Source organism: Rahnella aceris, assembly GCF_011684115.1.
Lineage (GTDB): Bacteria > Pseudomonadota > Gammaproteobacteria > Enterobacterales > Enterobacteriaceae > Rahnella > Rahnella aceris.
In genome coordinates this window covers 978587-1036257 of sequence record NZ_JAADJV010000001.1, presented here as the reverse complement: position 1 = coordinate 1036257, position 57671 = coordinate 978587, and the positions used below count along the sequence as shown (strand labels likewise).

General features: G+C 53.6%; 52 protein-coding genes and 1 tRNA gene (1 of these 53 cut by a window edge). 22 read left to right on the top strand and 31 right to left on the bottom strand.

Going from position 1 to position 57671, the window contains the following annotated elements; genetic code table 11:
- Positions 1-65 carry the 5' end (the start) of an alpha/beta fold hydrolase gene (locus GW591_RS04695; protein WP_013575233.1) on the bottom strand. The gene continues 949 nt to the left of window position 1, outside the view, so 65 of the gene's 1014 nt are visible here — the first part of the coding sequence; the start codon lies at positions 63-65; the stop codon falls past the left edge of the window.
- 529 nt (positions 66-594) lie between these two features.
- Between GW591_RS04695 and GW591_RS04690 the strand changes: the two genes are divergently transcribed.
- The 3 genes from GW591_RS04690 to GW591_RS04680 all read left to right on the top strand — a co-directional run bounded on the left by GW591_RS04690 (position 595) and on the right by GW591_RS04680 (position 3361).
- Entirely contained in the window at positions 595-2118 is a 1524-nt protein-coding gene (locus GW591_RS04690; RefSeq protein ID WP_013575232.1) for an EAL domain-containing protein, read from the top strand.
- Between the two features lie 247 nt (positions 2119-2365).
- Positions 2366-3142, top strand: a complete 777-nt coding sequence (gene mtfA, locus GW591_RS04685) for a DgsA anti-repressor MtfA (protein WP_013575231.1) — start codon at positions 2366-2368, stop codon at positions 3140-3142.
- Positions 3143-3285: 143 nt separating this feature from the next.
- Positions 3286-3361: transfer RNA gene (locus GW591_RS04680), tRNA-Asn, on the top strand.
- 330 nt (positions 3362-3691) lie between these two features.
- On the opposite strand, the gene GW591_RS04675 is transcribed toward GW591_RS04680, so the two are convergent.
- The 4 genes from GW591_RS04675 to GW591_RS04655 all read right to left on the bottom strand — a co-directional run bounded on the left by GW591_RS04675 (position 3692) and on the right by GW591_RS04655 (position 9772).
- Positions 3692-4432, bottom strand: coding sequence for an SDR family oxidoreductase (locus GW591_RS04675; RefSeq protein WP_013575230.1), 741 nt, complete (start codon positions 4430-4432; stop codon positions 3692-3694).
- A 454-nt stretch (positions 4433-4886) separates the two neighbouring features.
- On the bottom strand, positions 4887-7976 hold the full coding sequence (locus GW591_RS04665; protein ID WP_166860195.1) for an efflux RND transporter permease subunit: 3090 nt from the start codon (positions 7974-7976) through the stop codon (positions 4887-4889).
- On the bottom strand, positions 7973-9082 hold the full coding sequence (locus GW591_RS04660) for an efflux RND transporter periplasmic adaptor subunit (RefSeq protein WP_013575228.1): 1110 nt from the start codon (positions 9080-9082) through the stop codon (positions 7973-7975). The genes GW591_RS04665 and GW591_RS04660 overlap by 4 nt, the downstream gene beginning before the upstream one ends.
- Before the next feature lie 75 nt (positions 9083-9157).
- Entirely contained in the window at positions 9158-9772 is a 615-nt protein-coding gene (locus tag GW591_RS04655; RefSeq protein ID WP_013575227.1) for a TetR/AcrR family transcriptional regulator, read from the bottom strand.
- 89 nt (positions 9773-9861) lie between these two features.
- On the opposite strand from GW591_RS04655, the gene GW591_RS04650 reads away from it, so the two are divergent.
- Positions 9862-11313 (top strand): efflux transporter outer membrane subunit, encoded by a 1452-nt coding sequence (locus tag GW591_RS04650; RefSeq protein WP_166860193.1) that lies wholly within the window; start codon positions 9862-9864, stop codon positions 11311-11313.
- Positions 11314-11406: 93 nt separating this feature from the next.
- Entirely contained in the window at positions 11407-12192 is a 786-nt protein-coding gene (locus GW591_RS04645) for an NAD(P)-binding domain-containing protein (RefSeq protein WP_015689780.1), read from the top strand.
- 198 nt (positions 12193-12390) lie between these two features.
- Here the strand turns inward: GW591_RS04645 and GW591_RS04640 are convergent, their stop codons facing one another.
- From GW591_RS04640 to GW591_RS04630, 3 genes are all read right to left on the bottom strand, one after another.
- The gene (locus GW591_RS04640; RefSeq protein ID WP_041689081.1) at positions 12391-13209 is read right to left on the bottom strand and encodes an oxidoreductase; all 819 of its coding nucleotides are present in this window, start codon (positions 13207-13209) and stop codon (positions 12391-12393) included.
- 132 nt (positions 13210-13341) lie between these two features.
- Complete coding sequence (locus GW591_RS04635; protein WP_166860191.1) at positions 13342-14124, bottom strand: SDR family NAD(P)-dependent oxidoreductase; 783 nt, start codon at positions 14122-14124, stop codon at positions 13342-13344.
- Between the two features lie 60 nt (positions 14125-14184).
- Positions 14185-15276, bottom strand: coding sequence for an alkene reductase (locus tag GW591_RS04630; RefSeq protein ID WP_119261497.1), 1092 nt, complete (start codon positions 15274-15276; stop codon positions 14185-14187).
- A 133-nt stretch (positions 15277-15409) separates the two neighbouring features.
- Here GW591_RS04630 and GW591_RS04625 point away from each other — a divergent pair, with 133 nt between their 5' ends.
- Entirely contained in the window at positions 15410-15973 is a 564-nt protein-coding gene (locus tag GW591_RS04625) for a TetR/AcrR family transcriptional regulator (protein ID WP_015689776.1), read from the top strand.
- Between the two features lie 14 nt (positions 15974-15987).
- Here GW591_RS04625 and GW591_RS04620 read toward each other — a convergent pair whose 3' ends face one another.
- Positions 15988-16731 (bottom strand): GntR family transcriptional regulator, encoded by a 744-nt coding sequence (locus GW591_RS04620; protein ID WP_112151856.1) that lies wholly within the window; start codon positions 16729-16731, stop codon positions 15988-15990.
- Between the two features lie 234 nt (positions 16732-16965).
- On the opposite strand from GW591_RS04620, the gene GW591_RS04615 reads away from it, so the two are divergent.
- Genes GW591_RS04615 through GW591_RS04605 form a run of 3 tightly spaced genes read left to right on the top strand, consistent with a single transcriptional unit; the run spans position 16966 to position 19550 of the window.
- Positions 16966-17745, top strand: a complete 780-nt coding sequence (locus tag GW591_RS04615) for an ABC transporter substrate-binding protein (RefSeq protein WP_112151855.1) — start codon at positions 16966-16968, stop codon at positions 17743-17745.
- Between the two features lie 3 nt (positions 17746-17748).
- Positions 17749-18726, top strand: coding sequence for an SIS domain-containing protein (locus GW591_RS04610; RefSeq protein ID WP_119261495.1), 978 nt, complete (start codon positions 17749-17751; stop codon positions 18724-18726).
- A gap of 11 nt (positions 18727-18737) precedes the next feature.
- Positions 18738-19550 carry a PfkB family carbohydrate kinase gene (locus GW591_RS04605; RefSeq protein WP_013575217.1) on the top strand — a complete coding sequence of 271 codons (813 nt, stop codon included), beginning with the start codon at positions 18738-18740 and terminating at the stop codon, positions 19548-19550.
- A 119-nt stretch (positions 19551-19669) separates the two neighbouring features.
- Here the strand turns inward: GW591_RS04605 and GW591_RS04600 are convergent, their stop codons facing one another.
- Positions 19670-20209 (bottom strand): DUF2058 domain-containing protein, encoded by a 540-nt coding sequence (locus tag GW591_RS04600; RefSeq protein ID WP_037034780.1) that lies wholly within the window; start codon positions 20207-20209, stop codon positions 19670-19672.
- 224 nt (positions 20210-20433) lie between these two features.
- On the opposite strand from GW591_RS04600, the gene GW591_RS04595 reads away from it, so the two are divergent.
- Positions 20434-20622 carry a YjfB family protein gene (locus tag GW591_RS04595; RefSeq protein ID WP_037034781.1) on the top strand — a complete coding sequence of 63 codons (189 nt, stop codon included), beginning with the start codon at positions 20434-20436 and terminating at the stop codon, positions 20620-20622.
- Positions 20623-20680: 58 nt separating this feature from the next.
- Here GW591_RS04595 and GW591_RS04590 read toward each other — a convergent pair whose 3' ends face one another.
- The 4 genes from GW591_RS04590 to GW591_RS04575 form a co-directional block, all read right to left on the bottom strand.
- Entirely contained in the window at positions 20681-21685 is a 1005-nt protein-coding gene (locus GW591_RS04590; protein WP_119261493.1) for an isopenicillin N synthase family dioxygenase, read from the bottom strand.
- 17 nt (positions 21686-21702) lie between these two features.
- Positions 21703-23139 carry an amidohydrolase family protein gene (locus tag GW591_RS04585; protein WP_166860189.1) on the bottom strand — a complete coding sequence of 479 codons (1437 nt, stop codon included), beginning with the start codon at positions 23137-23139 and terminating at the stop codon, positions 21703-21705.
- Between the two features lie 11 nt (positions 23140-23150).
- The gene (locus GW591_RS04580; protein ID WP_112151852.1) at positions 23151-24140 is read right to left on the bottom strand and encodes an ABC transporter substrate-binding protein; all 990 of its coding nucleotides are present in this window, start codon (positions 24138-24140) and stop codon (positions 23151-23153) included.
- A 261-nt stretch (positions 24141-24401) separates the two neighbouring features.
- On the bottom strand, positions 24402-25325 hold the full coding sequence (locus tag GW591_RS04575) for a LysR family transcriptional regulator (protein WP_119261491.1): 924 nt from the start codon (positions 25323-25325) through the stop codon (positions 24402-24404).
- Positions 25326-25539: 214 nt separating this feature from the next.
- Here GW591_RS04575 and GW591_RS04570 point away from each other — a divergent pair, with 214 nt between their 5' ends.
- Genes GW591_RS04570 through GW591_RS04535 form a run of 8 tightly spaced genes read left to right on the top strand, consistent with a single transcriptional unit; the run spans position 25540 to position 33245 of the window.
- The gene (locus GW591_RS04570; protein ID WP_166860186.1) at positions 25540-26514 is read left to right on the top strand and encodes a PDR/VanB family oxidoreductase; all 975 of its coding nucleotides are present in this window, start codon (positions 25540-25542) and stop codon (positions 26512-26514) included.
- Positions 26515-26534: 20 nt separating this feature from the next.
- A complete protein-coding gene (locus GW591_RS04565) occupies positions 26535-27815 on the top strand; it encodes an amidohydrolase family protein (protein WP_166860184.1) in 1281 nt (426 codons plus the stop codon).
- Positions 27805-28266 (top strand): RidA family protein, encoded by a 462-nt coding sequence (locus GW591_RS04560; RefSeq protein ID WP_013575208.1) that lies wholly within the window; start codon positions 27805-27807, stop codon positions 28264-28266. The genes GW591_RS04565 and GW591_RS04560 overlap by 11 nt, the downstream gene beginning before the upstream one ends.
- Positions 28267-28295: 29 nt before the next feature.
- Entirely contained in the window at positions 28296-29177 is an 882-nt protein-coding gene (locus GW591_RS04555) for a creatininase family protein (protein WP_112151848.1), read from the top strand.
- Positions 29178-29190: 13 nt separating this feature from the next.
- Positions 29191-30174, top strand: a complete 984-nt coding sequence (locus tag GW591_RS04550; RefSeq protein ID WP_166860182.1) for an ABC transporter substrate-binding protein — start codon at positions 29191-29193, stop codon at positions 30172-30174.
- A complete protein-coding gene (locus GW591_RS04545) occupies positions 30171-30998 on the top strand; it encodes an ABC transporter ATP-binding protein (RefSeq protein ID WP_013575205.1) in 828 nt (275 codons plus the stop codon). Before GW591_RS04550 ends, GW591_RS04545 begins: the two co-directional genes overlap by 4 nt.
- Before the next feature lie 4 nt (positions 30999-31002).
- Positions 31003-31818, top strand: coding sequence for an ABC transporter permease (locus GW591_RS04540; protein ID WP_126124783.1), 816 nt, complete (start codon positions 31003-31005; stop codon positions 31816-31818).
- 26 nt (positions 31819-31844) lie between these two features.
- A complete protein-coding gene (locus GW591_RS04535) occupies positions 31845-33245 on the top strand; it encodes an FAD-binding oxidoreductase (RefSeq protein ID WP_119261488.1) in 1401 nt (466 codons plus the stop codon).
- 60 nt (positions 33246-33305) lie between these two features.
- Here GW591_RS04535 and katG read toward each other — a convergent pair whose 3' ends face one another.
- From katG to GW591_RS04520, 3 genes are all read right to left on the bottom strand, one after another.
- Positions 33306-35516, bottom strand: coding sequence for a catalase/peroxidase HPI (gene katG / locus GW591_RS04530; RefSeq protein WP_153375885.1), 2211 nt, complete (start codon positions 35514-35516; stop codon positions 33306-33308).
- A 262-nt stretch (positions 35517-35778) separates the two neighbouring features.
- Positions 35779-36804, bottom strand: a complete 1026-nt coding sequence (locus GW591_RS04525) for an LLM class flavin-dependent oxidoreductase (RefSeq protein ID WP_166860180.1) — start codon at positions 36802-36804, stop codon at positions 35779-35781.
- Positions 36805-37028: 224 nt separating this feature from the next.
- Positions 37029-37814: an AraC family transcriptional regulator gene (locus GW591_RS04520; protein ID WP_119261486.1), complete on the bottom strand. Its 786-nt coding sequence runs from the start codon at positions 37812-37814 to the stop codon at positions 37029-37031.
- 125 nt (positions 37815-37939) lie between these two features.
- Between GW591_RS04520 and GW591_RS04515 the strand changes: the two genes are divergently transcribed.
- The 3 genes from GW591_RS04515 to GW591_RS04505 are packed head-to-tail and all read left to right on the top strand — an operon-like array spanning position 37940 to position 41086.
- Entirely contained in the window at positions 37940-39967 is a 2028-nt protein-coding gene (locus GW591_RS04515; protein WP_166860178.1) for an FUSC family protein, read from the top strand.
- The gene (locus GW591_RS04510) at positions 39957-40172 is read left to right on the top strand and encodes a DUF1656 domain-containing protein (protein WP_013575198.1); all 216 of its coding nucleotides are present in this window, start codon (positions 39957-39959) and stop codon (positions 40170-40172) included. Before GW591_RS04515 ends, GW591_RS04510 begins: the two co-directional genes overlap by 11 nt.
- Positions 40169-41086 (top strand): efflux RND transporter periplasmic adaptor subunit, encoded by a 918-nt coding sequence (locus tag GW591_RS04505; RefSeq protein WP_112198307.1) that lies wholly within the window; start codon positions 40169-40171, stop codon positions 41084-41086. The genes GW591_RS04510 and GW591_RS04505 overlap by 4 nt, the downstream gene beginning before the upstream one ends.
- Positions 41087-41165: 79 nt before the next feature.
- Here the strand turns inward: GW591_RS04505 and GW591_RS04500 are convergent, their stop codons facing one another.
- The 4 genes from GW591_RS04500 to GW591_RS04485 are packed head-to-tail and all read right to left on the bottom strand — an operon-like array spanning position 41166 to position 46172.
- Complete coding sequence (locus GW591_RS04500) at positions 41166-42548, bottom strand: DHA2 family efflux MFS transporter permease subunit (protein WP_013575196.1); 1383 nt, start codon at positions 42546-42548, stop codon at positions 41166-41168.
- 28 nt (positions 42549-42576) lie between these two features.
- On the bottom strand, positions 42577-43500 hold the full coding sequence (locus tag GW591_RS04495) for an aminoglycoside phosphotransferase family protein (protein WP_223509396.1): 924 nt from the start codon (positions 43498-43500) through the stop codon (positions 42577-42579).
- 53 nt (positions 43501-43553) lie between these two features.
- Positions 43554-44696: a hypothetical protein gene (locus tag GW591_RS04490; protein WP_166860176.1), complete on the bottom strand. Its 1143-nt coding sequence runs from the start codon at positions 44694-44696 to the stop codon at positions 43554-43556.
- Between the two features lie 48 nt (positions 44697-44744).
- Entirely contained in the window at positions 44745-46172 is a 1428-nt protein-coding gene (locus tag GW591_RS04485; protein ID WP_166860174.1) for a bifunctional 2-methylcitrate dehydratase/aconitate hydratase, read from the bottom strand.
- A 467-nt stretch (positions 46173-46639) separates the two neighbouring features.
- Between GW591_RS04485 and GW591_RS04480 the strand changes: the two genes are divergently transcribed.
- Positions 46640-47527 (top strand): LysR family transcriptional regulator, encoded by an 888-nt coding sequence (locus GW591_RS04480; RefSeq protein ID WP_013575192.1) that lies wholly within the window; start codon positions 46640-46642, stop codon positions 47525-47527.
- A 162-nt stretch (positions 47528-47689) separates the two neighbouring features.
- Here the strand turns inward: GW591_RS04480 and GW591_RS04475 are convergent, their stop codons facing one another.
- The 10 genes from GW591_RS04475 to GW591_RS04430 all read right to left on the bottom strand — a co-directional run bounded on the left by GW591_RS04475 (position 47690) and on the right by GW591_RS04430 (position 57633).
- A complete protein-coding gene (locus GW591_RS04475) occupies positions 47690-48904 on the bottom strand; it encodes an acyltransferase family protein (protein ID WP_131638830.1) in 1215 nt (404 codons plus the stop codon).
- Positions 48905-49096: 192 nt separating this feature from the next.
- Positions 49097-49933, bottom strand: a complete 837-nt coding sequence (locus tag GW591_RS04470; RefSeq protein WP_166860172.1) for an MBL fold metallo-hydrolase — start codon at positions 49931-49933, stop codon at positions 49097-49099.
- A 10-nt stretch (positions 49934-49943) separates the two neighbouring features.
- Positions 49944-50270 (bottom strand): hypothetical protein, encoded by a 327-nt coding sequence (locus GW591_RS04465; protein ID WP_013575189.1) that lies wholly within the window; start codon positions 50268-50270, stop codon positions 49944-49946.
- A gap of 41 nt (positions 50271-50311) precedes the next feature.
- The gene (locus GW591_RS04460; RefSeq protein WP_013575188.1) at positions 50312-50875 is read right to left on the bottom strand and encodes a peptidylprolyl isomerase; all 564 of its coding nucleotides are present in this window, start codon (positions 50873-50875) and stop codon (positions 50312-50314) included.
- A gap of 107 nt (positions 50876-50982) precedes the next feature.
- The gene (locus tag GW591_RS04455) at positions 50983-51765 is read right to left on the bottom strand and encodes an alpha/beta fold hydrolase (protein ID WP_112198312.1); all 783 of its coding nucleotides are present in this window, start codon (positions 51763-51765) and stop codon (positions 50983-50985) included.
- Positions 51766-52213: 448 nt separating this feature from the next.
- The gene (locus GW591_RS04450) at positions 52214-53185 is read right to left on the bottom strand and encodes a chemotaxis protein (RefSeq protein WP_013575185.1); all 972 of its coding nucleotides are present in this window, start codon (positions 53183-53185) and stop codon (positions 52214-52216) included.
- A gap of 192 nt (positions 53186-53377) precedes the next feature.
- Entirely contained in the window at positions 53378-54355 is a 978-nt protein-coding gene (gene acuI, locus GW591_RS04445; RefSeq protein ID WP_013575184.1) for an acrylyl-CoA reductase (NADPH), read from the bottom strand.
- Positions 54356-54460: 105 nt separating this feature from the next.
- Positions 54461-55129, bottom strand: a complete 669-nt coding sequence (acuR, locus tag GW591_RS04440; protein ID WP_166860170.1) for an acrylate utilization transcriptional regulator AcuR — start codon at positions 55127-55129, stop codon at positions 54461-54463.
- 170 nt (positions 55130-55299) lie between these two features.
- A complete protein-coding gene (locus GW591_RS04435) occupies positions 55300-56637 on the bottom strand; it encodes an LLM class flavin-dependent oxidoreductase (protein WP_121019420.1) in 1338 nt (445 codons plus the stop codon).
- Between the two features lie 9 nt (positions 56638-56646).
- On the bottom strand, positions 56647-57633 hold the full coding sequence (locus tag GW591_RS04430) for an MsnO8 family LLM class oxidoreductase (protein ID WP_166860168.1): 987 nt from the start codon (positions 57631-57633) through the stop codon (positions 56647-56649).
- Positions 57634-57671 lie beyond the last annotated feature (38 nt).

Here is a 57671-nt window from a genome sequence, read left to right as displayed (position 1 = left end):
GACGCGCCGGAGAAGGAGAACGATAAAACAGCAGCACAAAAGAGCAGTTTAAAACGGGGAAGCATGGGGTTGTCCTGGTGGTGTTCACGGAACCGACGGCGTAAAGCCTTATGCTACAAACTTTACGCCGTCAGGAAAACCACTTATCCAATATTCCGGATAATTGTGATATGGCGTTATTCTCAGACATATTTCACACCTTATGATTGACCCATCACTTAACGTTAATAAAGGTCTTTCGTCAGTGTGAAGCAAAGATATTTTTTCATTTCTGACTTAAGACACCTGTTGAGATAATTATTCATAAGGACAGGGAATATTCCATCTTTCTTAACATAATAAATATCACATATCCCCCGGCGGGATATAAACACAAACATAATGATATAAAAAACCCATCATTAAATTAAAAAACTATTTTTATATATTGTCAGGGTAGAAATATCGGTTCAGATAGGTATTTTTGAGCAAAACGTCACCTTTAAATCAGTGCCATACCGAATCTTCTTCGCAAAGCTCCACACCGCAGAGCGGGATTATGAGGTATATTAACGGGACAAAATGCCGCTCTCTGACTCTCACTGGGGGATACCCTTGGCCCTAAACTGGTTAACCCGACGCTCTGTCCGAATATGCCTTTCACTACTCGCATTCCTTGTTGTTGCTGCTCTCGGCATACTGGCGATCTCGTGGCAAACTTCTCAGGGATTACGCCGTGATACCGCCGCAAACCTGCAACAGTCGGTGAGGCTGGTGGATATGACGCTGGATAATGCCGCCATTGCCACCAGTGCCGTTGAGAATCTGATTGGCGTCCCCTGTGATGCCAACACCGTGCAGGCGCTACGCTGGCAGGTAGCCAAAGTGCCCAATGTCCGCACGGTCAACCTCTACCGCCAGAATACGATTTACTGCGCCTCCTTATTCGGCCCGCGTGCTGACAATATCTCGACCGACAAATATATCGACGGACGGTTAATGCTGATGCGTGGCAACAGCATCACGCCCGATCATCCTCTTATTGCCTATCGTCATGACGTTAACGGCAGCGGCGTGCTGGTTGGTGTGGATGGCTATTTTCTGCACAACATCCTGTCGTTGCTCAGCACTCACGCTTATCTGGTATTGCAGGTAGGCGACCAGTGGATGGACAGCAATGGCAGCATTCACACCGGTGAAGGCTGGCCGGACGGTGAACGTATGGAGCTTGCTTCTCAGAACTACCCCTACGCGATTCGCTTAGTGATCCGACCCAGTGACCACTGGGGTTATGTTTTTGATTACGCCACCGTCAGCCTGATATTGTTCCCGCTGCTCAGCTTATTTATCGCTTTCATGACCTACAGTCTGCTCGGTCGTGTCGGCAGCCCGACGGCGGCGCTGAGAGAAGCGCTGGAGAAAAAACAGTTCATTCCTTATTTACAGCCGGTGGTGGATGGCACCACGCATGAGGTGACCGGCGCTGAAGTGCTGATGCGCTGGCAGCATCCGCAATCAGGGCTGATCCCGCCTTATCAGTTTATCCCGCTGGCAGAAGAGAGCGGCCTGATTGTGCCCATGACGCGCCTCATCATGACGCAGGTACGTGAACAGTTCGGCCCGCTGGCAGCACAGTTGCCTAAAAATTTCCATTTCGGTTTCAATATCTGCGCCAGCCATTTCAAAGACCTCTCACTGGCTGAAGACTGCAAAGCATTTATTGATGCCTTCAGGGAGAACCCGATCAATCTGGTGCTTGAGCTGACTGAACGTGAATTAATCGAGCCGGGTGAAATCACCTCCAGCCTGTTTCACACACTTCGCCAGATGGGCGTGCTGATCGCGCTGGACGACTTTGGCACCGGGCATTCCAGCCTGGCGTACCTGCAAAAATTCCACATTGATATTCTGAAGATTGACCAGAGTTTCATAGGCCGGATTGGTACAGACGCGCTGGCCGGGCACATTGTTGATAACGTGATTGACCTGGCTAAACGTCTGCAAATGATCATCGTGGCCGAAGGCATTGAAACCCAGACACAGGTAAATTATCTTGCCCCGTACCGGCTGGAATTCCTGCAAGGTTACTTTTTCGGAAAGCCTGTACCGCCCGCCGATTTTATCCGGAAATGGCTCTGATTTTCATGCAGCCTGTGGCGGGCGCTATCTCTTCATACTGCGGGCACATTCGTGACTCAGTGACTAGACTAATAACGTGAGCTGCGTCTTATAAGATGTCTGTGCTTTTTGCTAAAAAACTGCCGGTGTGTAACATCCATACAGGATGAGTCCGATAACTAAGCTAACTTGTTGAAGTTACTTGTATTGGAGTACTCTGGCGGAGAACCCTGCTGACAATCAGAATGATCACTTTGCGAGCAAGATGATGATTAAGTGGCCGTGGAAAGCGAATGAACTGAAAATTGAGAAATCAGACGCCTGGAATGACGCGCTGAATATCCCACTTTTATCTTGCCTCAACGAAGATGAGAAACTGCGTCTGATTCAGGTCGCCAGCCAGTTGCTGCAACAAAAAAGGCTGGTTCCTCTGCAAGGCGTTGAGCTGACTGAACTGATGCAGGCCCGTATCGCGCTGCTTTTTGCGCTGCCGGTGATGGAACTGGGCGCTTCCTGGCTCGATGGCTTTCACGAAATCCTGCTCTACCCTTCCCCGTTCGTGGTTGATGCTCCCTGGCAGGATGAAAACGGGCTGGTGCATGCCGGTTCACAAATTCATGCCGGACAAAGCTGGGATCAGGGCCCGATTGTACTCAACTGGCAGGACATCGAGGACTCATTCGACAATTCTGGTTTTAACCTGATCATCCACGAGGCGGCGCATAAACTGGATATGCGCAACGGCGGCGAAGTCACGGGTATTCCGCCTATTCCGCTGCGTGAGGTGGTGTCATGGGAACACGATTTACACGCGGCGATGCAAAATCTGCAGGATGAAATCGACACTGTCGGCGAAGAGGCTGCCAGCATGGACGCCTACGCGGCGACCGATGCGGCCGAATGTTTTGCGGTACTGTCAGAGTATTTCTTTAGTGCACCAGAATTACTTTCAGAGCGTTTTCCGCTGGTATACGGCCATTTCAGCCGTTTTTATCAACAGGACCCGCTGGCAAGGCAACTTCGCGGTCAGCGCTGCGATTGTTAAATTCCGTTTTGACGGACGTTTTTCCGCAGTAAAGTACCCTTTTATGGCGACATTGATTAGTTGCTGAGCAGTCGGACATTTTTGACTAATTTAGCGTTGACACTCCGCAGCCCTCTGGATATTATGCGCCCCGTTCCAACGATTCCTCTGTAGTTCAGTCGGTAGAACGGCGGACTGTTAATCCGTATGTCACTGGTTCGAGTCCAGTCAGAGGAGCCAAATTAGAAAATCCCGCTTAAGGAAACTTAAGCGGGATTTTTGCTTTTTATGCCCGGAGCCCGGGCCTGTATGGCGTTGATGCAATCAGTGAGTGTGAAAATAGCCCTGATGCATTTTCAGTCTTCCCTCCGCGCCGGGAGCATTTGGTGGTCAGATTTGGGGTCAGGTGAGTTCGATGACGGAGTGACCCCCAAATATCTCTTAACGACTCAAAAATCCGCAAATTAAAATCATCCGCAAAAATCCTTTAAACACGTTGCCCCGGCATCCGTAATTTCTATAAACCAATGAGTGAAAATACGGTTAATAAGGCGCTGAGGCAGATTGAACTCACAAGTGAACCAGTCCGCCATCCACAGCGTACTGGCTTCCGGTTACGTAAGACGCATCATCTGAGAGCAGAAAAAGTGCGACGGCAGCCGCTTCATCAGCTGTACCGGCTCGTCTGAGAGGCACCTGGCTTACTACAAAATCTTCAAACTGTTGCCGCGACTCCTCGGGCATGAAGTGTCTAAAATTAGTCTCGACAGGCCCTGGCACCAGCGTGTTGGCGCGAATGTTGCGTGCAGCAAGCGAGGCGGCCCAGCTTTTTACCATGGCGACAACGGCACCTTTTGTTGCAGCATATAAGCTCGTCATTGGCGCACCTTCATAGACTGAAGACGATGCAGTGACCAACACTGATGCACCTGGGTTCAAAATGTTGGAAAGTGATGCAAGCTGGAGCATAGGCCCGCGAACATTGGCATTCATCATGCGATTAAAGGCGTCGGCCGTAACGGATTCCGGTGCACCAACCTCTGCGTAACCCGCATTCAGCCACAACCCGTCGAGATGCCCCCAGCCGCTGACTGCCGTTGCGAGCGCATCAATGTCTGCCTCACTTGCTGCATCACTTTTCAGGATCAGTGCAGTGTCCGGCAACAGCTTACGGGCCCGGGCCAGACGTTCTTCACTCAGCCCTGTGATGGCAACTTGTCCACCCTCTTTCACAATTCGCAGCGCTCCTGCCAGCCCCATACCGCTGGTGCCCCCCGTTATAAGTACACGTTTACCGTGAAATCTTCCCATAATGACTCCCCTTTAATCGTTATAACCGCCATTTACCTTACGAAAGAACTCCATTACTGCCCATCCCTTCTGAGGGCTTCACAACTACCGGCAGTTAAAGCCGGAGAAGTACTGTTTCCTTTGCTTAATGATCTGAAAGACTGAATTCCAAATACCCGGGCGATCCGCAAACCAGCAACATAACAATAACAGATGCGGACACCCGCAATCTGATTTCAGCTCCGCTCACTGCACTCGCAGAAATGAGCACGACAGGAATGAGGTCGAGGCCTTTCTCGGTCAGCGTGCAGAAATCTTTGCGCCTGTCGTCGGGGCCGGGCACTCTCGCAAGAATGCCCTGCTGCTCAAGAAAAGCCAGCCGGGACGGGAAAAACCACAGACCCTTGCCCTGTGACAAGGATCTGTGGTGAGACTGCACGACAAAAATACGCTTCAGCCATTCGTCCGGGACTGCTTACGCTAATTCCGTCCGTGCGTTCTGCTGCTGTTCATCAGGCCGTATCCTGAACCAGATGGCATACATTGCCGGCAGGAAGACCAGCGTGATGATGGTGCCGCCAAACGTCCCGCCAATCAGCGTATAAGCCAGCGTTCCCCAGAACACCGAGTGGGTCAGCGGGATAAACGCCAGAATGGCCGCCATCGCCGTCAGCAACACCGGTCTGGCCCGCTGCACTGTTGCCTCCACCACCGCATGAAATGGCGGCAGCCCTTCCTGTTCGTTGTGATGGATCTGCCCTATCAGGATCAGGGTGTTACGCATCAGGATGCCCGACAGCGCAATCAGTCCGACCAGCGCATTGATCCCAAATGGCTGGTTAAAGAGCAGCAGCGTGGGCACCACCCCAATCAGCCCCAGTGGCGCGGTGAGGAAGACCATCACCATCGCCGACATCGACCGCACCTGCAGGATAATAATCAACAGCGTCATGGCAATCATGATCGGGAACAGCGGTGCCATCGCCTGGGTGGCTTTTCCGGATTCTTCAATAGAACCCGCCTGCTCGATACGGTATCCGGCCGGGAGCGTATCAATGACCGGCTGTAACGCTTTGATCATTGCCGTGGAGACATCCGGCGGCTGCAGGTTTTCGGCAATGTCCCCCCGCACGGTAATGGTCGGCGTACGATCGCGACGGCGCAGAACAGGATCTTCCATTTGCACCTCAACCTCCCCGATCTGCGACAGCGGAATGCGCTGGCCGGAAGAACCCACTAAGGTAAAACCGGCGATTTTTTCCGGATCAAGCCGGATATCTCCTGCCGCCCGCCCCATCACCTGCACCGAACGGATATCTTCACGCACCGAGGTGATCGGAACCCCTGAAAGCAGGAACTGAAGCTGTTGCGCGACCGCATTCGATGTCAGCCCCACCGCCTGAAGACGGTCCTGATTGAGCGTGAAATGCAGCGCCGGTACACGCGGCCCCCAGTCGGTGTTGACGGTCCTCATCATCGGGCTGGCCTGCATCACCTTTTCGACCTTGTCTGCAATTTCGCGCAGTTTATCAGGATCCGGCCCCATCACCCGGTAGGCCACCGGATAAGGAGAATACGGACCGAACACCAGTTGGGTTACACGCACGCGCGCCTCAGGTGCCAGGCCGCTGGCCACCGCTTCACGTAGCCTGAACTTGAGCGCCTCGCGTGCTTCCTGACTGTCCGTCAGCACGACAATTTTCGCAAACGACGGATCGGGCAGCTCAGGCGCCATAGCCAGATAAAAACGCGGTGAACCCTGCCCGATGTAGGACGTGACGATTTTTGCCTCTTTCTGCTTTCTCAGCCAGGCTTCGATTTTCGCCGTGGTGGCGCTGGTCTGCTCAATAGAAGTGCCATAAGGCATCTGCACTTCAACCAGTACTTCCGGGCGGTCAGAGGTCGGGAAAAATTGTTTTTTCACCAGCCCCATGCCAAGTATAGCGACCGTAAAGACGGCAATAACGGTACCGGCGACTATCCACTTGCGCGCGATGACGCGGGTCAGCACCCGGCGAAAACGGTTGTAATGACGGGTGTCGTAAATCGCCGCATGCCCGCCCTCCACCGTTTTGATTTTCGGCAACATTTTCACGCCCAGATAAGGCGTAAACACCACCGCCACAATCCAGGAAGCAATCAGGGCGATACCGACAATCCAGAACATGTTGCTGGTGTATTCACCGGCAGTGGACTGGGCAAAACCGTTGGGCATGAATCCGACGGCGGTGACCAGCGTGCCTGCCAGCATCGGGGCTGCCGTGTGACTCCAGGCATAGGCCGAGGCTTTGATGCGGTCGTAGCCCTCTTCCATTTTCACCACCATCATTTCGATGGCGATGATGGCATCATCGACCAGCAACCCGAGCGCCAGGATCAGCGAGCCCAGGGTAATACGGTCAAAGTTTTTGCCGGAAGCCTCCATCACCACAAAGACAATCGCCAGCGTCAGCGGCACCGCGGCGGCAACCACCACGCCCACGCGCCAGCCCATACTGACGAAGCACACCACCATCACCACCAGCAGCGCGACGAAGAATTTGATCATGAACTCGTCAACGGCGGAGCTGATGTTGACTGACTGATCGGTGACCTTGGTCAGGGTCATGCCCAGCGGCATGCCCTCATTGATTTTGGCCGTTTCCGCATCCAGCGCCTTACCCAAATCCAGACCGTTCCAGCCGTCGCGCATAACGATGCCCAGCAGCAGCGCCGGTTCACCCTGATTGCGGATCAGGAAGGTCGCAGGATCTTCGTAGCCCCGTTCAACGGTTGCCACGTCAGAAAGCTGCAAGGTTCTGCCCTGTACGACGATGGGCGTTTCGCGGATTTTCTCCAGTTTGTCGAAGGCGCCATCCAGGCGGATAAAGACCTGCGGCCCTTTGGTATCAATCGAACCGGCGGGCGTCAGGACGTTCTGGCTGTTGAGGGCGGAGAAAATATCCTGAGGCGAAATACCCAGCGTGGCCAGCCGGTCATGCGAGAACGACACAAAGATGCGTTCGGCCTGTTCGCCGATGATATTGACCTTCTTGACCCCCGGCACATGCAGAATTTGCTGGCGCAACGATTCCGCATCGCGCACCAGCAGTCGCTGTGGCTCCCCTTTGGCCTTCAGCGCAAAGAGCGCAAAGGTCACGTCGGAGAATTCATCATTGACCATCGGCCCGATGACGCCTGCCGGCAGGTTTTTGGTCTCATCCCCCAGCTTCTTACGTGCCTGATAAAACTCTTCCTGCACCTGTGAAGGCGGTGTGCTGTCCTTCAGCGAAAGCATGGTAAAAGCCAGACCGGGACGCGTGTACGTCTCGCTGCGGTCATACCACTTCAGCTCCTGCATACGCTTTTCCAGCGGTTCAGCCACCTGATCCTGCATTTCCTGCGCGGTGGCACCCGGCCAGGCAGAAATAATGGTCATCTGCTTGACCGTAAACGGCGGATCTTCAGCCCGTCCCAGTTCAAAAAACGAAAGAATACCGGCCACGGTAATCAGGATAATCAGGAACAGCGTGATTGAGCGCTCACGCACGGCGAGCGCAGAAAGATTGAATCGCCCCGCGCTCATGGCTGGCTCCCGGCGACGCTGGCATCGCTTTGTTCGGCCAGGCGTACGGCCTCACCGTCATGCAGCAGATGCGCCCCGAGAGCGACCACCTGCTCTCCCGGCTTAAGGGAACCGGTCACCCTCGCCGCATCGTCACCCAATCCCTGCACCTGCACGGGCCGCCATGACACTTTGGCGGGCTTACCCGAAATCTCCCAGACCCCCGGCCCTTTGCCCGGATCATAGATGGCCGCTAAAGGCACCTGCATCACCTGGCCCGGTAATTTATCGTCTGCAATATGCAGCGTCACGGTGGATCCCAGCGGGGCATTCGCCAGTGCTCCCTCAAGTACATATCTCGCCTCGAAAGTACGGGTTAGCGGATCTGCCGCATCGGAAAGAAGCCGCAGTTTCGCAGGGACAGCCTGTTTACCGGTACCGTACAACGTTGCTTCGGCCTCGCTTCCGGCAACCGGGCGTAACGTCTCAGGCAACTGCACGATGGCCTCGCGTTGCCCTGCTCTGGCCAGCCGGACCACTGGCTGCCCGGCACTGACAACCTGACCGGGTTCAGCCAGCGTATCCATGACCACGCCGTCGGCGTCAGCCAGCAGCACGGCGTAGCCCGTGGCGTTTTGCGCCACATTGGCCTGGGCCTGAGCCGCACTGAGTTCCGCTTTGGCCGTATCTGCGGCGGCCTTTATCTGATCGTAGGCCGATGCCGACACTGCGCCTGCAGCGACCAGACCGCGATAGCGCACCTCGTCATCAGTCGCTTGTCTTGCACGGGCCCGTGCCGCCGCGACGGTCTGTTGCTGAGCCTGTGCCTGCAGACTCAGGTCAACCGGATCCAGACGCATCAATGGCTGACCGCGTTTAACGGTCTGGCCGGTATCGACCAGGCGTTCAAGGATTTTGCCCTGCACTCTGAAACCGAGGTCGCTTTGAATCCGGGCGACAACAACGCCGGTAAATGCGCGGGAGGCATCGGCAGCACTCACCACGGTCGCAGACCTGACCAGAGGAGGCTGAGTACGGGGATCGTCGGTACCGGAAGAGTCGCCGCAGGCCACAAGGGCAAGCGGCAACAGGCAAACAGCAAAGGTGGCAGGATTAAGCCTGAGCATGGGTTCCCTTAATTGAATTAGCAGGACAGTAACCGCATTCTCAGACCAGTGACCAATAATGTCAATAGTCACCACTCAGGGTGACAGACTTCTCAGTATCAGTGAGGACAGGAGCGCCGCAGCCGCCGGTGCCGTTTCCAGATTGTATTGCAACTGTACCGGACTGATGTAAGGCCGCATGACCAGATATATCGCGTGCGCCGCCTCATCCAGCGGCGTTTTTCGTTCAAACTCGCCCGCCTGCCGCCCTTCAACAATGATTTGTTCAATCAGTGTTCTCAGACGCTCTTCATGAGCCTCTGCCGACGGCCACTTATCCCGCGCCGCCACGGCAGCAATGTCATAAAGCTTGCGATCGTGAAAAAACAAATCACTGCCGGCTTCAGTCAGTGCCCTGAATAAACGCCGCAACTTTTCGGAGGCCGACGGGGCATCTGCAATCGCTGAATTGACAATCGCCATGATCATCGCCAGCCGGTTAGTGCAGATCACCTCGCCGATCGCCTGCTTGGAATCGAAAAATTTATAGATGTAGGATTTTGAAAACCCTATTGATTTAGCCAGTTCTGACACCGTGGTTTTCTCGTAACCAAAATGCCCGAAATGCTCTGTGGCAGCGTCAACGACCTGATCACGCACACTGTGATCCGATGGCCCCCTTGGGGGATGTACATTTATGTGTTTAGTCATTTTTCCAGCTTAGCTCAATGAGCCCTGATTGACAACGAGTGACCATTTGGTAATGTAGTCACACTTCAAAACTGACTCAAGGAATATCAATGTTCCCCCTCCGTACTCTTGCACTGGTGGTGAGCAGCGTCTTACTGGCGGGTTGCGCCGTCGGGCCGGATTATCATCGCCCGGATGCCCCCCTTCCTGAACGCTATCAGGCACAGTCTGCCGTCCAGCAGAGAAGCGCCTCCAGACCCGCCAGTTTTGCCGTCTGGTGGGACGGCTTCGGCGATCCCCTGTTAAGTCAGTACGTTACCGACGCCCTCGCGCAGAATCTCGATCTCGCACAGGCCACCGCCCGCATGGCCCAGTCACGCGCCGGACTGGGCGCGGCCACAGCAGCGCTGTTACCTTCAGGGAACGTCAGCGGGCAAGCGGCACGCGCGTATCAGTCGGCCGAAACCCCGCTGGGTCAGGTTCTCAGCGCAACGCCGGATTATAATCGCTACGGCAATAGCTATGAAACCGATCTCAACGCAAGCTGGGAGATTGACGTATTTGGGGGGCTGCGACGCGGGCGTCAGGCTGCACTGGCTGACTATCAGGCTTCCGAAGCGGGCGTCGCCGCCACCCGTCTTGCCGTCGCGGCTCAGACTGCCGATACCTATATCACCCTGCGCGGATTACAAACCCGGCTGTCCATCGCGGAGAAACAGGTCAGTACGCAGCAGGAGCTGCTGGAAAAGGTACAACTCCTGAACGCTAAAGGACTGGCTCCGGCGTATCAGGTTCGCCAGACCGAAGGGGAACTGGCGCAGGTTCAGGCAACCGTACCGGTTCTCCGTACCGGGCTTGATGCGGCGATGAATGCATTAGATGTCATGCTCGGCACGCCTCCCGGCACCCATCGCAGTCAGTTAGCGTTGCCGGGTGCCATACCGCAGGCTCCGCAGATAACCTCAACGGGCACACCTGCCGACCTGTTGCGCCGCAGACCCGATATTATCGTGGCGGAGCGCCATCTCGCGGCGTCGAGTGCACGTATCGGCGTGGCGGTCAGTGAGTATTATCCGAAGTTTTCACTCAGTGCCCTGCTCGGCAGCGCGACGGCTGTGTCGGGCGACAACCTGTTCTCCGGCGGTGCCAGCCAGTCGGCAGCCGTGCTGGGACTGCGCTGGCGGCTCTTCGATTTTGGTCGCATCAACGCCCAGATAGATCAGGCGAAAGGCCAGGAAGCCGAAGCGCTCGCGGCCTATCGCCTGTCGGTATTACGCGCCACCGAAGACGTCGAAAATGCTTTCTCTGCTCTGGTCAATCGTGAAACACAGGCCGCCACGCTGACCCGCGGTGAAACCGCCCTGGCCAGCGCCCGCCAGTCATCTTTTATCGCTTACCGGCAGGGAACGGCCAGCCTGATGGACGTCCTGCACAACGATGAAACCCTGTTACAGGCTTCCGACGCCAGGGCGCAGGCGCAGACAGAATCTGCGCGCGCGGCTGTTGCAACGTTCAGGGCGCTCGGCGGAGGCTGGCAGCCACCGGAAACGGCCACACCATAAGATGCCGCAGATCTTCCCTTACTTGTGTCACAGACGTGACGACCTTTTTACCGTAGATAACACGACAGAGCCGTACTGATAACCGGGGGACTGATGAAAAGGATAGGTATTCTGGAGGTAGACGCGTTAACTGAAAAACTGGTACGAGGATTGTTTCTTGCCGCGCCTGATGCAGAGGTATTTCTGGTTTCGGGAAACAACGAACGCGTGCGCAAGCTGGGAAGAGAGTTCCCCTGCTGGACGCTGGACAGTTACCAGGATGTCATCAATGAGACTGATGTCATTATTACCGGCGTGGATCGCCATGCTCTGAATGAAATGGCCAATCAGGTGCAGTTGCGAAGCGCGCAAACGCTGGTTTCACTGGTGCCGGGGCTGCCCTCACAGAGTCTGCGAAAGCTATTCAGACACACTGATTGTGTCAGACTGATGTTTTCCTTCGCCGCTGAAATCAATAAATCGAGCGTGATCCTGACTGGTGCTGATCAAGAGGTTCAGCGTTTATTTTCCCTGCTGGGTCCACTGACCGTCTTGCCTGACGAGCAGGACTTTGACTTAGCCACGGTCAGTCTTTGTATGAGTCATGGCTTTTATTTTCTGGCGGAAGGCTTAGCGTGCTGGCTGACCGGGAAAGGTATGGCGGATGACACTGCCCGCCAGCTTGTCCTTAACGGTCTGAAAGACTGTGCTGAATATGCGGGTTATCACCCGTCCATCAACCTCGGCGAACTGGGGCAGGATATGTCATCTGCTGCACCCGGTATGTCGCAGGGGGTTGAGGTTCTTGCACGAATGGCGGCGCTTACCCCCTGGCATGTGGCTTCTGATACGGTTTTATCGGAAATTCAGGAAAACCCCGCTGCGCAAATAACCCGCTGAAATGAAATACTCTTTTTTCCAACGTCGAATGACACTCCGAACTCAGAGTGTCGTTTTTGACCGCTAAAATCCTCAGGATTAACCGGCGCATCCGCCTGCGCCAAACAGGCGTCAGTGTCAAAGATATCTGATTAGTGTTCGGCTCAGGGATTTACCGTAGCGTTTAAACGTAAATGCTTTCATCGTCTTATTCTTCATTTATTTTTTCGCATCAAGCTGAAGACTTTTGCGCACCACCTTATCCAGGAATGACGCAGGGGCGAATCTGAGAATAAAATTCAACTGACCAGCCAGCTTTCCCGCCGTATAGCGAATCTTTGGACGTGAAGTCTGAGCCGCTTTAACCACCACGTCAGCCACCACCTCCGGACTTTCCGCCTCAGCCATTGCCTTGCTCACCACTTTCGTCAGCTTAGCCCGGATCTGGTCATACTCTTCAAGCCTGGCATCCGGCTCGATATTATTGGCTTCAAACTGTGTTTTCATGTAAGCAGGTTCGATGACAGAAACTCTGATGCCCTGCGTGCGCAGTTCATGATCCAGTGCACCCGAATACCCTTCCACCGCATGCTTACTGGCCGCATAAAGTGCCACATACGGCAACGGAACGATGCCGAGTATCGAACCGATATTGATGATGCGTCCGCTGCCCTGACGGCGCATATGAGGGATCACTGCCCGGCTCAACCTGACGATGCCCAGAAAGTTGGTGTCGAAAATGTGTTTGGCCTGATCGACAGAACTTTCTTCCGCCGCCGCCGGAGCGACCCCAAAGCCCGCATTGTTCACCAGAACATCGATCTGCCCCTCCAGACGCAGCAACTCCTCAATGGCGGCTCCGACAGAAGCGTCGTCGGTCACATCCAGCGTCAGTAACGGAAACGGATGTTTTCCCGCCTGTGAACCACGCCGGCTCGTGCCATATACAGTAAATCCAGCGGCTAAAAGTTTACGGGCAGACGCTTCGCCAATACCTGAGGACGCACCGGTAACCAGTGCTACACGTTTTTTTGTCATGCTGAATAAGGCCTTCATGATGTGTTTAAGGTTTCTCATCGCTGATGAGACGACAGGCTGTAAGGGATTTATGTCGGATTTACCGCTGTGCAGAACAGCCGGAAGACCGTTCTGCACAGTGCACCTCATTGATTACCGTGTTTTATATCGTTCAGCGGCTTCATCTTGTTTGATGTCTGAGAGCAGCGCCTGACGTGAAGCATCGAGGGTGTCCCAGCGGGCAGCATTATGTAAAGGCGGGATGGTGACCAGTTCACGGCGGTCAAAGCCCACCAGTGCGGCATCGACTAACTCGCCCACTTCCATGAATTTTGCCGAGTTACTGATGTCGATACCCGCACGGTCCCAGATTTCCGTATAAGTGCCAGCAGGGAGCACCGCCTGGATATAAATGCCTTTAGATGACAGCTCGACATTCATTCCCTGAGACAGGAAAAGCACAAAGGCTTTGGTTGCACCGTAAACCGTCATGGCAAATTCCGGGGCGAGTCCGACGATGGAACTGATGTTGACGATCGTTCCTCCCCCCGCTTGCACAAAGCGTGGTGCCACGGCGCTGGCCAGTCTGGTCAGGGCGGTGACGTTAAGCGCGATAAGGCTTTCTATCGAATCAGGCGTCTGCTCGGTAAAACTGCCGGACTGCGCGATACCCGCGTTATTGATAAGGATGCCAATCCGTGTGTCTTCACGCAGACGGGCTTCGACCGCGGCTAAATCACGCGTTTGCGTGAGGTCGGCAGGCAGAACGTCGACAGAAATGCCATTTTCCTGTCGCAGACGCGCGGCCAGTGTTTCTAACTTCGCTTTGTCGCGCGCGACCAGAACCAGGTCGTGGCCCCGGCGGGCAAACCGTTCCGCGTAAACAGCACCAATACCCGTGGATGCGCCTGTGATGAGAACTGAAGCTTTAGTCATAAGTTGATCTTCTTTCTTAATGTGTAAACAAAATCCGCAATGTGCGATGTAGGTAGGGCTTTACTTGCTGGTCTCCGTCAGCGACGGGTAATCGGTATATCCCGCTGCGCCACCGCCATAAAGAGTTTCAGGATTGAGCGAGGCCAGAGGCGCGCCCGTCTTCAGCCTTTCAACCAGATCCGGGTTGGAGATGAACGGACGACCGAACGCGAACAGATCGGCTTTACCTTGCGCAAGCTGAGCGGACGCCAGTTCCAGGTCATAGCCATTGTTACCGATGTAGGTGTTTTTAAAACGGCGGCGCAGGGAGTCGTAATCGAACGGTGATACATCACGCGGGCCGCCCGTCGCGCCTTCAACCACATGGAGGTACACGATGCCCAATGCATCGAGTTGTTCAGCGAGGTAATCATATTGTGGCTGCGGATCACTGCATGAAATCGCATTAGCAGGTGACACTGGTGAAATGCGTACGCCAGTGCGTTCTGCGCCGATCTCATCTTTTACGGCCGCCGTGACTTCCAGCAGCAGGCGCGCACGATTCCCGACAGAGCCGCCGTACTCATCGGTACGCTGGTTTGCGCCGTCTTTCAGGAACTGTTCCAGCAGATAGCCATTCGCGCCGTGGATCTCCACGCCGTCAAATCCGGCGGCAATGGCATTGGCCGATGCCTTTCTGAAATCGTCGATAATCCCCGGTATTTCCTGCAACGCCAGCGCACGTGGTTCAGAGACATCAGCAAAACCGTTGTTCACAAAGGTCTTGGTCTCAGCACGGATGGCGGACGGCGCAACCGGCGCAGCGCCACCGGGCTGTAAATCGACATGCGAAATTCGTCCCACGTGCCATAACTGTACAAATATGCGCCCGCCTTTGGCATGCACGGCGTCAGTCACTTTGCGCCAGCCATCGATCTGAGCTTGTGTATAGATCCCCGGTGTATCCTGATAACCCTGCGCCTGTGCGGAGATCTGCGTCGCTTCGGTAATCAGCAATCCTGCGGTGGCACGCTGGGCGTAGTAGGTCGCCGCCAGTTCGCCCGGCACCAGCCCCGCTCCGGCCCGGTTACGTGTCAGCGGTGCCATCACGATGTGGTTGGCCAGTGTTATTGAGCCAAGATCATAAGGTTGAAATAGTGGTCGGTTGGTCATGTTTATTCGCCTGCTAAGTGGTGGGTCAAAGGTCAATATAATGATGATGATCATCATCTATAAAGTCAACCGGTTTGATTATGGTCATCATCAATGTATACTTAAACCCTATTTTTGAGAGGGGCAGGAAAGCATGAAAGTGTCAAAAGAGCAGGTTCGGGAAAACCGGATGCGCATTGTAGAAACGGCCTCAGAACTTTTTCGTGAGCGCGGTTACGATGGCGTGGGCGTGGCGGAACTGATGTCTGCGGCAGGCTTAACCCACGGCGGGTTCTACAAACACTTTGGTTCCAAGGCTGATCTGATGTCGGAGGCGATGAGCTGCGGTTTCAGGCGATCCGCAGAAAGCACGGCAGGTGTAGACCGGGAAAAATTTATTGAATACTACCTCTCCCGACAACATCGGGCTGATATGGGAAAGGGGTGCGTGATGTCGGCACTGGGCGCCGATACAGCCCGTCAGTCTGCGTCAATCAGGGCGGCATTTGCCGCCGGAATTGAACGTCAGCTGGCAGTTTTAGGAAACGAAAAAGAGGTGGAAGGCAGCACGCGTGCCGACCTGATTGACACGATTGCCCATCTTGTCGGTGCGCTGGTGTTATCCCGCGCCTGCCCTGATGATTCGTCTCTTGCGGATGAGATTCTGGAGGTTTGCCGCAGCCGGATTTTGAGCACCGGGATGTCTGGTGATTCATGAGCCTGAACTGAAACCTATTTCCCGTGGCTTATGCGAAATGTCACCCGCTGGGGATGGTTTACTGACACTAAATATTCAACCGGTTGATTCAAGCGGTCAGTAATCACCCCCCGATACACCAGAGCAGGACTATGGGGTTGTGCATTTAATAACGTCTGTTCTTCTTCATTCATTAGGGTCACGCGGAGCGTGCCTTCGTCTGAAACGCCTAAAACACCGTAGTTTTCTGCCAGAAGACGATACAGCGAACCGCTCTGCTCAAGCATCTCAGCGGTCAGGTCCGGAATAATCGCCCTTGGCAGGTAGCTGGTTTCCAGACAAAAAGGCTCACCGTCAGCGAGACGCAGGCGTTTAATCATCACCAAAGGGTCGCCAGCCTGAATTTTTAGTAATGCGGCAATACGCGGGCTGGCTTGGGCCTCCTGAAAATAAATCAACCGGCTGCCCGCTACCGCACCATTTAACTCCGTGATTTTGCTGATGCCGTGCTCGATTGTCTGCGTCAGTGGCCGCTGTATCGTGGTCTCAGTCAGCCATGTCCCCTGGTTTCCCCGCCTTTCCAGCATTCCGCAGCTCACAAGCTCATCTGTAATTTTTCGTAATGTCATCCTGCTGATACCCAACAGGCCCGACAGATCACGTTCTGCCGGAATTTGATCACCTTCGTTGAATTCCGTGTTTAACAAATTCAGCAGCACTTGCCTGGCCGCCAGATAGGCTTTCCGCGGGCGGCGTTTACTTTCACTTAACTCAGTCATGGTCTGTTTTATAGCCCAATAAAATTAAAAAACAGGAGTTATTCTAGCCAATGAGTCGTTGATCTGTCACCGGAAATATCCTTCACAGAACGGTAATCACCGATAAAAAAACAGACCATAACATCATAACTTATTATTATACCTGATTAAAATCATTAAATTGATTGCGTATTCTTACCTGCTGGCGTATATCTTTCATGGTACATTTTACGGTATATTTAACGGGAGTGAATGATGAAAAAAACGCTTGCCCTATTTTCCCTTGGCCTTGCGATGATCGGGCTTTCCGGTCACGCATCAGCGCAGCAACAAATCCGGTTTGGTACTGACGCGACATTTCCGCCCTTTGAGTTTAAAGCTGCCGATGGCAGCCTGCAGGGGTTTGATATTGATCTGGGTAATGCGATTTGCGCTCAGCTCAAGGCGAAATGTGTTTGGGTTGAAAACGGATTTGATGGTCTGATCCCCGCGCTCCAGGCGCGTAAATTCGATGCCATTATTTCTTCGTTGTCGATTACAGATGAGCGTAAAAAAGCGATCAACTTCTCCGATAAATTATTCAACACACCGGCGTATCTGGTGGCTTCAAAAGACAGCGGCCTCAAACCTCTGGCCGAATCTCTGCGTGGTAAGCGTGTGGGCGTGCAGCAAGGCTCAGTGTTCGAAGCCTACGCGAAGAAACACTGGCAATCACAAGGCGTCGAACTGGTTTCCTATCCCGCAGCAGAGGCAGTTTACGCCGATTTAGTCGTCGGCCGTCTGGATGCGACGCTGGACGATGCGACGGTGGTGACCACCGCGTTGCTGGACAAACCCCAGGGAAAGAATTTCAGCCTGATTGAACCGCAGGTAAAAGATGATGCCATTTTTGGCCCGGGTACCGGTATTGGCATTTCGAAGCAAAATAGCGAACTGCTGGAACAACTCAACGGGGCGATTAAGGCGATACGCAATGACGGTACTTATGACCGGCTGGCTAAAAAATATTTCAATTTCAATGTGTACGGTGACTGATTTATGAATACTTCAGCAATTATCTCCTCTCTTATCGAACAGCGCTTCCTCCCGCAGGGGGGACTGAGCCAGGTGTTTCTTGTGGCCTGCGGTGGGTCGCTGGTGGATATGTATCCGGCAAATTATTTTCTTAACAGTGAGTCGACGGCTTTACACAGTTACATGATGACCGCAAACGAGTTTGTTCATGCCGCGCCAAAGACATTAGGCCCTCAATCCCTGACGATTGTTTGCTCACATGGCGGGAATACCGCAGAGTCTGTCGCAGCGGCCAAACTGGCCCAAAGCCGGGGCAGCGTTACGGTGACACTGACGCACAATGAAAATGCAGACCTTATCGGCTTTTCTGACAGTAATTTGCTTTATGCCTGGGGAGATGACAGCCAGGTGATTAATAACCCGATGGCAATCATTTTGAGTCTTTGCGTCGAAGCCTTGCAACAGACCGGGGGTTATGACGGATATGCCGATTTCCAGGCAGGCATGGCGCAAATTGATGGGATTATCTTCCGGGCCAGACAGCAGGTTCAGGCGCGCTGCGCCGCCTTTGCTGAGCGCTACAGCCGGGAATCACTTTTCTACATTCTGTCCAGCGGGGCTTCCTACGGACATGCTTATGGTTTTGCCATATGTTCATTAATGGAAATGCAGTGGCTGAATGCGGCATCGATTCATAGCGGCGAATTCTTCCATGGTCCGTTTGAAGTGACAGATATGAATACCCCCTGGATCCTGATGATGAACGAAGGCCGCACCAGGGCACTTGATGAAAGAGTGCGCGATTTCCTTCGGCAGTACGGAAATAAGGTGGAAATTGTGGATGCAAAAGAGCTGGGGCTTGGCGTCATACCCGCCAGCGTGGTGGAGTATTTTAACCCCGTCCTCTTCTACAGTGTTATGTGCGAATATCGCGCGGCATTAGCGAAGATACGTCAACATCCGCTGGAAACACGACGATACATGGGACAGGTCGCTTATTAGGAGATGACAACATGAGAGTACTTGGCCTGGGCGATAACGTGATTGACCGGTATACCCATACAGGTATCGGTTATCCGGGAGGAAACGCGCTTAACTTCAGTGTGTACGCCCGCTTATTATCCGCAAATGCGGCGTATCTGGGCGTTTTCGGCGACGACAGCGCGGCAGAACATATTCGCCGCGTCCTGGCAGCAAGGGAGATTGATACCTCTCATTGCCGGGTTGTACCGGGTGAAAATGGTTATGCCAGTCTGACCGTTGATCAGGGGGAGCGACGGTTTATTGACTCCAACGCCGGGGGGATCCGCCAGACGACGTCGATGGATTTTGTGTTAACCGATATGCCCTGGCTAGGTCAGTTTTCGCTGATACATACCAGTGCTTATAGCTATGTTGATGCGCTATTGCCCGAATTAAGTATGCTACCCGGCAGCTTATCCTATGATTTTTCTGATGATTTTGATGCCGGAAAGATAGGCCCGTTATGTCGTCAGTTAGACTACGGGTTTTTCTCATGCGCTGAACGCAGCATGGAAGAAACCCGCGAGATACTGGAAACGGCATGGCATGCGGGATGTCGCCTGCCTGTTGCAACGCGCGGGTCTGAGGGGGCGTTACTGTTCAATGGCAGTATCTGGATCAGTCAGCCATCGGAAAATATCACGCCGGCAGACACGCTTGGGGCAGGAGATGCTTTTATCACGGCTTTTTTGCTGGCGCATGTTAAAGGCGATACGCTGTCCCAAAGCTTGCGTCAGGGCGCCCTTTTCGCAGCAGAGATTTGTTTAACTGACGGCGCTTTTGGTGAGGGCATCCCCTACTGATCGTCTCAGGTTAACACCGGATCCGCGCGGCGGCAGAAAAGTGGCTGTATTCAGACGCCCCGGCAGATGCCCGTAACTGAGTGTCATTATCCGTCACGGGCAGCGCCGGGCAAGCGGAACTACCACATCAAATCATCCGGCACTTTGAAATCAGCATACGGATCTTCTTCATCCTGCTCTTCCTGACTCAGCGCGCTGTTTAATACAATACTGTTGGCATCGCGCTGGGCAATTTTATCCGCAACGCTTGCGGGGATAATGGCATATTGCGTCTCGCCGCTGTGATCAGCAACCAGACGCGCGATGGCAAGACGACCACTAATCAGCTGAGACTGGGTGGTCTTATCCACCACCATTTTTTTAATCAGATTATTATCGGTGAAGTTAAAATCAATATTGCCTTTTGAAATGACGATTTTGTTCATTTCAATCAGTTGCTTCACCTGCGCTTTATACTCTTTAGATAAGGCAGCTTGTTTTTGTTGTTCGCTCAGTTGCTTATCACGCTCCATCTGCGCTTTTTTATTTTCTTCCACCGCCTCTCTGGCCTCGCGCGCCTGAACGCGTGATTTTTTCGCCGTTCTCTGCACTTTGTCCATTTTTTTGCTGGTGACTAATCCTGCTTTCAGCAGTTGCTCTTGTAAGGAGAGTTTTGTCATTTTCGTTTCTAAATCCGTTGAATAATTTGTGCGATTATAACCGTAATTCCTGAGGCGATACAGGCTACAGAGCCTTTTCCACTTGCGTGCGGAATCGGGAGCGTCTTTAAGCGGCTGCCAGGTCTGCTGTATTTATCGCTACAGTTATTACGGAAACTGCCGATAACCTTTCAGTTTCACGCCCGCATCAGTTCCTTTTATGTTGTACCGAACAGGAGAACAAAATGGATGTTTCGCAAATTGCATCGCTGGCGACCGGCCTTAATAGTCTGGATACCAGCACTCAGGTCAACAATATCCTGCTGAAAAAGTCGCTGGATAGTCAGCAGACGGCAGTGACCAGCATGATTGACTCGATCCCCGCGTTACCTGCTAATCCGGCAATCGGTCGCAATATCAATACCACCGCCTGACAGAGACAAAAAAGCCCGCGTGAGTAAACTCAGCGGGCTTTTTGTTTTTTATGACCGCTTACCCTTTAGCGAAATTCGCCTGAATACGCTGTTGCAGATAAGCTTCCGCGCTGATGGCCGGATACTTCGCCTGCGGCCCCAGAATTTCGACGTCTTTGTTAGCCTGACAGAAAAACGCCAGGCTATAGCGCGCGCCCTGATATTCGCCGGGCAGCGGACTTCTCACCCGATGGAAATTGGAGGGCAACTGATCGTCGCTCCAGCGCATCAGCATGTCGCCGATATTACAGGTGATCACGTCTTCGCGCGGTTCGATACTGGTCCACTGCTGGCTTTCGCGATCCTTGCCCGGACAAACCTGCAAGCCGCCCTGACCGGGACGCTGGAACAGCAGCGTCAGACAGTCAAAATCCGTGTGCGCACCGGCACGCCACATCCCTTGTTCCGATTGTTCAGTGGCATAGTAGTGCAACATACGCAGCGTACTCTGATAGGTTTGCTGATCAGGATTGTGTGCCTGCTCGAAAAAGTGTTCGGGGAAACCCAGTCTGAGCGCAAAACAGGAAAGCAATTTCATGCCCAGTTGCCAGCATTGCGATTCAAAACTCAGCATGGTGTCTTTAAAGGCTGGCAGTTCCTGTTCGCCCGGCCACAGCGACTCCATCAGCGGACGGGTGATCTGGTAGGACTCTTTCTGATCCGGCGTTCGGGTCGACGGACGTACCTGAGACTTATTTTCCCAACCGGCGTTACGCGCCAGCGGATACTGCGCTTTGACTTCGTCGGGCAGCGAGAAGAAATCTTCTGTCATGCTGAATGCCTGACGGATATCGGCCAGCGCAATGCCGTGATTGCTCACCTGAAAGAAGCCGATTTCCACCGCTGCACGCCAGAGTTCGTCGGCGATCTCATTTTTACGGTTTTCGAAATCTGAAAGATCGATGCAACGCACTTCGCGGGTAAATGTCTCTTCGCCCATCGCGCCCATTCCCGCTTCTTTTTCCAGTTCCTGTAATGCATAGCCTTGTGTTTGAGCTGATGATGTGTGAGTGGATTGTGTCATTTTTTTATCCTTCAGAATCAATTAGGTTGACCCGCAGCGCGCTGTTGCAGGGTACGAACGGCAGACATTGCCTCATGGCGCATGGCGTCCAGATCGAGACCGGGAATGACGTCGTTTTCGACGATGACGCGGCCATTGATCATCAGCGCCTTCAGTGAGGCGCGGCCGCCGCAGGCCACCGGACCGATTGCCATGTCGTGCAGGCCGAAGTAACGCGGGTCGTCCAGCCGGTAAATGGCGATATCCGCCAGCATGCCCACCTGCACGGTGCCGCTCTGTTGCAGGCCGAGGATCTGCGCCCCGCCCGCGCTGCCCCAGCGCACCACGTCTTCGATGGATGCCGCATCGCCGCCGCCCTCAAAGGTGCCGCCGTCATAGCGCGGCTTCGCCAGCATGCCTTTTCGGGCGCGCTGCAACAGCCAGGCGGCATGCGCTTCACTTTGCATATCCGCGGCTTCGTTGGATGCCGCGCCGTCAACACCCAGCGAAACCGGTACGCCAGCCTGTTCCAGCGCCAGCAAATCAGCGATGCCGCTGCCCAGACGCCCGTTACTTTGCGGGCAGTGCGCGATACCGGTACGGGTTTGCCCCAGCATCGCAATCTCCTGCGGCAGTAACTTAACCAGATGCGCAAACCACACGTCGTCCCCCAGCCAGTCGTGTTCCGCACAAAACTGCACCGGCGTCATGTCGAATTTAGCGCGCGCCGCATCGAGATAATCCACGGTTTCTGACAAATGGCTGTGCAGCCGGATACCTAAACTGCGCGCCAGTTTCGCCATTTCACGCAACTGCGCACCGGGCGCCGAATGCAGCAGCGTCGTCGGTGCCATCACCACACGACGCAGAGACGCCGGTTTCGGATCGTGATAGCGGCCAACCAGCCGTTCCATGTCCGCCATGTAATCATCGAAATTTTCCGGTCGCAGCGCCTGCGGTAAATCCTGCTCAATCGCCCGTCCCTGCGTTGCGCCGCCCCGGCACAACACAATGCGCATGCCCAGCGCCTCCCCTTCACTGAACAGGATTTCCGAGGTATCGAACGGCATATCCGGCCAGTAAAGATAATTGTGATCCGCCACGGTGGCGCAGCCGGAACGCAGCAGTTCGGTCAGGCCGATACGCACCGCGAGGCGAAAGGTGGATTCATCAAACGTGGCGCGAAAGCGGTAAGGCGTCGCGCTTAGCCATGCAGTGAGACTTTTGTTCAGCCCCTGCGGTTCGCCTTTGAGCAATGACTGAAACAGATGATGATGCGTATTGACCCAGGCCGGATAGACCACGCAGTCGCGGGCATCCATCAGCCGCTCGCCGGGCAACGCCGTCAGGGAGCCGATCGCCTCGATGACGCCATCACGCACACGGATATCCGGCCCGGCGTGACGCGCGGCTTCTCCCGGCAGACCGGTGAGGATGGCGTGCGCATTTTTAATCAGTAAAGAGTCAGATGACATCGCAACACTCCTCAGGGTTTAACCTGCATGTGCTCAACAAATTCGGTGGTATACGCCTGCTTCCAGTCGGTATCCGCGTTTAGCAGTTTGGCGTTCACCATGAAATCACGGGTTTTCTGCCAGCGGGCTTCGGTCATGGTGCCCCAGCCCTGCGTCGCCGCGTCGCCGCCATCAATCAGGTGGTGCGCCTGGATTTGCTCAACACCCCAGGCCAGCAGGTCGTCGGTCATCTTCGGGTTATCCTTTTTGATCAGCGCATTACCCGCCGCCGGGTTTTGCAGATAACTCACCCAGCCTTCCATCGACGCCTTTACGAACTTCGCCATCGCGTCTTTCCGGCTGCTGATAAGCTCAGGACGGGTGATGAGAATGCCACCGTAAGGCGGATAGCCGTGCTCCGAGAACAGGAAGAAATTGGATTTCACGCCAGCCTTCTGCGCCTGAAACACTTCAGAGCTGACATACGCCTGTTGCGCCACGTTCCCGTCGGCGACGAAAGGCTGAATGTTGAAGGTATACGGACGAACCTGAGAATCACTGAGCTGATAACGCGCCTTAAGCCACGGCCACCAGGTCGATTGCCCGGAGCTGGACACCAGAATGGTTTTGTCTTTCAGGCCGTCGAGCGACGTCACGGACGCATGCGTCAGTAAACCCTGCGGGTCGAACTGGAAAGGGGCGGCGATAGCTTTGGCCTGAAAACCACGCTGCACGGATTCGAGCAACTGGAGGTCATAACCGATGATCACATCCGCGCGTTTTGACAACAGTAACTGCATGCCGTTGATCTGCGGGCCGCCGGACTGAATACTGACATCCAGCCCGTAACGTTTGTAAATGCCCGTCGCCAGCGCCTGATAATAGCCGCCCTGTTCAGCCTGCGCGTACCAGGAAGTCAGCAGCGCGATTTTCTCATCGGCCTGCGCCGACAGTGAGAAAGCACCAGCAATCAGCGTGCTCAGCACGCAGCAAGACAGGGGAATGCGGGAAATTGACTTCATTGCTCCTCTCCTAATCATCGCCGGAGGGAGGATAAGCAAACGCGGCTCAGCCCCCTGACCGGCTCAAAATGAACCGCGAAATGGTTGCTGAGCAATGTCCCGCGCAGTTGCCTGCACTGACCGCTTCTACTCACGTTTAACTATACAAAAACGATGCCAACTTCGCAGACCCGCTTTCCCTGCGCGTTGTCGGGATAAACAGGTCTCACCCCCTGCAACCTTTGATTCATCACAGAGCGCCAGGCACCAAATCAGTGCAAATCAGTGCCGGTTGCGCCCCGGCGTCTGGATCTGGCTGAATAGCATCTCCAGTTGTTTAAGCATCATCGAAGCGGCCAGAGAAAGTTGTCGTGAAGGGGCGACGCACAGGGAGAGCGTGAAGGTTTTTAACTGCGGATCGGTCAGCGGAATAAACTGCAGTTCCTCGCTTTCCACCTCATCCATGATATCGAGCCAGCACAGAATGCCGATGCCCATTTTCTCCTTAATCAGCGAGCGGATCATGTGGATGTTATTCGATACCGCGACCTCATGAATCATGTCGCCGTTGATATTCATCAGCGCCTGCACCGGCTCGGCCAGCATCAGCGGCGCGGCGGGCAGGATAAACGGATATTCCATGCACTGATTAAAACGCACGCCGCTTCTGCCCCCGAGCGGGTGCCCTTTCGGCACAACAACACCCAAATCGATTTCGGCAAAAGCCCGCACCTGCAACTCGCGGGAGCTTTGCGGATTCAGCATCAGTCCGAAATCAGCATCGCCCGACATCAGCGCCTGCTGGATGTCCACGTTGTTCATGGTGGTCAGGGTGAATGAAATGTTCGGATACTCGAGATGCACCTTTTTGAGCATCGACGAGAAAAACTGCCGGTTGATGGCATCGATGGTGGCAATGCGCACGTGTCCGCGCCGTAACCCGCGCAGATCGTCGAGCTGTTCGCAGACACGCGAGAAATCCTTTTTCCAGTTATTAGCAGCATGCAGTAACAGCTCGCCCGCCGCCGTCAGCCGCAGCCCGGTGGGATGTCGCTCAAACAGCGGCATGGCTAATTCTTTTTCAACCCGCAATATCTGCCGGTCAATTGACGATGCGGCAACGTGCAGGGTTTCCGACGCCTTACGGAACGATCCCTGGCGGGCGACCTCAGTGAAGTACAGCAGAAACCGGGAGAATGCGAACATAATGAGTGCTCTCTTTTATGCAACGGGATGTGCGAATCAAAGCGCTGGACGCAACAGTTTTATAACAATAACGTAGCTTTCATTGCAACGGGAACAATCGTTTCACCGCTCATCAGGCCGGCTCCGCGCAGTAATGCGCGTTAAGACAGCGGGTTATGCGGCAAACGGACCGACTCCCCTTTTTATGAATGTTTCACCAGAGTCAATACGGTAAATGACGATGAAAGATGCCGGATTAATCCCTGTCACAATTAAAACCGCCAATATCAACGGTGTCGGGAATATTTCCCTGCAGCTTGTTGCGCAGCAAGGAAGTTTATTACCGGCTTATTTACCGGGAGCACACATTGACGTTTTTATTCCCGAACTCGGCCCGCGCCAGTATTCTTTGTGCAGTGAAAACAGCAGCGGTGAATATTATGAAATTTGCGTCAAACTGGCGGAAAACTCCACCGGCGGCTCGCACTTCATTCATCATCATTTCCGCCCCGGCGATAACCTGATGATCTCGGCACCGCGCAATCATTTTCCGCTGCCACAGGCCGGGCGATATTTACTGTTTGCCGGGGGGATCGGCATCACGCCGTTGCTGGCGATGGCGGAATACCTGGCTGAGCAACAGATTGAATTTGAACTGCATTACTCTGTTTCAGACAGGGAGCACATTGCGTATCTGCCGCGTTTAACCGCGCCTGCCTTAGCGAAACACGTCTTTTTTCATGACAGCAGCGCAAACGATTCCCTGCGCCATAACACGCCACTGAGTTTGTTGCAGCCGGATGAAAATACGCGGGTGCTGGCCTGCGGCCCGGACGGATTTATTCAGCGGCTTAAAGACATTATGCAGACCCATCACTGGCAGGAAAATCAATTATCTTTCGAACGGTTCAGTAATGCGAATCTGAATAATGAAACCGACAGTCAGGCATTTCATATTCAGCTTAACTCCACCGGACAACGTTATTTAGTCGGCCCGCACCAGACGATTGCTGAAATCTTATTAAGTGCCAGAGTCGATATTATGCTGTCGTGCGAACAGGGTATTTGCGGCTCCTGTATTACTGACGTGATCGACGGTATTCCCGATCACCGCGACTGCGTGCTGACTGAAGAAGAGAAAGCGGAGAACACGCAGATAACGCTGTGCTGTTCGCGATCCAAAAGTCCCGTTCTGGTCCTCGACCTGTAATGTCCACGCGGAGCCTGACGATGAACATTCCCACCCCCGCTGCAACACTTAATGGCATTGCTAACGTTCGCCTCCCCGCGTGGTTGCTGCCCGACGGATGGCCTTTGCAGGCAGGCGAACCGGTGACGGCAGATGTGCGTTTTGATGCAGGCAAAATTGCGTCCGTGACGCCTTATCAGCCAGAACAAGATGATTTGTGGAACGCACACGGCGCACTGGCGCTGCCGGGGCTGGTTGAACCCCATGCGCATCTCGATAAAACCTTCACCCTTGCCCGCAGCCGCCCGTCAAAACCCGGTCTGCTGGCAGCCATTGAAACCCTGCATCAGGACCGTCAGCACTGGACGGCGGCTGACATTCGCCAGCGTGCCGGCAAGGCACTGAGCTGGGCAGCGGCGAACGGCGTGACCCGTTTGCGCACTCATATTGACTGGTTTGACGTGGAGCCACCGCAGGCCTGGCTTGAGCTGAGCGGGATGGCGCAACCGGGTGTCACGCTGGAGCGGGTGGCGCTGGCACCGCTGAGCTTTTTCGCCGATGCCGAAGCGGCTGACCGCATCGCCCGCGCGGTGGCACAAAGCGGAAAAGACTGCCTGCTGGGCGGATTTATCCACTCCTCGAACTGGGATCCGGCGGCGATGACCCACCTGATGCACAGTGCCGCACGCTGGCAACTGAATCTGGATTTGCATATCGACGAGGAGCTTTCGCCGGTGGCACACGGCCTGAGCTGGCTGGCGGATTACCTGTCGGAGAGCACATTCAGCGGCCATATCTGTTGCAGCCACGGCTGTGCGCTGGCTTCCGGCAGTGAACAACAGGCGCAGGAGATTTTGAGTGTGCTGGCGGCGCAGCGCGTCACGCTGATTGCGCTGCCGATGACCAACCTGCTGTTGCAGGACGCCGTCACAGGTCGCACGCCGCGCCAGCGCGGTATCACCTTGCTGAAAGAAGCACAGGCGGCGGGCATTCCGATGCTACTTGGCTGCGATAACGTGCAGGACGCCTTTTGTCCGGCGGGCAGTTATGACCCGCTGGATACGCTGAGCTGCGCCCTGTTCGCGCTTCAGCTTGAAAACGTTTTTGATCAGCAGTCACGGCTTATTTGCGATGTCGGCGCGCTGACCGGTGAGGCTCAGAACGTCCTGCCGCTTGCGCCCGGCAGCGACGCCACGCTGGTTCTCTTTCCGGGCAGCGACAGCCTGACCTGGCCTTTACACAGCGCGGCCCGTCTGGTTATTCACCACGGCAGGCTGACGCACCAACGTACCTGGAATCAGGAGTTATCCCATGAGTCTTGAAGCGGGAGCGGGAAAACCGCTCGCCAAATATGCCGCGTGGCGTCGTGCCGGTGATTTCGTTTTTCTCTCCGGCATTATTCCCGTTAACCCGCAGACGGCGACCATCGTGCGCGGTTTTCAGGATATCCCCGCCGAAGCACGCCTGCTGCTGGGCGAAACCGGCGAATTCTCCACTGACGCCAAACAGGGGCCGGTTCTGGCGCAAAGCTGGTATGTGCTCGAAAGCATCCGCCACACCATTGAAGACGCGGGCGGGCAAATGAGCGATGTGATCAAGCTGGTGCAGTATTTTCGCAATCTCGATCACTTCCCGTATTACAGCCGGGTCAGAAAACTCTTTTATCCCGGGCAGCCACCGGTCTCTACCGTGGTACAGGTCAGCGAAATGCTGCCAGACGCCGGGGTGCTGATTGAGGTGGAAGCCACCGCCTGGTTACCCCAGTCCCGCTAACCCTAAAATGTCCGACCACGAGGCACAGCATGATTAACGGTTATATTCCCGCAGCGCGTTTTCTCCCTTTTCTGAGCTGGACGGCCATTGCCGCCCTGCCCGACAAAGCCAACACCGTGATCGTCTTACCGACCGGTGCGATTGAGCAGCACGGGCCGCATCTGCCATGTTCGGTTGACAGCGTGATCTCCTCCGGCGTGGCGGGCCATGCCCTGGCGCGGCTGCCGGAAGCTATTCCTGCTTACGCTATTCCGCCCATCACCTACGGCAAATCTGACGAACATTTAAATTTCCCCGGCACACTGACCTTAACCGGCGACACGCTGTTGCAGACGGTTTTAGAAATTGCCGAATCCCTGTATCGCGCCGGATTCCGCAAGCTGCTGATGATTAACGGTCACGGCGGACAACCGCAGGTGCTGCAAATGGCTTCGCGGGAAATGCGCCTGCGTCACGGCGACATGATCATGATCCCTCACGACGTGTTCCGCGTGCCCAACGTGGAAAATCAGTTCCTGAGCGCGCAGGAGCAGAAAATGGCGATGCATGCCGGTCACAGCGAAACCGCTGTAATGCTGGCGCTGGCACCGGAATGTGTTCACATCGAACATGCCGTCGCCAATTATCCGCCGGAATTCCCGTGCCCGACGCTGTCATCGGGACGCCCTGCCGCTGCCTGGGCTTCCTATGATTTTGGCCCGAGCGGCGTCATTGGCGACCCGACCGGCGCAACCGCTGAACAGGGTCACGCGATCCTCGATTCGCTGGCGGCAAGCTGGGCGCAGGCGATCACCGAAATCCATCACATGCAATGGAAAGCCCGCAGCGAGCCAACCTGGGGAAAACACCACTGGAACGGCTTTGTGCAAACCAGCTTCACTCCTCCTTCGTCTTCTCTGGCCTCTGAATAAAGGAATTCTCAAGATGAAAACACAGCGTCCCTTCACTTACAGCCTGCTGGCCGTGCTGCTGGCCGGGGTTTCTGCCACCAGCATGGCGGAAGAGAAATTTACCTTCCTGACCAACTGGTACGCGCAGGCGGAGCACGGCGGTTTTTACCAGGCGCAGGCCAAAGGGTTGTACAAAACCGCCGGTCTGGATGTCAGCATCAAAATGGGCGGCCCGCAGGTCAATGTGATGCAACTGATGGCCGCCGAACAGGCTGACTGTACGCTCGGCGACAACGGTCAGGCGCTGGAAACCTGGCAGGCAGGCGTGCATGCGGTGACAGTCGCGACGGTATTCCAGCATTCGCCGACGGTGTTTATCAGCCACGACAAAGTGGAGAAAGGTCAGGAACTGAAAGACAAAACCTTCCTGCTGGCCACCGAGGCATATACCTCTTTCTGGCCGTGGGCGAAGAGTGAACTGGGGCTGGGGAGTGCCAAAATCCGTCCGTACACCTTCAGCGTGCAGCCGTTCCTGGCAGACAATAATCTGGTGCAACAGGGTTATGTCACCTCCGAACCTTTCTCGATCGAAAAAGGCGGCAAACCGTTCTACGTCTACATGCTCAGCGACTGGGGTTACCCGCCGTACGGCAACTCGATTATCTGCATGGCGGATACTGTTAAAAAACGCCCGGCAGCAGTGGCCGCTTTCGTGAAAGCGTCGATGCAGGGCTGGAAAGAGTATTTGCAGGATCCGGCCGCGGGCAACCAGCTTATCACTCAGGCCAACCCGCGTATGGGGGCAGACCAGATTGCCTTCGGCATCGCACAGATGAAGAAGTATGAGCTGGTGACCGGCGGCGACGCACAAACCGGCGGTATCGGCATCATCACTGAACCGCGTCTGAAAAAGACCTGGGACATGCTGGTGAAAAACAAGCTGATCGACGCGGATAAAGTGCCGTTTGAGCAGACTTATACCCTCGACATGATCAAAGACGCGAAGGTTATGCCATGAATTCAGCCCCCAAACTGACCGTGATGAGCGATGTCCGCTCAGCCAATCCGCCGCCCGTGCCTGCCATCGAAGTGCTGTCGGCGGAGAAAATTTACAGCAACGGCACCCGCGCCCTTTTGCCGGTCAATCTGACCATCAATCAGGGTGAATTCGTCACCCTGCTCGGCCCGTCGGGCTGTGGCAAAAGTACGCTGTTAAAAATGGTCGCCGGGCTGACGGAACCCAGCGACGGCAAACTGGTGCTGTGGCGGCGCGACAGCCGTGAAAAAGCGCAGGTGCCGCTGTCATTCGTGTTTCAGGAAGCCACGCTGATGCCGTGGAGCAACGTACAGAACAACGTGCGTTTGCCGCTGGATCTGGCGGGCGTGCCGCGAGCCGAAGCCAATACCCGCGTCAGTGAAGCACTGGAACTGGTAGGACTGGGGAAATTTGCCAAAGTCCTGCCGCGCGAACTGTCAGGCGGCATGCAGATGCGCGTCTCCATTGCCCGCGGGCTGGTGACGCGTCCGAAACTGCTGCTGATGGATGAACCTTTTGGTGCGCTGGATGAGATCACCCGCAACAAGCTCGACAGCGATCTGCTGCGCCTGTGGCGGGAACAGGGGCTGACGGTGGTGTTCGTCACGCATTCGATTCACGAAGCGGTATTTCTGTCGCAGCGGGTGATCATGATGGCCGCCCGTCCGGGGCGGGTAGTGGAAGATATCGCCATTAACGAACCCTTCCCGCGCAACGACGATTTCCGCGTCAGTCCGGCATTTTCACGCTATGCGAAGCAGTTGCAGGACAGCCTGCTGCAAGCCAGCCAATCGGGTATGGAGTAACGCTATGCAAACTCAAAAATCCTCTCCGTGGATCAATAACCAAACCTTTCGCAAGGTGCTGTATCCGGCTGTGGTCGCGATTGTGGTGGTTTTGCTGTGGCAGGGCTGGGTGAGTTATTTCAAAATCCCCCAGTTTCTGGTGCCTTCGCCGGTAGTGATGCTGGAAAGCCTGTGGACCAACTTCGGTACGCTGACCATGTCACTGCTGTTTACGCTGAAAATCACTTTGATCTCGTTTTTGTTGTCGATAATCATCGGTTCGGTCGTGGCTTTCGTGCTGGTGCAGAACCGCTTTGTTGAAACCGCGTTGTTCCCGTACATCGTGTTTTTACAAGTGACGCCGATTGTCGCCATCGCGCCGCTGATCATCATCTGGGTCAAAGACACCACGTTGTCGCTGGTGGTGTGTTCGACGCTGATGGCGGTGTTCCCGATCATTTCTAACACCACGCAGGGGTTGCGCAGTGTCTCGCCCGGCCTGCTGAGTTATTTCCAGCTCAGCCGCGCCAGCCGTCTGCAAATCCTGATCCGCTTACGCATCCCTTCTGCGCTGCCGTATTTTTTCGGCGCGCTGCGCATTTCCAGTGGCCTGTCGCTGATTGGTGCCGTGGTGGCTGAATTCGTGGCGGGCACCGGCGGCAATAACACCGGTCTGGCCTACCAGATATTGCAGGCGGGCTATCAGCTCGACATCCCGCTGATGTTTGCCGCCCTGCTGTTAATTTCACTCACCGGTATCGCGCTGTTTGGTGTGATGTCGTGGATTTCGAGGCGCGCCCTGAGCGCCTGGCATGAAAGCGAAGCCGTGCAATCTCATTAACCTCATTCATTTTTGGCAGGAAGAATATGGACAGCGAACAACGTCAACAGGCGCTCGCCCTGATTCAGCAGGCGCTGCCTGATCTCGACTGGACTTTACAGGCGCCGAAGGTTAAACGCCTTTCCCGTGATTTTCACTGGTTCAGCCCGGTGCTCAAGCGGCAACTGGAAGACAAACAGGCCGATGCTGTGGTCAGGCCGCGCAGCGAAGAAGAGCTGATTTTGCTGGTGAAAGCCTGCGTTCAGCACCAGTTACCGCTGATTTTGCGCGGCGGCGCGACCGGCAACTACGGCCAACTGGTGCCGCTGGAAGGCGGAATTCTGGTGGACATGACCGGGTTTAATCAGGTTTGCGAACTGGCTAACGGTGTGGTGCGGGCACAGGCGGGGATCCGGCTGGCGGAGATTGAAACCCTGACCCGTCCGGCAGGCTGGGAACTGCGCTGCATGCCCTCCACTTACCGGCTCGCCAGCCTGGGTGGCCTTTACGGCGGCGGCTTTGGCGGTATCGGCTCGATCAACTACGGCCCGCTCGGCGCGCCGGGCAATGTGCTCAGCGTAAAAGTCATGACCATGGAAGCCGAACCGCGCATTCTGCATGTGCCCGCCCCGCAGGCATTGCTGCTGCATCACGCGTATGGCAGCAACGGCATTGTGCTTGAGGTTGAACTGGCGCTGGCACCGGTTCATCAGTGGATTGAACGGCTGGACGTGTTCGACGACTTCACCGACGCACTGGATTATGCCAACGCCGTTGCCCGTTCACCGGGGCTGGTCAAACGCCAGCTCGCGCTGTTTGCCGCGCCGATCCCGTCTTATTTCAGTCATCTGAACGGGCATTATCAGGCCAGCCAGCATGCGGTGATCAGCGTGATTGCGCAGGAAAGCGAAGGTTTCTGCGCCCATCTGCTGGAAAAGTACCACGGGCACAGCGCAGTGCGTCAGTCTGCCGACGCGGCGCGTGAGGCTAATGCGTCGCTGATGGAATATTGCTGGAACCACACCACGCTGCACGCGCTGAAAATTGACAGCACCCTGACCTATTTACAGACGGCGTTTAATTATACGAATTATCGCCAGCAGATCATCGATATGGCGGCTTTGTTCGGCGACGAGGTGATTTCGCATATTGAGTTCCTGCGTGACAATGACGGCAATATCACCGCCAGCGGTTTACAACTTGTGCGTTATTCCACCGAAGAAAGACTGAACGAAATAATGAAAATCTTCCGTGATAATGACGTGAAAATAAATAACCCGCATGTTTATCGCATTGAAGAGGGTAAACAGGGAGAAATTAAACCTGACGTCGTTTCGGTTAAAAAGTGTCTTGATCCCGACGGGTTACTTAACCCCGGCAAGCTCAGGGGCTGGGAGGTACGCGACACCCTGGAATTAGATAACAATCCTCTTTTATTGCGTGACTGAAAAAAAAGCCCGCTTAATAAAATTTAAGCGGGCTTTTGGCTTTCAAACGATCAGTTCAGATCAAAGCTCGAATCTGTCCAGATTCATCACTTTAGTCCAGGCGGCGACAAAGTCTTTCACGAACTTCTCTTTGGCGTCACTGCTGGCGTAAACCTCCGCGTTGGCACGTAATATGGCATTCGAGCCAAACACCAGATCGGCACGCGTGGCGGCGAATCTGACTTCTCCGCTGACGCGATCACGACCTTCAAAACGCTCACCGGAGCCATCAACAGGTTTCCATTCGGTACGCATATCCAGCAGGTTGACGAAGAAATCCGTGTTCAGCTCACCGGTTTTTTCCGAGAACACGCCCAGATTGCTGCCGTCGTAGTTAGCCCCCAGCGCACGTAATCCGCCGACCAGCACCGTTAATTCCGGCACGGTCAGGGTCAGTTGCTGAGCCTTGTCGATCAGAAGATTTTCAGTCGATGTATTGGCCGTTTCGCCACGGTAGTTACGGAAACCATCCGCTTTAGGCTTAAGCAGTTCGAACGACTCAATATCCGTCTGATCCTGACGCGCATCCACCCGACCCGGCGTGAAAGGCACTTCGATGTCGATATGAGCCGCTTTCGCCGCCTTTTCAATACCAACCGAACCGGCTAAAACGATCACATCCGCCAGAGACACCTTCTGGAATGACTGCTGGATAGCTTCCAGAGCAGGCAGCGCGCGGGCTGCAATGGCATTCACTTCCCAGTCTCTTTGCGGACGCAGCGCCAGACGCGCACCGTTCGCACCGCCGCGTTTGTCGCCGCCACGGAAGGTCGACGCTGACGCCCACGCCACCGAGACCAGTTCACTGACGCTCAGGCCGGAAGCGGCAATTTTTTCTTTAAGCTGCGCGATATCGCCAGCCGTCGGGTGATACACCGGCACCGGCAACGGATCCTGCCAGATTAAGTCTTCCTTTGGCACTTCCGGTCCGATGTAACGGGCTTTCGGCCCCATATCGCGGTGGGTCAGTTTGTACCATGCACGGGCAAAAGCTTCGTTAAAGGCCTGCGGATCACCGTGGAAACGACGGGAAATTTTCTCGAATTCCGGATCAAAACGCAGCGTCAGATCGGTCACCAGCATGGTCGGTTTGCGTTTTTTTGAGGTATCGAACGGATCAGGAATAATGTCCGGCGCATCAGCGGCTTCGAACTGAATCGCCCCTGCCGGGCTGCGGGTCTGCACCCATTCATATTTGAACAGGTTTTCGAAGAAGTAATTGCTCCACTGCGTCGGGGTTTGCGACCAGATAACTTCCAGGCCGGAGGTGATGGCATCTGCGCCGACACCGGTTCCGTGACTGCTTTTCCAGCCCAGGCCTTGTGATTCAATCGGTGCGGTTTCCGGGTCAACACCCACATTATCGGCCGGACCTGCGCCGTGTGTTTTACCCAGCGTGTGACCACCGGCAATCAACGCGACGATCTCTTCATCGTTCATGCCCATATTGCCGAACGTGGCACGAATGGCCGGAGCAGCCGACGCCGGATCACCACTGTGATTCGGCCCTTCCGGGTTGACGTAAATCAGCCCCATTTCCGTTGCGCCCAGCGGAGATTTGGCCAGCTCTTCAGGATGGCGGTGTTCCAGCCAGGTGGTTTCATCACCCCAGTTAATGTCCAGATCCGGTTCCCAGACGTCTTCACGCCCGGCACCAAAACCAAAGGTGCGGAAACCGGAGTTTTCCAGCGCGACGTTCCCCGCCAGAATATACAGATCGGCCCAGGAAATTTTCTGACCGTATTTTTGTTTCACCGGCCACAACAGACGGCGCGCTTTATCCAGACTGACGTTGTCCGGCCAGGAGTTTAACGGGGCGAAGCGCTGCTGGCCGCGACCGGAACCGCCGCGTCCGTCGACGGAGCGATACGTCCCGGCGCTGTGCCATGCCAGACGAATGAACAGACCGATGTAGCTGCCCCAGTCCGCCGGCCACCAGGGCTGCGACGCAGTGAGCACCCCTTTGAGGTCGGCTTTCAGTGCGGAGTAATCTAATTTGGCAAATTCTTTACGATAATCAAAGGATTCGCCCAACGGGTTTGAGCGATTTGAGTGCTGATTCAGCAGGTCAACCCTGAGCTGGTTAGGCCACCAGTCACGGTTAGTTGTCCCGCCGCCAGAGGCTTTATTTGAGTTTCCTTCATGGAAAGGACATTTACCGGCACCGGCTTCTCTGTCTGCTTCAACAATTGGCTTTGCGTCGTTTGCTTCTTCATCAATAGAACTGCTCATGCTCACACTCCTGTTATGTAGTCTCATTGCTACTCTATACGCGGATTGAAACCAGTCACATCTGAATCACCCTATGTATTTGATAGATTTTGCCTTAGGACTTATACGCGCTTTTTGCGGGTTTTATCACCAAAATGCCACCCACTCTGATTATAGAATAGCCCCTGACTGACAGAGGTTTCTCTGTCAGCGTCTCAAAATGCAAAAAGCCCGCCTGAGTTTCCTCATGCGGGCTTTGGGTTTCTGAAACTTTCTTCAGCGATTATTCACGCCAGCCCATTTCAGGGGCGACATATTTGAGGATTGACTCAATCACATGCACGTTGTAATCGACGCCGAGCTGATTCGGGACAGTCAGCAATAAGGTGTCGGCTTCGGCGATCGCTTCATCCTGCTTCAGCAATTTGATCAATCTGTCCGGTGTCGCCGCATAGCTGCGGCCGAAAATCGCCCGGGTTTTCTCATCGAGGAAGCCGACTTTGTCGCCATCATCGCCGCTGCCGCCAAAATACGCGCGGTCGCGGTCATCCATCAGGGCGAAAATACTGCGGCTGACGGACACACGCGGTGTACGCTCATGCCCCGCCTCAGCCCAGGCCTGACGGTAAGCGCGAATTTGCTGCGCCTGCTGAATATGGAACGCCTCGCCGGTTTCATCATCTTTCAGCGTGGAGCTTTGCAGGTTCATGCACAGTTTCGCCGCCCAGACGGCGGTAGCATTCGAGCCCGCGCCCCACCAGATACGTTCACGCAGCCCGGCAGAATAGGGTTCAGGGCGTAACAAACCCGGCGGATTCGCAAACATCGGTTGCGGATTAGGTTTCGCAAAACCTTCGCCGCGCAGGACATCAAGCAGTTTCTCTGTATGACGGCGCGCCATATCGGCTTCCGTTTCGCCTTCTTCCGGCTGATAACCAAAATAGCGCCAGCCGTCGATGACCTGCTCAGGCGAACCACGGCTGATACCGAGCTGTAAACGCCCCCCGGAAATCAGATCCGCAGCGCTGGCGCTTTCCGCCATATACAACGGATTTTCATAGCGCATATCGATAACGCCGGTACCGATCTCAATCTTGCGGGTTTTCGCGCCGATGGCTGCCAGCAACGGGAAAGGCGACGCAAGCTGGCGCGCAAAATGATGCACCCGGAAATAAGCACCATCGGCCCCCAGTTCTTCGGCTGCGACAGCCAGATCGATAGATTGCAATAAGGCATCAGCCGCCGAGCGCGTGCCCGACTGGGGGGATGGCGTCCAGTGCCCGAATGATAAAAATCCAATCTTTTTCATAGCGTCTTCATCCTCATAATCTGTAAACCGGTGCCCTGTCTCTGTCATGCGGAACAGGGCTTAGTGATGGGTTTACTTTACGCGACTCAGGATGAGAATAAATATCATTTGTTTAACATACTGATTCAGTTTATTTGATTAACAACAGGGGATTTTTGCGGGTTCTGGCAGCAGATGCCTCGCCACGGCGCATTGAAGGTCATCGTCCGCGGGCCGTATCAGGCTTATTTTCTTTCACTAAAATAGAGCGCAGGCGTGCAGCCGACAGACTTCTTAAACATGGTGATGAAAGCATTGACTGACTCATAGCCTAATTCATTCGCCACATTTTGTACGGACTGACCGCTGGCAAGCCCCCGTAGCGCAATAATCAAATGCAGTTGCTGACGCCAGCGTCCGAATGAAAGCCCTGTTTCGCGCACCATAAATCGTGCAAGGGAACGTTCACTTAATGCCAGGCGTTTTGCCCACTCACGCAATGTACTGCGGTCTTGCGGATGGCTGACCAGCGCATCGGCCATCTCTCGTATTTTGGGATTTTCTGAGACCGGCAAATTAAAATTCTGCTGCGGCATATTCACCAGTTCATCAAGCGTGACCCGTGCCAGCCGTGCCGCATGGCTGTCCGGCGGGTAATGCGCATCTTCCCCGACCAGACGACTAATCAGTTCGCGAATAAGGGGAGAAACAGCAAATGTGCAGCATTGTTCTGGTAGTGCGGCGGCTCCCGGCTCAACAAATAAATAGCTGAGATGCGCATTCCAGGTGGCTCTCGCACTATGGGGAGTTCCTCCGGGGATCCATACGCCGCAGTGAGGCGGCACAATCCATATGTCATTCTCAGCCCGACAGGTTACCGCACCATACAGGGCAAGAATGAACTGTCCCTTTCGATGGGTGTGAACGGGAACTTCCGCTTCGTACTCGGTGAAATCAATGTGGCGCGCCACAGCCGCACAGCCGGTGGAGTCGGGATCAAAAAGTGAAATAACGTCGCGGGAAAGCGTCATATTGGCCGGATTCAGGTATTTTTTGGCAGTATAGAGTATTTCCACCCCTGAGTAATCTGGCAATAATTGCCGGTATGCGCAAATGACTCTTTTGCCATCACCGCTTGCCAGGGGCCATTATTCTCATGTTCAACTCTTTACGCAGGGCATTCCCCTCCTCCTTGCTTCTTAACGATGCGAATGCGTTGTTATATTCAGCCAAGACGTTTACCGCTGCCATGCTGGCCTATTACATCGCTTTGTCTGTCGGTCTGGACAGGCCTTCCTGGTCAATTATTACTGTCTATATCGTTTCGCAGACGTCCGTCGGTGCCTCACTGAGCCGAAGCGTTTATCGCCTGACGGGCACGATCACAGGCGCGGCGATGACGGTGGTGATTGTGCCCAATTTTGTCAACACACCGATAATTTGCAGTCTGGTACTGACCGGCTGGATAACACTTTGCCTTTATTTTTCGCAGCTTGACCGTACCCCCCGCGCCTATGCTTTTGTTCTGGCGGGCTACACGGCAAGTCTTATTGGTTTTCCTGCGGTGTTCGAACCCGGCGCAATTTTTGACATCGCCATCACCCGGGTACAGGAGATCATGATCGGGATCCTGTGTGCCAGCTTTATCCACCGCTATGTCATACCCAAACGCATTACGGGTCTTTTCAACAGCAAGCTCGCGGTAACACAGCGTGATGCCCGCCAGATGGTGATTGACACGTTAAAAAGAGAAGCCGGCGAGAAAGAAAAGCAGCTTCAGCTTGCGCTGACGTTACAGTCCCTTGACGGGTTTGGTCATCATCTGCCCTATGACTTCGCGATATCAAAATCATCACGTAAAGCACGTCAGTTAATACATGACAGATTGTCGCGGCTTTTGGTTGTGAGTAACCAGTTACATGATTATCTGCACGAATTAAACCTCTTACCGGACAGCATTGCGACGCTGGTCAGTGAGGTCACAGACTGGCTCGCCTGTGAGGATTCAACCGCGCGTAAGGCCGGTGCTGAAAGGCTGCGGCGACGTTGTGTGGCGTTGCGACACCGGTCATCCGCTGACGAATTAAATTTTAAAGAAGCGCTGCGCGTTAATTTTGTCAAACGGCTGGAAGAGACAATCATGCTTTTGCAGCAATGCGAACAGCTTTCTCATGCCCTCCTTTTGGCCAAACCTGAGCATATGATTGATGGAGCCGAAGAGGCAAAAGGTTACGTTTACCACCGGGATCATTTTACGGCTGCGCGTGCTGCGCTGGGGGCGTTTGCCATCATATTCAGTGGCTGTCTGCTGTGGATTTACTCCGCGTGGCCCGATGGCGCCACAGCGGTATCGATTCTCGGCGTCTGCTGCACATTATTTGGCAGTTTCGACACGCCGGTTCCTCATATCGTTAAATATATTGCAGGCTCCGTCTATGGCGTGATTATCAGCCTGATTTATAGCTTCATCCTTCTCCCCCAGGTAACCGAATTTAGTGTGCTGGTTGCGGTACTTGCGCCTGCTTATTTGCTGGCCGGATCTCTGCAGGCCAGACCGCCCACCACGTTCATGGCCATGGGCATCACGCTGACACTGCCCATCTTGTCTGAATTAGGCGCGCGCTACAGTGGTGACTTTGCCACTGCCATCAACACGGCGGTCGCGTTATTTGCCGCAACCGGCTATGCCGTGGTCAGTATGGGTTTATTACAGACCGTACAGGCGGATTCTGCTATCCGTCGTCTGCTGCACCGATGTCGCCGTGACATCAGATATCGCGCAAAGGGTCTCTCATCCATGAATGATGTGGCCTGGGTGAATCTGATGATAGATCGAACTGCCCTGATCCTGCCCCGGCTCCCGCGCAGTAACCAGACGGCGGACTCGGTGCTTAATAGCCTGCTGCATTATTTAAATATTGGACTTGCAGTGACTTATTTAAAACGCTCACTGAATAAGCTGGAGGGAGAAACCGCATTACAGGTAAATACACTTCTCAACCTGCTGGCCCGCGGTGCGCAGCCCGGTGAATTACAGAAACGTATTAGCCTGATACTCGCCATTAACCCGCCGGTTTCACATCAACAACCGCACGCTCTTATTGAGCATATTATTGATCTGCACTGTGCGTTAAAAAACTGTGCATTAAAAGAGAGGGATAAGGAACAGTCACATGATTACTGACATTAATATCGGTGGCGTCTTTTTGCCTGGCTTATTAGTCATGGCTTTGATGGCATTTTCCGGCACGATTTTAATCACGCCCTTTTTATCTTTTAGCAGATTCTATCGGCGTTTACCCTGCCGGCCGCTCATTGATTTCACGACTTTTATTATTATCTTTGCCTTGTTAATGCAGGGGCTGGACGCGTCAGGATTATCAGTATGAAACCATTTTTTTCGCTGTTAGGCCGCTATATATTTACACTAAGCGCCGTCATGGTGGCAGCCATTATTGCCTTCATGCTGTGGAAACATTATGCACAGACGCCCTGGACGCGTGACGGTCGGGTACGGGCAGATGTGGTGCAAATCACGCCAGATGTTTCCGGGCCGGTAAACCGCGTTGCCGTGATGGATAACCAATGGGTTAATCGCGGAGATATTCTTTATTCAATCGATCCGCAATGGTTGAAACTGGCGGTGCTCAGCGCTCAGGCTGAGGTTGACGCGAAGCGAAATGAAATGCAAATGCGTCAGGATGCTGCCAGACGTCGCAGTCAGATTAGCGGAGTAATCTCTAAAGAAGATATACAAAATACCAGCAGTGCGGCGGGCGTTGCGGCGGCGGAATATCAGGGGGCGCTGGCCGCGCTGGAACTGGCAAAACTCAATCTTTCCCGCGCGATAATTCATTCTCCGGCAGACGGCTATGTCACGCATCTGAGACTGCGTCCCGGCGATTATGCCAACGCGGGGGAGACAAAAGTTGCCATTATTGATGCCAGCAGTTTCTGGGTAGTGGGTTATTTTGAGGAAACGAAAATGCAGCGTATTCATGTCGGTAGCACGGCAAAAATCGTGCTGATGGGATATGCACCTGCGCTGACAGGCCACGTAGAAAGCATTGGTCGCGGGATAGATGATAGCAATGACGCACCCGGTAGCCAGGGCCTGCCGGATGTAGAGTCCACGTTTAGCTGGGTGCGACTCGCTCAGCGTATTCCGGTACGCATCCATATTGATCATCTGCCCAACGGGGTCGAATTAGTGGCGGGCATGACTGCCAGCATCGCCATTAACGCGTCAAAGAGCGCGGACACTAAAGCAGGATATGCGGATTTTTTGTCATCTGACCGGTGAATGCCTGAATAACCCATTCGTCAGAAAAGCCGCCGCAGGATGGCATTTATCCTGCGGCGGGCATAACGCATAACCTCTGTTACCGGTGCAGGCGCAGCATACTTGAGACAGAAGATAGCGCAGAGATAAGACAGGCCAGCCCGAAGACATAGACGGCGAACTGTGCCCCCGCCTGCCCCGTCAGTCCGTTCAACAGTGCAATAACCATCGCGACCAGCGCCGCACCAATGGATTGCCCTGCTGTCCTGGCGGTTGACAATACCCCCGAGGCCGTGACCGTTCGGTTCGGTGCCACATTCGAGAACATCTCTTTATTATTCGGCGGCAGGAACAGTCCATAGCCAATCCCGCAAACCGCCACGCGCCAGAGAAAATCATTCACCGTCGCCGCTTGCGGCAACAGAGCCAGAGATCCTAAACCCAGAGAGAAAATCACCACGCCGGCTGTCGATATCTGGGTAGGATTTAAACGATTGGACAGCCTGCCCGCCACCGGAGCGCAGATTGCAACGGCAACCGGCCACGGTGTAAAGATGAACGCCGATTCCAGCACCGAATAGTGATAGGCATGCTGCAGTACAAAGGGTAACCCCACCAGCGCCATCCCCTGTGCCACAAACATTGAGACAGAAGAGATCACCGCAAAGGTATACCGCCTTGAACGGAATATATCGAGCGGCAACAACGGGCTTTTTGAGCGCGTCTGCACGCTGACAAAGATGGCCAGCAGCAGCACCGAGGCGACGCCGCAAAGCATGAGTATGCGGCTATCCCAGCGCCCGATCTGATCCACAGCGATGACCATCAGCCCTAAAGCGACGGCTGAGGTCACCGCACCTCCCCAGTCGAAGCCTTTTTCCTTCTCAGTATCGACGCCCAGGGAGATCAGGGAGAAGACAATGGCAAGTGCACCCAGCGGGAGATTGATATAGAACAACCATGGCCAGTCCAGATAAGAGATGATCAGGCCGCCTAACGCCGGGCCGATGGCCGTCCCCACCGCAAAAGCCAGCGCGTTCAGCCCTAAAATGGTGCCCAACGTATGCGGCGGAAAGATAACCCTGTACAGACCCAGCCCGACGCTGATCATGACCGCATAGCTCACCCCCTGAAGTATACGCATGGCAACCAGCATGCCGAAGGTCGGGGAGAGGCTACAGCCCAGCGATGCCAGCGTAAACAGCACCATGCCAGCGGTGTAGAAGCGCCGCTCCCCTATCCTCGAACCCAGCGATGCACAGATCAACATCGTTGCAGCGCTGGCAACCTGATAGGCGTTGGTCACCCAGATGACAGAGGCTGAATCTACCCGTAAAGCCTCCGCAATAGAGGGCAAGGAAATATTGACGATGGAACTGTCCAGCGCCGCCATAACCACGCCAATCAAAATGGCGGCAGCCGCCAGATAGCGCCTTGGCGCCTCAAATCCTTGTTCTAAGGGACTACTGCTTACCAGCGACATATCCTTATCATCCTATATTGAATTGAAATTACGCACAGAGGCTTTCAGCCTCAGCAACCGGTCCTTCGAGGTAGGCCAGCAGGCCCAGCATCAGCACTTCTTCCGGGCTGGCAACAACGGGAGAGCGCGGCGCTTTCCAGGGCTGTTTACTGCCGTTGATGCGGATACTCCTCAGGAAACAGTAGGTGGTGAGGACATAGAACCGGTTGCGCATACTTTCCCCCATCAGCGGCAGCAGGCCGGAAATACCGCCTAACTCAGGGATCTCGCTAAGAATGCTGCCGTAGTCCGGCTTCGCCAGCACGAACATCAGTGCATCCGCCATCGGGACCATTTTGACTGCATCCTTTACCTCTGCCGCAAGCTCATGCCAGAACGAAAAAGCAAACCGCGAGAAGCCGAAAAGCGGATCCAGCCCGCGGACGGAAAAGTCAGGGTCAATGAAACGTGTCTGAGCATGCTCCTCGTTATAGAGCACATTGCCGAAGTGAAAATTGAAATGGGCTTTTTCTACCGATCTGAACTCTTCAGTCCGGGCCAGCTCCAGCGCTCTTTCATAGACTTCCCGGGCCGTGGTACTGAAACGCACCCCGTTAAGCAGAATAGGTTTATCAAACAGCTCATGAGCGAAGCGCGTGCCTTCCCACTCTTCCTGTAATCTGGCGGGCATCTCGTGGGTTATTGCCGACGAGGTTTCTGATTCCAGGCTGATCGCTTTCTGTACATTTTCCAGTGCGTTTCTGACGATCATCCTGCGCTCAGCCAGCGACCGTTGTTCGTCAAAGACGATCCTGGACAGCGGAAGGGAATCCATCTTCTCGAGAATATAAAATTGCCGCCCGGCTGCCAGCCCGTCGTGCAAGACCGGCACCATCAGTTCCGGATAAATATCGTGCAATGCCCGGATCTGATCGACTTCGGCTTTCAGTTTGCCATTGAACATTTCGGACATGGCCGTCTTCACAACGAAGCCTGAACTCAAAAAATCTACAGTATGTGAGCTTGTCATTTTTCAATCCCCTGGAAAGTTGCCACTGGCAGGCCAAGCGCGAGGCTACGCGCTACAGCACGTACCACAGCGCTATAGCCGACGGTGTTGTTAACAAACGACTGGATGATGACCTCACTCAAATTCTGACTGGCCAGATAGGCTGGCCGGAGAATGAGCAAGTGATTCTGATCGGAAAGAATGGTTGAACACCGGCGCTCGAAGGCATATGCACGGCTTCCTAACGGTGACCGCGATGCTTTCACAACATGAGGATGCGTCCCGCTCACCCGCTCAATCGCCGCCTCAATGAGACCGGGGGTTAACGCACCGCCATCCTTAACGATGAAACGGTTAATCTGATAGCCGGGTGCATGCACAGGCGCGCGTAATGAGACGGTATTCACTAACGGTGCCCAGGGCATCACCTTGTCCTGACTCATGGCAATTTGTGAGAAGCTCGGACGGAGATTGTCGCGCGCATCCTGCAGGCGTCCCTCGAATGATCGGGTGCCGAGTACACCGTTAGGCGTATCCGGATGCACGATATCGGTTTCAACCGACACAATATGCGAGGCGTTGCATTGGATAGCCCTGAGCGCCTCGGTGAGTACGCGCAGTGAGGCATGCATGCCATTGGTCTGGCAGGAGCCGAGGCAATACATGCCCGAACCGACCACCTGGCGTTGTATCGTGTCGATATCATCGCGGGTCAGATCTTCCAGACAGCCATAGATACTCGGCAGTTCGTTGGCCTCTGCAACGCCCAGCACCACGTCGGCGAGTTCTTGCATGTTGCGGGCGACAGGGCTGTTTTTGTCCATATCCAGCTTGCTGGTTGCGATAAAGCCAATGTCGAAGCGACCTGTCTGCGGAGGAAGATCTTTGGCAAGATCGCCAAAGAAAAAGTGAACCTCACGACCGTCGATCCGCAGGGTGTCATGATCGATAATGTCGGTGTGAGACTGGATGCCGGGATGCGCCATCGCCAGACGGGCTACGATGCCATCTATCGGACGCAGTTCAGGATAATGTTTATCTAAAGAAGGAGGATTCGTGACGACGGTTTGAATAACAAAACCATCCTTCGCCGGATCATTCTGAATCAGCAAATTCGCGCCGATCTCCGCTCCGCAACCCACTAATATGGCTTTTTTCACTTCATCACCTCGCGCTAAATGAATATAGGTAAGTGTGTTAAATGCGGCCTAGTCCCAGGAGAACATTTTCAGCAGATCAGTGACGGACATGGCATCAAGCTTCGATTCCGAAATCAGGGTTTCGGCCAGAATATGGGCGCGGTCACGCAGCGGGCTGTCTGAAAGATTCAGATGGAATTTCGTCAGCAGCGCCCCGAAACACTCTTCACGGCGACGAACATGGCCGAGCGGATATTCAATGGTTTCAGAGATCTCTTCAGTCATGCCATGACACTTCAGATAGAGCGCATTGGGAATGGCGCGCTTATCAGGGTCGTAGTAGCTCTCTGTAAAGGAAGGGCGTTCAGTGCAGGTGATTTTCAATCGCAGTGCATCCAGTTGAGGATCGCTGGCGAGCGGTTCGTGGAAATCTTTAATCGTCAGATTTCCGGTTTGCAGCCCCACGGCAACCATGTACTGGAGACAGTGATCGCGATCGGCGGAGTTATTCAGCGGCCCTGATTTATCAATAATCTGAATCGCCGGTCGGGTTGTTTCTACCCGCACATACTCGATGCTCTCAGGCGTAAACCCGGTTGCCAGTATCCGTTCCCGAAGGTTAATGGCCGCTTCTACAGCAGTCTGGGCGTGGTACTCAGCGGGATTGGGAACCTTGAACAAGATGTTCTTAATGACAAAATCTGACAGGTTGCGCGACAGATTGAAGGGTTTGCCCCGCAAAACAGCATCATTGAATCCCCACCGGCTGACCGTCAGCGCGGTGGGATAACCCATTTCACCGGTTTGCGCGAACAGCGCCAGTTGCAGGCCACGCGCCGTGGCGTCTCCGGCGGCCCATGACTTACGGGTACCGGCATTTGGCGCATGCCGGTAGGTTCGGAGAGAGTGACCGTCGATAATAGCGTTGGACAGTGCACTCAGTGCCTGGTCTTTTGACAAGCCGAGGAGTTGAGCCGAGGCGATGGCAGAAGCCACTTTCACCAACACCACATGGTCAATCCCCAGCGCATTAAAACAGTTCGACAGACACAGCACGCCGTGGATCTCATAAGCACGAATCATCGTATTCAGGACGGCTGTCATATCAGCGGGCGGCTGATTACCGTCAGTCAGGCTATGCCAGGTTGCGGCAGCCAGGATGGCCCCCAGATTATCGGACGGGTGCCCCCACTCCTGCGCAAGCCAGGTGTCATTGAACTCCAGCCAGCGGATCATCGAACCGATATGAAAGGCCGCCTCGATCGGTCCCAGTCTGAGTCCGGTACCGACAACCGGGACACCCGCCTGGCTCTTGCTGAACTGAGCGCTGCCCATTAGTTTCAGACAGTCGTGATCGGCAGAGGCGGCAATTGCGCAACCTATCGAATCCAGCAGACAATAACGCGCCAGGCGTAAAGTCTCATTATCAAAGGTTGTCCGCTCATAGGCGTAGTCAACCAGCTCAACCATTACCTCATCAAACTCTGCATGCGCCATATTTCACCCCATAAACAAAAATGAATTGTCGAAATACACGTAATTGAGATCCGGTAATATATATATCCAGATAATAGAAATAGACAACGCGTTGATTTATATGAGAATACTCTCCATCACTCATAAAATCGTAATGGGCATGGCAATAAAAGACCAGCGAATAAAATCGAGGCATTCATCGAAAGTATTGATGCCCTGACAAAATGCCTGTTGAGGAGGACGGAAAGTTCAGGGAAATGAGCATGAGTTACAGAGCGTGAAAATAAGCACAGTCTGTTGTTGAAATTCGTAATTCAGAATTAATGTCTGCCGGAAAGGTAATAATAATGACACGCACCCTGATGTGGCCACGCAGTGCCCGCAGTGGTAGCCCGGAGCGGAGATTTTAAAACATAGTGACAAACTCACTAATACAGAATATAAATAATTGTTGTGACGGTGAACTAATTTTTAGCATGAGGTCTCAAATGAAGCTAAGTGAACTTCTTGCGTTCGTGACAGTCGTGGAGACAGGGAACATAACCCAGGCAGCCGAGCGTCTGAATCGCGTGCAATCGAGTATTTCCCACCGAATCAGGAGCCTGGAGGATAATCTGGATGTCACCCTGTTAGATCGAAAAACCGATGGGTGCTCACTGACTGCGCAAGGCCAGATACTTTATGACTACGCACTTAAAATATTGAATCTTGCGGATGATTGTAAAAACAACATTTCCCACTCCAAAAATAGCCAGCTGAATATACGTATTGGCATAATCGAATGTCTACCCCCCTATATTGTCAGTTCACTGATCGATTTAGGTCATGATTTGGGCTGGAATATCGATATTTCGATTGGGAACACCATAAGCTTGCTTAATGCCTTCGACCAAAACGAATTTGATGCGGTAATAATCGGTGCAGGTTTTTCAAACACGCAACATGCGCGCTCCATATTACTCTCCAGCGAACTGGTTATTATTACAGAGAAAAATTACCCCACCATTAAAGACATCTCCAGTCTGGATGGCGAAGTTTTTTTACTCAGCAGCAAAAAATGTGCAACCACTACCCGCAATTATAATGTTCTTTTTAATGAAGGGCATATCACGCCTAAGCGGGTGGTAGAATGTGGTTCCTATCCCGTACTGTTCTCCAGCATCGCTGCCGGCAAAGGCGTGTCGTTAGTTTTACGTTGTTCTATCAGCGGCGAGGTACAAAATAAGATAAAAATTCATGAACTCAGTGGCCAGTTCAATGACTTCAAAATAGAGCTTGTTTATCGTACAGATTCACCTTATCTGGATAGCACTAAATTCAGAGGCATAATGACCTCACTTTTTCAGGATCCCCGGCTGCACAATATCGGTTATTAAGGCATTCGTAGCCCACACGTACACTCCCCATGTTAGTGAAATTCCCTCATCTCAAATACAAATGGGAGAGCATACATCTGCCGTATGCCCTCCCATCCCATAAGCCTGCTCTCCCCCGTTCGTCGTATTCTGACGACAAGATGATCAATACTCCGCTATCTGTTATGAAGGTTTACGCAGAGCCACTAAGGCTTTCGCTCTGCACTTCTCCAGTATTAATTTCATCACGGGCACTTCAAAGTACTTATATAAAAAAGAGGCAAATGAGACGGATAAAACCAACGCGACGGCGATAAGCGCAATTCCCTCCGGTAAGCTAAACTTTCTTCCTGCCGTAAGATTCAAAAAATAAAAGAGCACTAAGAAATGAACCATATAGAAGGAATAGGATATTTCTCCTAACCACACCGATGTTTTACTGTTTAACAGAGTGTTTCGGTATTTTAAATCATCACCCGCAATCGAAACGATTAATAAACACACCGGGATGATGAAAACCACGCTCATACTGAACTGGTAAGGGATATACATGGAACCGATGTAAGTTGCTGCAAGCAGGGTAAACGACGCCGTTTTCGTCAGCACGAGCATTCGTCCGTTCATCAGCAGCCGGGCTGCAAACATACCGGCAAGGAATTCAAATATGCGTGATGGGGGAAAAATATACGAAACCCAAAAGTGTTGCTGCGAGATCGGAAACGCCCCCATCATCTTGTCCGGCTCAACCCAGATGTAAATATATGTTTGAACCAATAAGGATGCCGCCGTTACTATTATTAATCCGGCTAAATCGAATTTTTCAGGTATTGTCTTCATTACTCTGAAAAGAAAGGGGAAAGAAAGATAAAACATCGCTTCTATACAAAGAGACCAACTGGGTCTGTTACCGACGAAAAAATAGTGAACATCATCAACCCAGGTATTCAATAACAGAAGGTTTGATGACCAAAGTTTATATTGATAGATACTCATGGCACCAATAATGAATGCTATAGCCCAGGTCAGACAATGCGTAGGGTAAATCTTTGCAAAACGTCGCAGGTAAAAATCTCCCACGGTGTCATTATCTCTCGCAGACCACACCATAATGAATCCACTGAGTATGAAGAAATATGAAACGCCGAGCCAGCCCGCTTTACCCACAATAACGGTGAAAATGTGCTGTATGGTTGGATCTGAAAAGGGAGCGAGATCGCTGGGTAGCGATGAATGAAATAAAAAAACTAATAAAGCCGCCCAGAATCTGCTTCCGGTAAGCGATGGAAGTTTGATCTGCGGGGGTAATTTCCCGGTTGTTATTGGCTGACTCCCCGCCATTTCAATGGCGTCAGCATGAATAGCATCAATACTTATTTCTCTGTTTATTGCAGGATTCATGGTGTTCCCCCTGAGGATAGTATTTTATACCGGAAGATTTATTCAGTAGCATAGCGACAATGTTACACAGCAAAAATAAATAGCGGCAAAGCAACTTAAGCAGAGCCTGACCGGTTACCAATAATTAACCGTTGCGTTGCCGGTCAGGAAATAAAGTATTTTCAGAGCAGAACGTTCTGATGAAAGTTTTAACTAGTGGATATCGACGGTCACGTATCCGGATTTACGTTTTTCAATATAACCAAATCCTTGTTCGCCAAAATGCATACCACCGACAAGAACGCTGTCCGAGCTCACGCTTTCAAGTATGCGGGAACGTGTCTCTGCCGCCATTTGAGGATCATAGTCAAAGGCAATGGCAACATCCGGTTTTAGCAGTTGAATATGAGGAAAATGAACAATATCACCCCAAATCAACAGGCTATCTCTGTTACCCTCAATCCGGTAACCTGTATGACCCGGCGTGTGACCTTTCAGCGGGATCGCAAAAACACCAGGAAATACCTCGCCTTTATCGATGAGACGAAGATTTTTCTGATACTTTTTGAATATACTTCGCGCCAGCAGGAAATTGCCTTTTACGCGGTCACTGACGGCAGCGAAATTTTCATCATCTTGCAGATAATTAAATTCATCGCTGTTTATGATCAATTCGGCATTAGCAAATACAGCCTCACCTTCTGAGTTTAACAATCCGCCAATATGATCAGGATGGGCATGTGTGAGTAATACCGCGTCAATATTGCCAGGTTGTATCCCCAGCAGATCCAGATTAGCAACCAGTTTGCCGCCCCAGCCCTTAACGCCTCCTGCCCCGCTATCGATAAGAATATTTTTACCCTTCTGGCGGACTAAAAAAGTATTAATATGCACCGCATTGAGTTCACTGACTTGTGCACTGCGCTGAATTTCCTTGCACTCGTCCTCATCCACATTTGAAAGCATTCCGAAGTCGACATGCAGATATCCATCACTTACCGCAGTAACCGATATATCGCCGAGATCTCTTGTTGGAAAATTAACATTCATAATCCGTTCCTTAGTTCTTTGCATAAATATTACCCGCTTCAAAAGAGAAACAGCGAATTCTCGCTATGACTCCTGTCTTCTCCTTAATTAATAAATCAACCTGATGCATGAATTCATCCAACACCGACAGGGTTCGGAAAACTTCCTGGCGTAGTCTTGCTTCGAAATAGACCGGTGTGCCAAAACCTATCTCTGCGGTGAGGTAGCTGATGTGAATATTATTTTCTTTCGCTTTCAGGATCTCTATGGCGAGACGGGCTAAAGCCGTTGAAAATTCCGCAAAGGCCTCTGCATCTAACCGGTGGCTTGCAGCGGTATAGAGAGTAATACTGGGCATCTTCGACTCCTTCGAATGGATATTTACGCCGCCAGGTTATTTTATACGGCTCTGACAGACACTAATCGCATGCTTTTTATGACATCGGGATTGACCACCGTGCCAATGTCCGAAGCCCCCCGGCGGAGTTGGTCAATTAACTCGATGCCACTCGTTACTTTCCCAAAAGCAGTGTAATTCTGGTCTAAAAAACCCGCCCTCGCGGAGGTGATGAAAAACTGATGACGGGCGCTGTGCGGATGCCGTGATCTGGCCATGCCGACGGTACCGCGTTCAAAAGGCAATCGGTTAAACTCTGCGGCCAGCGCCGGTAATTTCGTGTAATCCAGCCCTGTATCTTTTATCGGGTCACCCGTTTGTGCCATAAAGCCTTCTATGACCCGGTTAAACGGCATGCCATCATAAAATTTGGCCTGTACCAGCGATTTTATGCGTTCAACATGCCCGGGGGCCAAATCGGGAAATAAGCGGATGCTCACGGTTCCACTCTCCAGTTGCATCTCGATAATATCTCTCTGAGCCATTACCCCTTTGAAGGCAGCCGGAAGCATTGCAACACCCGCGCACAAGCCCAGACTTCCACCAATAAATAACCGACGATTCATAGAATTTACTCCGTTCGCGCATCAGACTTTTCATCGTCTGCCATGCCAGATTTGCTCATTAACAGCGCCCGTACGTCCTTACAGGCGCTGACTGCCTGCGCTGATTGTTAATGCGTATTCTTGTTATCAATGAACGAGATGATTTCATCAGTGAGCGCTTCGGGTTGCTCATAATTCGGTAAATGGGCGGCGCCGGGTAGGGTATGCAATTGGGCATTGCGCTTGTCGGCCAGACGTTGCGCGTAGTCCGGAGGCGTAAGTTGATCCTCACTTCCTCTGACCACCACAGCCCTTACCCCCGGAATATTCATATCGGTCAGATCGGTGTCGGCGATGGCATAAGAGCAACCCGCGAAGGCTTCAACCGAAGTGCGGCGCAACATCTGTTTCATACCCTCCGCGTAGGGCGAGTCGATAAATTTCGGTGTGACCCATTTGCTCAGAATCCCCATTTCGAGATGCTCAACACCGTGGTGAAATACATCTTCAGCCCGGGCGCGCCAGAGCGAAGGCGGAGCGGCATTCACCAGTGCAGTATCAACAATGATCATTCCCTGAACTCGTTTGGGGATCTTGAACCCAATCCATTGCGCTATTGTTCCGCCGATTGAGACCCCGGCAACATAGAACTCGTTAATGTGAAGATGATCCAGCGCCGCCACCACATCGTCGGCCAAATCTGACATTGAAAACTGCAGGGAATCGACTGCGCTTAATCCATGCCCACGGATGTCCAGGCGAATAACACGATAACGTTCACTCAGACGCGGCATTTGCAAATCCCAAAGGTGCAAATCCGTCCCCAAAGAATGAAGAAGTACCAATGTCGTTGCATTTTCAGAACCCTGCACATCGACGTGCTGAGTTAATTTAAGTGGCCGGATAAACATTTAATACTCCATATTCTTTATGCTTCTGTTTCGTCGGCTCTCCGTCACGCATTACCTGATCCGACGTCTCGTCCTGCTTATAGAACCATGAATTCTGCTACGCCATAGTCGCAACGTATTCATAACGACATGCTGATATTATTTTTTCAGTTTCATACAAATAAATTTTTTCGTTATGAGGGTCAGCCTTAAATACGTTGTTAACGCTGTTATTATTAGAACAATTCTTATCGTCGCTCTAATGGATAATTTCGATATCACTATCGAAATTGTAGATACGGGGTGGATCTTAATAGGGGAAAACCTGGCGAAGAAACAGACTGACCGGGGAAATGCTGCGCAGCAGGAATTGCAGGCAATAATTTTTCTGCACGTTGTTCGGTATGCCGCTGATAATAAAAAGCCCGCACAAGAGAACGGGCTTTTTATACATCAGTGTTTGATGAAATTACACATGGGCGATTTTCTTCGCATCCAGCGCTTTATGAATAGCCGCTTCCAGTTCGTTGATTTCAAACTTCGCCACGTAACCGTCGGCGCCCACTTTACGCACGTGATCTTCGTTGGCGCTGCCGGATAATGAAGAGTGAATGATCACCGGAATATTTTTCAGGAATTCATCACGCTTGATATTGAGCGTCAGCGTAAAGCCATCCATTTCCGGCATTTCCAGATCAGTTAAGACAAAGGAGATTTTATCGGAAATGGGCAGCCCCTGGGCTTTGCATTCTTCGGCCATTTTGCGGATTTTATTCCAGGCTTCCAGACCGGTGACATGCATCTGCGCCGGAATCTCCATCATGTTCAGGCCTTTTTCCAGCATCTGACGGGCAACTTTAGAGTCTTCGGCGACAATCGCCACCGTACCCGGCTTGAGTTTAAACGCGCTGGTTTTCTTCTTATCCATGTTGATATTGCTGTTGGGAATAATGTCATGGAGAATTTGTTCGACGTCGAGCACCAGCGCCAGACGGTTACTGGATTTATCGCTGTCCAGACGCGCAATACTGGTGATGTTGCGGCTCTTCACACCGGCTTCGGCGGCCAGCACCTGACTCCATTCAAGACGCACAATGTCGTCTACGGATTCCACTGCAAACGCCTGGGTGCTGCGCGCATATTCGGTGACCAGCAAAATGTTCAGGCCGGTTTTTGGTACGCATCCCACCACGGCAGGCAGGTCGATGACCGGAATAATTTCGCCACGGATGTTCGCCATGCCCATCATCGGCGAGACCATTCCGGCGGCTTTGGTCAGCGTTGGCATCGGCACGATTTCGCGCAATTTAAAAACGTTGATACCAAAAAGTTCAGATTGCTCATCATCCGGAGAGGTCCCCAGACGGAACAGCAAAAGCTCAAACCGGTTTGATGAAGTGAGATTGGTTCTCTCATCAATTTCTTTCTGAAAATTATCCATACTTTCCCCATGCCTGTTGTTATTCGTTTTTGACTATGTTTGCGCTGTACGTCATTCGGAAAATAAGGAATTCCATTCTCTTTTTTCTCAGAGGGACATTCTTTATATCGGCCGCTCAGGAGGAATTCTTTATAGCGGGGAGAAAATTGAAGGGAAAGCACCCGGTATCACGGAAATACCGGGCAAAAAGGGTCAGCCGCCGATTTTTACCAGCGTCCGTCCCTGAATTTTATTGTTCAGGAAATCGGCTGCGACAGCCGGAGCTTGTTCCAGGGTAATTTCCGTCGCGGCCTGCTGATAAAAATCATCCGGCAGCGTATTCAGTAAACGCTCCCAGACGGCAGCACGGCGTTCAGCGGGAACCGAAACCGAATCCACCCCCTGCAAACGGACGTTGCGCAGAATAAACGGCATCACGGTCGTCGGCAGGTTGAAGCCCCCGGCCAGACCGCAGGCCGCCACGCAACCGCCGTAGTTGGTTTGCGCCAGCAGTTTAGCCAGCACTTTGTCACCGACGGTATCGACCGCACCGGCCCAGACTTGTTTTTCCAGCGGACGGGTCTCTGCAAAATCATCGCGGGAGAGAATTTCGCTGGCACCCAGTTTACGCAGATAGTCATGCGTAGATTCACGGCCCGTCACCGCAGCCACGGTATAACCGAGTGTATGCAACAAGGCCACCGCCGTACTACCCACGCCGCCGCTGGCACCCGTCACGACCACGGTGCCGCTTTCGGGTGTCACGCCCGCCTCTTCCAGCGCCATGACGCACAGCATGGCAGTGAAACCGGCGGTGCCGATAATCATGGCATTGCGCGCAGCCAGACCTTCCGGCAGCGCGACCAGCCAGTCACCTTTGACGCATGCCTGCTCCGCCAGACCGCCCCAGTGCGTTTCGCCGACGCCCCAGCCGGTGAGAATGACGGATTGCCCGACGGAGAAACGCGGGTCGTTACTGCGGCTGACATGGCCGGCAAAATCAATGCCCGGCACCATCGGAAACTGACGAATGATTTTGCCTTTCCCGGTAATGGCCAGGGCATCTTTGTAATTCAGCCCTGACCAGCTGATATCAACCAGTACGTCGCCTGCCGCCATGTCCGGCAGCGCAATCTCTTTCACTTCGGCCAGCGTGGCCTTGTCTTGTTGTTCCAGAACCAATGCTTTCATTTTTTTCCCTTTATGATTTCAGGAGATTAAAGTTTTTGTCATGAGGTATGCGATGACTCACGTAATGATTGCAGGTGCTATTTTTTGAATTTATGGCCGACGAGTTTATGAATGAACAGGTGACTGCAGCGTATGACGGAAATACGCCCAGAACTGATCCAGCGGTTCGGCCGAGCGGTACAGTTTTGCGCGCATCACCGCGCCTTCCCAGCCAGACCAGAAAATCTGCGCCAGTTGCGCAGGCGGCATGACTGATGCGATATCTCCGGCCTGACGGGCTTCTTCCAGACAGTTGGCAACACGGCCTTCCCATTCGCCCAAAATCGATTTGAGTTTCTGCGAAAAATCTTCCGGCAACAGCGGGGATTCCTGCAATAAATTGCCGACCAGACAGCCGCGTCTGAACTCAAACTTTGCCATTCCCTCACCGGCATGGGTCACAAACGCACCGATGCGTTGCAGCGGTGACACCTCAGCCCTGAGCAGAAACTTGTCGAGTTTGTGGGCGAAAAATGATCCGTAAGCCGTCAGAACGGCCATGCCGAAATCCTGCTTACTTTTGAAATAGTGATAAAACGATCCTTTCGGCACCGCGATGTTTTTAATCACCGCGTCGATGCCTGCCGACAGGTAGCCCGTTTCGGTGATCACTTCAAGCCCCGAACGGATCAGCGCTTCACGCGTATCATCAAACTCGCGTGCCGTTCTCGGCGGACGCCCGCGGCGCGGTTTGACTGGCACGTCAGGTTCAGTAGAAAGCTCAGCACTCATCATTTAGACCGATCGTTTTTTAATTGCAGAAAGCCTACGCCCAATTTTTTAGGCGGGCAAGTCCGTGAGTGTTTTTACAGGGTAAAAAGTCCCGGACCTAAAAAACCTGCAAAGCAAAAAGCCCGCCCGGAGTTACCGGAGCGGGCCTGTGATACAGCATGAGTATGTTGTAACTATTTTTCGTTCACTGTCTCGCGGCGGGTTTCCTGCACGCTATAACGGTTGGTTTTGAACGGAATATTCAGGCGCTCACGCAACGTCGTTGCCTGCGAGGGATGCCAGTAGCCACGGGCTTCCAGCACCGGTAACACCAGCCGGGTAATGTCGTCCAGCGCTTCGGTCAGTACCGGTCCGCTGATGATGAATCCGCTGGCACCGCCCTCTTCCACCCAGCGGATCAACTGGTCGGCGACCTGCTCAGGCGTGCCGAAGAATTCGCCGCGCGGCAGCGTGGTCTGATACGCCACTTCACGCAGCGTCAGGTTTTCCTCCCGCGCCAGCTTCTTGATGCTGTCGGTGGTGGAGCGGAAAGTGTTTTGGCCTAAATCGCCCAGTTCAGGGAACGGGCCGTCCGGCGGATACTGGCTGAAATCATGGTGATCGAAGAATCGCCCGAGATAGGCCAGCGCATCGTCAAGTGACAACAGCGACAGAAGATACTGATATTTGGCCTCGGCTTCCTCTTCGGTTTTGCCGACAATCGGGCTGATGCCAGGGAAAATCCCCACCGGATGGCGGCCATTTTTGCTGACCTGTGCCTGTAATTTTGCCGAATATTCCTGCGCTTCTTCCAGCGTCCGGGCGTTAGTGAAAACGGCATCGGCAGATTTACCTGCCAGCGCGATACCGGCATCCGACGCGCCAGCCTGGAAAATCACCGGCTGCCCTTGCGGTGAACGCTGGATATTCAGCGGCCCTTCGACCGAGAAAAACTGTCCCTGATGATTCAGTTTATGCAGCTTCGCCGCGTCGAAGAACACACCACTTTCGCGGTCACGCACAAACGCGCCGTCTTCCCACGAATCCCACAGTCCCTGCACCACGCTGATGTATTCTTCGGCAATCTGATAGCGCAGCGCATGTTCAGGATGGTCTTTGCCGAAGTTTTTCGCCGAACCGGCCAGCGGCGAAGTCACCACGTTCCAGCCCGCCCGTCCCTGACTGATGTTATCTATTGACGCCAGCTGACGTGCGACGGTAAAGGGATCGCTGTACGAAGTTGAAATAGTGCCTGCCAGCCCGATGCTGTGGGTGGCCGAAGCCAGCGCAGACAGCAACGCGACAGGTTCGAAACGGTTGAGGAAATGCGGCAGTGATTTTTCGTTGATGTGTAATCCGTCGGCCACAAACAGGAAATCAAAACCAGCCGCTTCGGCGCGCAAGGCTAAATCACGGAAATAGGGGAAATTGACACTGGCATCCGCAGGCGCTTTTTCGTGACGCCACGAATTCATGTGGCCGCCGGCACCGTGCAACATCAGACCCAGCTTGATACTTTTTGAATGGCTCATGAAATCTCCTTAAAGCTGGCCAGCCAGCAATTCGATGGACTTCAGCCGCACACCGGCTTCAGTCAGTGGAGTGTGAATAACAAATTCGTTCACGCACAGGCGGCGCTGAATATCGCGCAGTTGCTCGTGGATATCGCCCGGCGTGCCGTGCAGCACGCTGATTTGCTGCTGTTCGATCTGGTATTGCGTCGCACCTGACTGCCGCACAAAGGCTTCAGCCTGTTCTCGGGAACCCACCGTAACGTGCCGGTCGCCCAGCGTGACGCGAAAATTATGCTGGCCGGTCACCAGTTCAGCGGCCTGCTCGCGGGTTTGTGCCGCCAGGGCCGCCAGACTGACCAGCGCCTGCCCTTGTCCGGCGGAATATTCGTGGAAGGCCAGCACCGATTCGGTCATCACTTGCGCTGAAGCATTGATAAAACCGGCGAAGACAAAGTTCCAGCCCAGTGACGCGGCCAGACGCGCGCTTTCTTTGCTGGCACCGAGTAAAAATCGCTGCGGTGCCACCGGCGGACGCGGCAACGCACGGGCTTCTGTGCCCGCCAGATGGTCATCCAGATGCGTGAGATAATGTGTCAGTTGCTGTAACTGCGCCGGGAAACCAGGCGATGATTCGGCCGGTGCGTGGGCACGCAGCGCTTTGGTTGACAGGGGTAAACCACCGGGCGCTTTGCCGATGCCGATATCCACGCGATCCGGCGCCAGTGATGACAACAGATGGAAATTCTCTGCCACTTTAAACGGGCTGTAATGTTGCAGCATCACACCGCCGGAGCCGATCCGCAGCCGGGAAGTGCGCGCCAGCAGCCAGGCGATCAACACTTCCGGCGAGCTACCGGCCAGCTTTTCAGTATCGTGATGTTCTGACACCCATAAACGGTGATAGCCCAGTTTTTCTGCTGCCAGCGCAAAAGTCAGCGTGGCGTCTAGCGCCTGCGCAGCGGTCTGCCCGTCATTGATCGGGCTTTGATCTAATAAACTCAGTCGGTAATTCACCTGCGCATCCCTTTTTATCCGTTGTGATAAAAAGAGTT

Excerpts from the sequence above, each read along its gene's own strand:
- GW591_RS04475 (WP_131638830.1), bottom strand. The coding sequence starts at position 48,904 with ATGAATCCTGCAATAAACAGAGAAATAAGTATTGATGCTATTCATGCT.
- GW591_RS04600 (WP_037034780.1), bottom strand. The coding sequence starts at position 20,209 with ATGACAAAACTCTCCTTACAAGAGCAACTGCTGAAAGCAGGATTAGTC.
- GW591_RS04625 (WP_015689776.1), top strand. The coding sequence starts at position 15,410 with ATGAAAGTGTCAAAAGAGCAGGTTCGGGAAAACCGGATGCGCATTGTA.
- GW591_RS04660 (WP_013575228.1), bottom strand. The coding sequence starts at position 9,082 with ATGCTCAGGCTTAATCCTGCCACCTTTGCTGTTTGCCTGTTGCCGCTT.
- GW591_RS04655 (WP_013575227.1), bottom strand. The coding sequence starts at position 9,772 with ATGACTAAACACATAAATGTACATCCCCCAAGGGGGCCATCGGATCAC.
- GW591_RS04510 (WP_013575198.1), top strand. The coding sequence starts at position 39,957 with ATGATTACTGACATTAATATCGGTGGCGTCTTTTTGCCTGGCTTATTA.
- GW591_RS04495 (WP_223509396.1), bottom strand. The coding sequence starts at position 43,500 with ATGTCCGAAATGTTCAATGGCAAACTGAAAGCCGAAGTCGATCAGATC.
- GW591_RS04585 (WP_166860189.1), bottom strand. The coding sequence starts at position 23,139 with ATGTCATCTGACTCTTTACTGATTAAAAATGCGCACGCCATCCTCACC.
- GW591_RS04455 (WP_112198312.1), bottom strand. The coding sequence starts at position 51,765 with ATGTTTATCCGGCCACTTAAATTAACTCAGCACGTCGATGTGCAGGGT.
- GW591_RS04470 (WP_166860172.1), bottom strand. The coding sequence starts at position 49,933 with ATGAATGTTAATTTTCCAACAAGAGATCTCGGCGATATATCGGTTACT.
- GW591_RS04500 (WP_013575196.1), bottom strand. The coding sequence starts at position 42,548 with ATGTCGCTGGTAAGCAGTAGTCCCTTAGAACAAGGATTTGAGGCGCCA.
- GW591_RS04575 (WP_119261491.1), bottom strand. The coding sequence starts at position 25,325 with ATGTTCGCATTCTCCCGGTTTCTGCTGTACTTCACTGAGGTCGCCCGC.
- acuI (WP_013575184.1), bottom strand. The coding sequence starts at position 54,355 with ATGAAAGCATTGGTTCTGGAACAACAAGACAAGGCCACGCTGGCCGAA.
- acuR (WP_166860170.1), bottom strand. The coding sequence starts at position 55,129 with ATGATGAGTGCTGAGCTTTCTACTGAACCTGACGTGCCAGTCAAACCG.
- GW591_RS04465 (WP_013575189.1), bottom strand. The coding sequence starts at position 50,270 with ATGCCCAGTATTACTCTCTATACCGCTGCAAGCCACCGGTTAGATGCA.
- GW591_RS04545 (WP_013575205.1), top strand. The coding sequence starts at position 30,171 with ATGAATTCAGCCCCCAAACTGACCGTGATGAGCGATGTCCGCTCAGCC.
- GW591_RS04550 (WP_166860182.1), top strand. The coding sequence starts at position 29,191 with ATGAAAACACAGCGTCCCTTCACTTACAGCCTGCTGGCCGTGCTGCTG.
- GW591_RS04450 (WP_013575185.1), bottom strand. The coding sequence starts at position 53,185 with ATGGATAATTTTCAGAAAGAAATTGATGAGAGAACCAATCTCACTTCA.
- GW591_RS04645 (WP_015689780.1), top strand. The coding sequence starts at position 11,407 with ATGAAAAGGATAGGTATTCTGGAGGTAGACGCGTTAACTGAAAAACTG.
- GW591_RS04630 (WP_119261497.1), bottom strand. The coding sequence starts at position 15,276 with ATGACCAACCGACCACTATTTCAACCTTATGATCTTGGCTCAATAACA.
- GW591_RS04535 (WP_119261488.1), top strand. The coding sequence starts at position 31,845 with ATGGACAGCGAACAACGTCAACAGGCGCTCGCCCTGATTCAGCAGGCG.
- GW591_RS04505 (WP_112198307.1), top strand. The coding sequence starts at position 40,169 with ATGAAACCATTTTTTTCGCTGTTAGGCCGCTATATATTTACACTAAGC.
- GW591_RS04595 (WP_037034781.1), top strand. The coding sequence starts at position 20,434 with ATGGATGTTTCGCAAATTGCATCGCTGGCGACCGGCCTTAATAGTCTG.
- GW591_RS04485 (WP_166860174.1), bottom strand. The coding sequence starts at position 46,172 with ATGGCGCATGCAGAGTTTGATGAGGTAATGGTTGAGCTGGTTGACTAC.
- GW591_RS04555 (WP_112151848.1), top strand. The coding sequence starts at position 28,296 with ATGATTAACGGTTATATTCCCGCAGCGCGTTTTCTCCCTTTTCTGAGC.
- GW591_RS04570 (WP_166860186.1), top strand. The coding sequence starts at position 25,540 with ATGACGATGAAAGATGCCGGATTAATCCCTGTCACAATTAAAACCGCC.
- GW591_RS04650 (WP_166860193.1), top strand. The coding sequence starts at position 9,862 with ATGTTCCCCCTCCGTACTCTTGCACTGGTGGTGAGCAGCGTCTTACTG.
- GW591_RS04635 (WP_166860191.1), bottom strand. The coding sequence starts at position 14,124 with ATGACTAAAGCTTCAGTTCTCATCACAGGCGCATCCACGGGTATTGGT.
- GW591_RS04435 (WP_121019420.1), bottom strand. The coding sequence starts at position 56,637 with ATGAGCCATTCAAAAAGTATCAAGCTGGGTCTGATGTTGCACGGTGCC.
- GW591_RS04605 (WP_013575217.1), top strand. The coding sequence starts at position 18,738 with ATGAGAGTACTTGGCCTGGGCGATAACGTGATTGACCGGTATACCCAT.
- GW591_RS04480 (WP_013575192.1), top strand. The coding sequence starts at position 46,640 with ATGAAGCTAAGTGAACTTCTTGCGTTCGTGACAGTCGTGGAGACAGGG.
- GW591_RS04610 (WP_119261495.1), top strand. The coding sequence starts at position 17,749 with ATGAATACTTCAGCAATTATCTCCTCTCTTATCGAACAGCGCTTCCTC.
- GW591_RS04590 (WP_119261493.1), bottom strand. The coding sequence starts at position 21,685 with ATGACACAATCCACTCACACATCATCAGCTCAAACACAAGGCTATGCA.
- katG (WP_153375885.1), bottom strand. The coding sequence starts at position 35,516 with ATGAGCAGTTCTATTGATGAAGAAGCAAACGACGCAAAGCCAATTGTT.
- GW591_RS04515 (WP_166860178.1), top strand. The coding sequence starts at position 37,940 with ATGTTCAACTCTTTACGCAGGGCATTCCCCTCCTCCTTGCTTCTTAAC.
- GW591_RS04560 (WP_013575208.1), top strand. The coding sequence starts at position 27,805 with ATGAGTCTTGAAGCGGGAGCGGGAAAACCGCTCGCCAAATATGCCGCG.
- GW591_RS04665 (WP_166860195.1), bottom strand. The coding sequence starts at position 7,976 with ATGAGCGCGGGGCGATTCAATCTTTCTGCGCTCGCCGTGCGTGAGCGC.
- GW591_RS04615 (WP_112151855.1), top strand. The coding sequence starts at position 16,966 with ATGAAAAAAACGCTTGCCCTATTTTCCCTTGGCCTTGCGATGATCGGG.
- GW591_RS04620 (WP_112151856.1), bottom strand. The coding sequence starts at position 16,731 with ATGACTGAGTTAAGTGAAAGTAAACGCCGCCCGCGGAAAGCCTATCTG.
- GW591_RS04520 (WP_119261486.1), bottom strand. The coding sequence starts at position 37,814 with ATGACGCTTTCCCGCGACGTTATTTCACTTTTTGATCCCGACTCCACC.
- GW591_RS04460 (WP_013575188.1), bottom strand. The coding sequence starts at position 50,875 with ATGAATCGTCGGTTATTTATTGGTGGAAGTCTGGGCTTGTGCGCGGGT.
- GW591_RS04540 (WP_126124783.1), top strand. The coding sequence starts at position 31,003 with ATGCAAACTCAAAAATCCTCTCCGTGGATCAATAACCAAACCTTTCGC.
- GW591_RS04675 (WP_013575230.1), bottom strand. The coding sequence starts at position 4,432 with ATGGGAAGATTTCACGGTAAACGTGTACTTATAACGGGGGGCACCAGC.
- GW591_RS04525 (WP_166860180.1), bottom strand. The coding sequence starts at position 36,804 with ATGAAAAAGATTGGATTTTTATCATTCGGGCACTGGACGCCATCCCCC.
- GW591_RS04640 (WP_041689081.1), bottom strand. The coding sequence starts at position 13,209 with ATGACAAAAAAACGTGTAGCACTGGTTACCGGTGCGTCCTCAGGTATT.
- GW591_RS04580 (WP_112151852.1), bottom strand. The coding sequence starts at position 24,140 with ATGAAGTCAATTTCCCGCATTCCCCTGTCTTGCTGCGTGCTGAGCACG.
- mtfA (WP_013575231.1), top strand. The coding sequence starts at position 2,366 with ATGATTAAGTGGCCGTGGAAAGCGAATGAACTGAAAATTGAGAAATCA.
- GW591_RS04565 (WP_166860184.1), top strand. The coding sequence starts at position 26,535 with ATGAACATTCCCACCCCCGCTGCAACACTTAATGGCATTGCTAACGTT.